This is a genomic window from Bifidobacterium saguini DSM 23967 (assembly GCF_000741715.1).
In the GTDB taxonomy this organism is placed as follows: domain Bacteria; phylum Actinomycetota; class Actinomycetes; order Actinomycetales; family Bifidobacteriaceae; genus Bifidobacterium; species Bifidobacterium saguini.
Genome location: NZ_JGZN01000007.1, coordinates 230,687 through 288,357, shown reverse-complemented (window position 1 = coordinate 288,357; position 57,671 = coordinate 230,687). Strand labels below are relative to the sequence as shown.

Below are 57,671 nucleotides of genomic sequence, written 5' to 3'. Positions count from 1 at the left end.
ATCCACGTCGGGGCCTGGCATACGCCGATCAGCAGGTAGATGATCATGATCACCCACAGATGCTTGGCGAACATGAACGTACCAATGCCAAGGTTCACCACAGCCAAGCAGAAGTAGAAACGCTTCCACAGGGCAATCGACCAGTTCTTCGCGCCATACACCAGCGCACCCATCAGGGAGCTGATGGAGAAGCACGCGAACACGAAGCCGGTGTACTGCTTCATATTCGACTCGGTGGCGAACGCGATAATCGAAATGCCGGCAGCCGATTGGAATGCGCCAAGGCCGAACCAGGTGACGCACACGGCAATCAGACCCGGGCCCCAGATGGAAGCCTTCTTACCGCTGCGGGCCTCAGCCACGGCAGTATTAATGGCAGCCCTGATTTGAGCCTCATCAGTGACGCCTTCACGTTCCAGACGATGACGGGTCTCTTCCGCGGCAGTCTCTGCCTTCAAGGCTTCGGCACGAGCGGCCTCGCGTTCGCGGTATTCCTTGCGGGTGATGCCCTCCGCGCGAGCCAGTGCTGACTGCGACGGCGGCTCGGTAGTGAGCTCGGTCAGGAACATTAGCGCACCCACCACCACGCATACGCCAGTGAACGAGAACGCCAGCAGGCCGGAAATCACAGCCAGAGTGGAGGCCAACGGATTGCCGACCACCCACATGCACTCATCGAGCACGCCGCACAGGGAAAGCGCACGATTCGTGCGCTCGTGGTCGCCCTTCAAAATCTTGGTCCAACGCGCGCGGCTCATCGCACCCCACGGCGGAATCGCAGCAAGGAACGGCGTCAAGCAATACAGCACCCATTCCGGCGCACGGTTGGTAATCGACGTGGTCAGGGCAATGGCTGCCACAATCCACACGATGATAGTGGGAATCGAAACCTGACGCTGACCAAACTTATCCGTGAGCTTGCCCAGCAATGGCGTGGTGACGGCCAATGCAATTGCTTGAATGGCGGTGAGCATACCGGCCAGCGAATAATTGCCGTAGTAATGCTGCACGGAAATGGTGATGGTCATACCCACCATCGGGAACGGCATGCAGGCGATCACGCCGCCGATGGAGTAGCGGGCGGTATGCGGAATGCGCAGCAGCTCGGCATACCCGCCAAAAACCTTATGAGTTACTTCCTTAATGGCGGCCGTAACGGTGTTCGTATTGGACATAACAGCACTACGCTCCTTTCCGCTCCCGATTGGATGTCCCTCGCTGCCCGTGGCGTTGGGTGGCGAAGCCCTCATCGAATGATGTGTTTGTCCAGGGTCGCGCAAAGTTTGCGTGGATTGAACTGGCTTGTGCGAAGATCTTTACGGTCCATTGCCGAACCGCTCGTAAACCGAACCCCAGCCCGCATATTTGCGTCACGGCTACTCTATGCGGTGAGCTAGATTGACACGCGGTAATTTACGATAGTTATTCATCAAGTTCACTTGCTTTATGCCAGCGTTCTGCACTGGGGGCTGTTTCACTAAGATTGATGCTGATTTGTGATTGTTCGTAAAGGAGATTCTGATGCCCGCCACCACTATCCACTTCGTCCGCCACGGTAAGGTCTACAATCCCGATCATCTGCTGTACGAACGTTTGCCGGACTTCCATCTATCCGATGTGGGCCGCCGCATGGCTCGGGCTACGGCATCCTATCTGGCCAGTAATCCGCAAACCAATACGATTGCGGCGGTGTATTCCTCGCCGCTCGACCGCACGCGTGAAACCGCAGGTGCGATTCTCGACGCGCTCAATGGCGTGCGCGAAAAGCGTGGCGAAGCACCGCTCGAACTCACTACGGATGAGCGTGTGATTGAAGCCGGCAATGAATTCCGAGGCAAGCGCATTGGTCATGGTGAGGGTGCGCTGTGGAAGAACGGCAACTGGAAGCTGGTGCTGAACCTCTATAAGCCCAGCTGGGGCGAGTCCTACCAGCATATTGCTCAACGTATGGATGAGTTCGCGCGTGAGAAGGTGGCGCAGCATCCCGGTCAGCAGATTGTGGTGGTTAGCCATGAATCACCGATTTGGTCGTATCGTCACTATCTTGAGACCGGCCACCCGGAGCATTGGATGTTCCTGCGTCATACGGCGCTCGCATCCGTGACTTCTGTGACTTACGACAACGAGACCGGTCGTGTGATGTCCATCACGTATGTGGACCCGGCTGCAGACATTAAGTAGCTGGAAAACGTTGTGATTGCAGACTTTTTCGGCTCTTCTCCCCGAATGGAACTGCTGACAAAGCCGACTGAAGCTCGCGCTGCATGAACACTACAATCGATTGGTAGACACGACCGGCCCACTGAAGGGTGAGAGCACTCAAGCAAAGGAGCATGCAATGACTGTTGATTTGAATCGTGATGCTATCGCGCGCGTGGCTGCACTGCCGGAAGTCGAGCAAGCTGCCGAAGCTGGGGCATCGTTGATCGCTCTGTGGCCGCTTACTCAAGCCATGCACATGGATAACGATGCCAAGTATGCGGAGAATCTGCAGGTCCGCGTCACCCGCGCATTCGCGCGCGTTCTTACCGGTGAGGATGTGACGGTTCCGGATGCTGAGTTTGTCTATGAGGGGGCCGATGCGATTCCGGGCCGTCCGCAGGATATCGTTGATACGCTGCTCGCAGCCAATGATGCCTACGATACGATGCTTGACTATTCCGAAACCGGCAACGCGGCGCTGGTGTTTACTGCGGCTGAGGCTTTAGGCGTCGAGTGGAATGCGGCTACGCAGACTGCGATTCGCAATATCATCGCCGCCGCTGAATCGCATGTGCAGGTTGATGCTGCAGCCAAGGGAGAAGGCGCTGCAGATGCTGCCGCAGTAGCGAGCCGATTTGCGGCAGCGCTTATTGTGTGCGATGCATTGCTGGGGGCGGTGGCTGCCGGTACTGCTTCGGCTGGAGCCGGCGAATTGGATGATGCCGTTGCTCGCCGTATTGCTGCGCAGTCGCTGCCGATTTTGCTGTATGTCAATGAGCTGCGTGAACAGTGCTCGATTCCGCGCATCTGCCTGACCGACGACAAGATTATCGCGTTGGTCAAGGCTCGCGCTGCGGCTTCCGCCGGTGAGACGCTGAAGGTGACCGCGAAGCTGATTGCTCCGCTGGCCGAAGTCGAGTGGAATAAGCATCACGAAGATGTGCTGTGGGATCCTGCCGAGGCCAAGAAGAAGGCCAAAGAGGAGGACGAAAAGCGCAACAAAGAAGCCCTCGCCGCCAAGTTCGCACATGTCAAGAACGATAACAAGGAGACTGTGGAGCTGTAATACGCGCCCTTTTCGCCGGCTTTTCTACATCATTAACGTGGAACTGGTAACTTTATTTTGCCAATTTTCCCCAAACTGGTAACTTTACTTTGCCAGTTTAGTGAAAATTGGTAAAATAAAGTTACCAATTACGGTATTTGGCGAGAGAGGGGGGAGTCATGGCGAATCCGGTGATAGCAGAGAAACTGGCGAGCTTCAATATCGAGGATTTTCAGCCGATTGTGAAGCGCGACCTGGATTTGGGCGCCCCTTTAGTGCCAAAGGCTGGCAACTTAGTCAAAGTCGTAACTGGTATGAGGCGAAGTGGTAAAAGTTATCGTCTGTTCCAGGAAATGGAGGGGTTGCACCAATCGGGTATCTCATGGAATCGCATCTGCTATTTCAATTTCGAAGATGATCGTCTGGGTTCGATTACGTCGTCTGTTGGAGACGAGGTTCTGGAAACGTTCTTTGCTGCGCATCCTGAAGCTCTGCGCGAAGGTTCTTATCTATTCTTCGACGAATTACAGGAAATGCATGGTTGGGGTGCATGGCTGCGTCGCGTGGTCGATAGTGTGAAGGCCACGATTTATGTCAGCGGCTCTTCGTCCAAGATGCTGTCGAGTGAAATTGCCACGGAATTTCGTGGTCGTGCGTTGGATTTTGAACTGTTGCCGTATTCGTTCCGCGAATTTGTTCGGTCGTACAACGTCATTGATTCCGGGCGTATTGGCATCGGTAATCGTACTGGCGATGATTACTCATTGGAAGATCGGCTTGCATTGCAGCAGGCCATGAAGGATTACCTGATCATTGGCGGCTTTCCTGCGGTTCAGGGCCTGCCCGCTCCTCAACGAATTGCTTTATTGCAGTCATATGTGCAACGCGTGGTGCTGCGTGATGTGGTTGAGCGGCATAACATCGCTCGTCCGCGAGTTGCATCTGCATTGGCTCGTCGTGCGTTGGGCTCCAACGGTAAACAGTTGTCATTGCGCAAGGTTGACAATGATTTACGTTCGGTTGGCCTGTCGACCAGTCGTGAATTGCTGGGGGACCTTCTCGGATATTTTGAAGATGCATATTTGCTGTTTCGTGTGCGCGAATTGTCGATGTCCTTAAGTGAAAGAACCACTTCAATGCCCAAGATATATGCCATTGATTCTGGGCTTGCTGCGGCTGCATCCAGTGCTGCTACGCGCGAAGATGGTCAGCGGCTGGAAGAAGCGGTGTATCTGGAGTTGCGTCGCCGCAACATTGGCTTGCGTCGGGATGGCATCGCTTCGTGCCATACGCGCGAACATGCGTATGAGATTGATTTCGTGGTTGGTGATGCGCTGGAAAGTGAAACTTATGAGCTGTATCAGGTCACGGCAAGCATGGATGATGAGGTGACAGTTAAGCGCGAGACGCGTGCGTTGTGGGAGATGATGTCAGAGCGTGGCCTCAATGAGGGCATTATCATCGTGGGCGATGGTGTAGAGCGCGATTATGAGCACAATGATTCCGTGATTCATCAAATCCCGGCGTGGAAGTGGTTTTTGCACGGATGATCTGACTTGCGAAGAAAGAAGATTCCTGCCTGATTATTGATTCGTGGTTCGGGAAGCAGCGCGGAACTCTAGGGGGGTTACACCGAAGTTCTTTTTGAAGGCGGCGCAGAAGGCGCTGGTGGAGGCGAAGCCGCATTCGGCGCAGATTTCCTTTAACGTGGCTTCGCCCGTAAGCAGCAGATATTTTGCCGCATGCATGCGCGCGTTGATGATGTAGGTGTGCGGTGTGTATCCGGTGACCTGTTTGAAGACGCGAATGTAATAGTATTCGCTCATCAGCGCCATGTCTGCAAGCTGGCGTAGCGGCAACGGCTCATTCAAATGCGTGGTGATGTAGGAGAGCGTTTCCTCGATGGCATGCTGGTTGTATGGGGTGCCGCTGCGTTCGGCATCTTCTCCAGCGGTCAAACACTCAGTGAGAATTTCCGTAATGGCCAGATTCATGCGCGCTTCGCTCATCTTACGTTCCTCGGCGAACGTGTCATAGATCATGCGGAAGCGGCTGATGGCGTATGTGGCGCGCTTCAAGGTGATGACGTTGCCAAGCTCGGCATGAATGGCTTCGAAATAATCGTGCGCCAGTCGGCCGTCGAAATGCATCCATAGCAGCGTGCTGTCTGTTTCGGCTTGAGCTTGGTACACATTCGGGTCATGGCAGTCAAGCAGTACGAGGTCACCGGTTCGGGCGACCGAACGTTTGCCGTTCACGGTGAATATGAATGTGCCGCTGTAGACGGCCATCAGAATGAAACTGCCGAATGAGCTGCGGTTAAGCCAATAACCTTTGAGATACCGGTACAGGCCGATGCGTGTGGGGTAGAGGAACATACGCAGGGCATTGCGGCTGGGGACGTACACGAAGTAATGCGAAACTGCAGTGTCAACATGATGCTCAACCGGAGTCATGCGTGTCCTTCCGATGGTATCGGCTCGCTTTTGTGAAGGGAGCCGTTAGCAGAGCTGGCTGAGGCAAGCTTCGCAATATATCAAAAAATTGTTCTGGTACTCATGAAAATTGTACTGCTGTAATCAGAGACGACTCACAGATAACGGCGATAAAACATTGATATTCCAAGGTTTTCCGTACTTTTGTAGCACAGCATGGAATTTGTTAACTATGTTTCAATAGTAATCAACGATATATGTGGATTGTGCTGGCAATGAAGTTTGTTGCAATCCACGAGCCACTGCATGTAAATCAGCGAATGCGAAGGGAAGACAACATCATGGCAGACATCGACGCCGAAATCACCGCCGTTGCAGACCTGTTCCAGTTGGAAGGCGATGTACAGAGCATCAAGCCGTACGGTGACGGCCACATCAACGTGACCTACCTCATCGTTACCAGCGAGCGTCGCTACATTCTGCAGAAGATGAACACCGACGTTTTCCCGGACACCGCTGGACTGATGCGCAACATCGAACTGGTTACCAGCTTCCTGAAGGAGCGCGGCCAGGAAACGCTCGACATCATCCCCACCAAGAGCGGCGAAACCTATGTGACTCGTGAGTCCGGTGCGTGGAGGGTATACGCCTTCATCGAGAACACCAAGTCCTACAGCCTCGTACCGAATGCAGACGTGTTCCGTGAGTCCGGCCGCGCATTCGGTGAATTTCAGCAGATGCTGGCACAATTCGACGCCTCTCAGCTCACCGAGCCGATCGCTCACTTCCATGACACCCCGCATCGTTTCGCCGACTTCAAGGCCGCGCTCGCTGAGGATAAGCTCGGCCGTGCCGCCACCTGCCAGCCGGAAATCGAATTCTTCCTGAACCATGAGAGCCAGTACTCGGTGGTTATGGACGGTCTCGCAGACGGTTCCATTCCGCTGCGCGTAACCCACAATGACACCAAGCTCAACAACATTCTGATGGATGCCGAAACCGGCAAGGCTCGCGCCATCATCGACCTTGACACCATCATGCCGGGCTCCATGCTCTTCGACTTCGGCGACTCGATTCGCTTCGGTGCATCCACTGCTCTCGAAGATGAGCAGGATCTCGACAAGGTGCACTTCAGCACTGAGTACTTCCGCGCCTACACGGAGGGCTTCGTGGGCGCTGTGCGCGAGAGCGTCACCCCGCGTGAAGGCGAGCTGTTCGCATTCGCCGGCAACCTGCTGACTATGGAATGCGGCATGCGCTTCCTCGCTGACTACCTGGCCGGCGACACCTACTTCGCCACCAAGTACCCGGAGCACAACTTGGTCCGCGCTCGCACGCAGATCAAGCTGGTGCAGGAGATGGAAGCCAAGGCCGGCGAAATCAAGGCCATCGTGGCTGATGTGCTGGAAGGCGAGGCCCGCTGATGACTGCCGCTACCGAAAACCTCGCCAAGGTGTACGCATCCATTGACGCATTAGTTGCCTTCGCCGAGCGCAACCTGGGCTTGGACGAGCGTGACGCCGACTGGACGCGCAACAACATTTTCGCCCTGTTTGGACTCGACTCCTACAGCCCGGCCCCTTCTGACGGGACCTTGCCGTTGAGCGGAGAGTCTGCCTCATCGGCCCCCTCTGATGAGGGGGCTGGCAGCGAAGCTGACTGGGGGAGAGACAACGCAAGTGCTGAAGCTGCCTTCGCCTACCCGGACACCCTGATTGCCGACTTCCGTGCAGCTGCCGTTGCAGCCGGCCTGTTCGAGCCGGAAGAAGGCCCGGTATATGCCGACATCATTATGGGCTTGCTCTCCGGCACGCCGTCCTCTATCGAAGACAGCTTCGAAGAGGAAGAGGAAACGGACGGTGGTATGGAGGCCATGCACTGGTTCTACCGTTACTGCGTGGCCAACAATTACGTCAAGAAGGCCGTGCTTGACAAGAACCCGCGCTTCGACTCCCACGGTCTGGTGGTCACCATCAACCTGGCCAAGCCGGAATTCAAGAACATGAAGAAAGCCGCAGCCGGCAATTCGGTGGCAGGCGGCTACCCGAAGTGCACGATCTGCCATGAGAACGAAGGCTTCGCCGGTCGCAACAAGCGTACTCTGCGCACGATCCCGGTCACGCTCGGCGGCGAGCAGTGGTTCTGGCAGTTCTCCCCATATGGCTACTTCCACCAGCATGGCATCTGCGTGAACATGGAGCACACGCCGATGCATGTGGACCGTGACACGTTCGGCCATCTGCTCGACTTTGTGGACCGCTTCCCTGGCTACTTCCTCGGTTGCAACGCTGCACTGCCGCGCATTGGCGGCTCTGTGCTTGCCCACGACCACTATCAGGGCGGTGGTGAACTGCTGCCCATGCACAAGGCGGCCACTTGGGCTTCGTTCACTGTGCCGGAATACCCGGATGCCACGGTCGAAATCCTGGATTGGCCCGGCACCGCCGTGCGCGTGGTTTCCAAGAACCGCGACTCGATTGTGGAAGTCAGCGACAAGATTCGCTTGGCTTGGCAGCAGTTCGATGATGCAGCATCCAACATCGCTAGCCATGATGCGGACGGCAATCGCCAGTCCGCGGTCTCACCGAGCGCCATCATCACCGACCGTGGTTACGAGATGAACCTCATCTTCCGCAACAATGCAGTCAGTGAGGAGTATCCGGAAGGCATCTTCCATGCGCACCCCGAATTCTGGCCGATTAAGCAGGAGCCGGTTGGTCTGATTGAGGCACAGGGCCTGTTCATTCTGCCGGGCCGACTGGTCGATCAGCTGGGTGTGATTGAAGACGCGCTCGCCGCTGGCGAGCCGCTGCCGGAATCGGTGAGCGAATTCTCGCTGGAATGGGATGAGCTGACCGCCGCATTGAACGGCAACCGCGATCGCGATGCGATTCATAAGGCCGTGCAGGATGAGCTTGGCAGCGTATGCGAGCGAATCCTCGGCAACACTGCGGTGTTCAAGACCAAGGAACAGACACGCACGTTCCTTGCTGATCTTGGCTTCAACGAAGCCTGAACCAGAACCTCATAAGCCCGGCTCTCTGTTCCTTCCTCGGGAGAGCCGGGCTTATGATATTGGAACTTTCCTATTCAGATCATGTTCTTAGGAGGCAATATGAGCAGTGGTTTTGCTCTTCGCAATCTGAATAACAGCCTCGGCAGCGCTGCCGTGAGCGACTATGGCGCACACGTACTGCGTTGGCGCCCGGCCGGTCAGAATGAAGATGTGGTGTGGAGCCCCTCTTCGGTGATTTTGGCTGATAACAAGGCGATTGTTGGCGGTGTGCCGATTGTGTTCCCGTGGTTTGGCCCGGGCTTCGCAGACGGTCATGGTCTTGGCAAGAAGCCGAATCATGGGTTTGGCCGTATTCGCACCTGGCAGTTGGATGCTGAGTCCTTCAGCCACGAGTATGCGCATTACACGCTTGATTCCGCGGATCTTGAGCCCGGCGATGTGCCGTGGCTTGAGCCGGCAGAGGAAGGTGCTCCGGCTCCGCAGTTCCATGCTGATTTTGAAGTTCATGCCACCGATACGCTGACCGTGACGCTGACTGTGGCGAACACGGGAACTGCTGCTTTTTCCTACGAGGCTGCGCTGCACACTTACTTCCATGTGAGCGATGTTGCCAATGTGCGTCTCGCCGGTTTGGGTGGCGCACACTATGCCGATGCCACCGATGGCTTCAAGCCGTGCGTGCAGTCCGATCCTGATGTGACCTTCAACGGCACTGTGGACCGCGTCTATGAGTCTGACGGCACCCTTGAACTGCATGATGCCGGATTGCAGCGTACGATCCGCATTGCCAAGTCCGGTTCCCCGCAAACCGTGGTGTGGAATCCCGGCAAGCCATACGGCACGTTCGTCAATGATGAAACGGCCGGCGAATGGCGTGGCTTCATCTGCGCTGAAGCCGCCGCCTGCCGTGAGCATGCGGTGACGCTGGCCCCGGGCGAATCCCACGCACTCTCCCAGAGCCTGAGCGTGGCTTGAGTCGAATTGTGTGCGATCTGATCGTCAAGTGCCGTAGGAGACCATAAGGAAGCTCAATGGCAATGGACAATATCTGTGATTACGCATTGTGCGAGCGCTATTTCGGCATGAAGCGAAGCATGTACGATTCCGCGGTGAAAGTGCTCGAATGGTTGCGCGCTGATCAGGTGGGTTCGGTGGCGTTGGCACAGCTTGACGATGTGGTGATTCGCCGTAACAACGTGCCGGCTGCTGCCGCGCTTGTCGAACGATTGCGTGCGCATGCCGGTACGTTCTATCTGCCTAATCTTCAGCAGGGCGAGGATATGGCGCTCGCCGCAGTGTTGGTTGATTTGCTGCCGAAAGCCATTGATATGCTGCACGACTTGGGCATCCCTGATCCTGTACTCCAAGCCACGCTTCATGATTTTGCGATTTGGGCAGATGTGTATCAGGAAAAAACCGGCCGCGAGGGAATCAACGAAACCGAATGGAATCTGCTGTTTCTCACCGGGCGCATTCTACGTATTGGACGCTTGCAATACGAATCATTTACGTTTCTTGAGCCGTATTACGTGTACCGCAGTCGGTACAGCGGCGACTTCGTAGTGCTTGTCTCTTCAGATGTTCGCGTGAGTGCCGACGGTATACCGTTGGCTAGCGCAGCGCCGGATTCGCAGGAACAGTTTGTTACGCAACTGCATTCGGATGGCGTTACCGTAACCGGCAATGTTGCAGACACCGTGACCGGCACGATTCGCCGGGAACAGGTGAGCCTTGCGTTGGCCGGTTATGAATTGGTGCTGGCTCCCGGCATGCCAGCCACCAATATGCACATTCCTGCAGACGGTCCGCTCATCCCTGGATCGGTGGATGAATCAATTGCTCAGGCCGTGCCGTTGCTTACCTCACTGGGTCGATGCACTCCGGTGGCAGTATGCGAAAGTTGGTTGCTTGATCCTGCGCTGGTCAGCATTGCGCATCCGGAAAGCAATATCTGCCATTTCATGCACCGTTTCGCTAAATTCCCTAATCCTCGTCCCGGTTCCGCCATCGTCGAGCGCGTATGCGGTTGGGGCGCGGATCGGTTGCCGGTTGATGAACTGCCAGAACGTACCAGCTTGCAGCGAGGGCTGAAACAGTATCTTCTGGCTGGTGGCACCGTGCGCGATGTCAGCGGTGTGGTGCCGTTGACTATGCCGACACAGAAGGAAAAAGACTAATGCAAAAGCTCCCCGCTCGAATCATCGGGCGGGGAGCTTCTTATATTGCAGAGTGCTGCGAAGTTAGCGCTTTACTGACCTTGCCAAGGCTTCTGGGCATTGTCGTTTTCGGCAGTGTCAGAGGAGTCGGAGGAAGTGGCCGGGGTTTCAGGAGCGCCGTAAACAGGAGTGTCTGGCGCTGCTGGAGCTTCGGAGCCGGCCGCAGCTGGCTGACCGTAAGCCGGTGCTGGCGGAACTGGCTGCTGCCATGCGGGAGCTGATGCTTCAGGTGCTGCAGATGAATCGCCAGTGGGGGCTGGAGCATACGTCTGCGGCTGCGGGGCTGGAGCACCGTATTCAGGAGTCGGTACTGGACCATTGAATCCGGGAGCTGGAGGCACCGGGGCACCATACTGCTGGTCGTACGGCTGACCATATGGCGCTGCGCCCGGGGCGGGGTAACCCGCAGGATCAGCATCCTTATCGAAACGAGCACCTTCGGGCTTGCTGGCCTGCGCCATGAACACGATGTACACGATGGTGGCGGCGAGAAGAATAAGCAAGCCCACCACAAGCAATCCAATGCTGCCTGCAGCAATAGTGCCGTAGCCCTTGCTGTACGTGCCGCCGTACGCCATGCCACCAATGCCGCCGAAGAGCGCGCCTGCGCCGCCTGCAATCAGCAGAATGATACTGACCAGCCATGCGCCATAGTAGACAGCAACCCACCAGCCGGGGCGGTTAGTGTCGTGCAAACGGCGGACTGCAAGAGCGATGCCGGGCACAATGACGGCGAGGCTCCACAAGCCACCAAGGAAGGCGAGCTTGTCATCCGTGATATCGGCAAGAACTTCGAGCACAAAAGTGATGCCGGTCTGTGCCAACGCCCACCACCAGAACTCGCTACGGGAAGCGCGGCCGGAGAACACGGCGTACTTCTTCCAGAAGCGCAGGAAGGCTTCTGGGAAAGAGCACCCATAGTACGGCTTATCGAGTGGAACCGCGGCAGGGCTGGATGTGGAGTATACGGGAGCGGGTTGCGGAGCGCCATACGGAGCATTGCCGTACTGGTTGCCATATGGATTGGCGTATGGGTTGTCGCCATAAGGGCTCGCGTAGTTCGGCTGCGCATACTGCGGCTGTTGTGGCTGTCCATAGGCCGGAGGCTGCTGATTCACGGGTGACTGCTCGAATGGATTCGGGGCACTGTACTGCGGATTCGTGGGCTGAGACTGCTGCCCATACTGGTCATACTGCGGTTGAGTGTACTGCGGCTGCCCATATTGTTGGGGTTGACCATACTGTTGCGGTTGCGCATACTGCGGCTGGCTGTACTGCGGCGTTGCAGGAGCGCCCGTGTTATACGGATTCTGCGGTTGTGGAGCTGAGTTGTTAGCGTTGCCAGACGGTGGCGTCTGTGGCAGCGGCGTATTGTTGGGATCGGTCATTGATTCCCCTTTCATCAAGGACGATATCGTCCTTCACTATTCTTCCAGTTTTTTTGGGAAAACCAAGCAAATCAGCGGAACATTGTCTGAATTCTACGTGTTACCCGCCTGGAAAAGGCCGTAAGGGTGGTGCAGTGGATTGTTATGAAATCGATATCAAACAAAGATGTGCGCTTCAGTGCGATTTGTTATCGTTAAGCCAGTTTTGCACGCGACTGCGGCGACGGAGTCGGGAAGCAACGAGTGCTTCCAGTGCGTCAATAAGGGGAATGACAATGAACAACGATTACATGACCATAACGGTGAACAACGTGAACACTGATTTCCATGAGATTCGTGAAGACGATTCGCAGGATTGGGCTGATTTGTTCAGCGGACTCGCCTGCTAGCGTCTGCTTCAGCTAGGTCCCTGCGCGTCCGGCGCGCGCGGCACAATAGGGGACTATGACTGATGCTGAAAACACCAAACCTGAACTCCCTGCGAACGTTCGTGTTCGCTTCTGCCCGTCTCCGACTGGTACGCCGCATGTCGGTATGATTCGTACCGCCCTGTTTAACTGGGCTGAGGCTCGCGCCACCGGTGGCAAGCTAGTCTTCCGTATCGAAGACACTGATGCCGCACGCGACTCCGAGGAAAGCTACAATCAGATTCTCGAATCCCTGCGTTGGTTGGGCATCGACTGGGATGAGGGCATCGATGTGGGTGGCCCTCACGGTCCGTACCGCCAGTCCGAGCGCACCGCCATCTACAAGGACGTTGCCGCCAAGCTGCTCGAAGCCGGCTACGCGTACGAGTCCTTCTCCACTCCTGAGGAAATCAAGGAGCGCAACCTCGCTGCCGGTCGCCCGGCCGAATTCGGCTACGATGGCTACGATCGCAACCTTACTGAAGAGCAGAAGGCTGCCTTCCGTGCTGAGGGTCGCAAGCCTGCCCTGCGTATTCGCATGCCTGACGAAGACATTGCCTTCGACGATCTGATTCGTGGCACCATTGAATTCAAGGCCGGTTCCGTGCCGGACTACGTGATCGTGCGCCCGAATGGTGACCCACTGTACACGCTCACCAACCCGGTGGACGACGCCATGATGGAAATCAACGTGGTGCTACGTGGTGAGGACCTGCTGAGCTCCACCCCGCGCCAGATTGTGCTGTACCGCTACCTCGAAGAGCTGGGCATCGCCAAGACCACCCCGCTGTTCGGCCACATGCCGTACGTGATGGGCCAGGGCAACAAGAAGCTTTCCAAGCGTGATCCGGAATCCAACCTGTTCAACCACCGTGATGCCGGCTTCATCCGTGAGGGCCTGCTCAACTACTTGGCACTGCTCGGCTGGTCCATCGCTCCCGACCGCGATGTGTTCTCTATGGACGAGATGATTGCCAAGTTCGACGTGCGCGACGTGAAGGCCAACCCGGCTCGTTTCGATCTGGACAAGGCCATCTCCATCAACGCCGAGCACATTCGTATGCTTGAGCCGGCCGACTTCCTGAAGCGCTCCGTGCCGTACCTGCACCGCGACGGTGTGGTTTCCGCGGACAACTGGGATGCCCTGACTGCCCGTGAGCAGGAGATTCTGACCGCCGCCGCTCCGCTGGTCCAGCCGCGCGTGCGTCTGCTCGGCGAGGTCGCCGGCATGGTCGGCTCCCTGCTCTCCACCGAGGAATACATTGAGCCTGCTGATGATGCGCGCAAGCAGCTCAAGGAATCCGCTGGCGAAGTGCTCGATGCCGCCATCGCAGCACTCGAAGGTGTGGATGAAGCTGACTGGAAGACCGACAACCTGCATGAGACCCTGAACAAGGCTCTGGTGGAAGACGGTGGCTACAAGCCGCGTCTGGCCTTCGGTCCGGTGCGCGTGGCCATGTCTGGCCGCCGCGTTTCCCCGCCACTGTTCGAGTCTATGGAAATCGTCGGCAAGCCGATCTCCATTGCTCGTCTGAAGGGTCTTCGCGAGCACCTGTGATTCCTGTAGGAGCCTCCCTCTGACGAGGGAGGTGGCGCGCGAAGCGCGACGGAGATAGAAAGAACGGGCATCTTTCCAATGTGGAAGATGCCCGTTCTTGCAATTCGTCAAAAAAGTTCATGATAATTCATCAGTAGACTTTATGATAATTCATCAGTAGGGTAAGCAAAACGTTGAAATTCCGCGCGACACGCCGTAAGTTGCGTAAGGGTGAATAGTTGCGTATATTTATCACTCGTTGCGCGGTTCACCGAGCAGCCGGTTGAAAAACTGAATATGCCCCCATCGTCTAGCGGTCTAGGACTACGCCCTCTCACGGCGCCAACACCGGTTCAAATCCGGTTGGGGGTACGACGAACAACTCTTCGGAGTTGCTACGCCAAGCCAAATTGGGATGTGGTGTAATTGGCAACACAGCTGATTCTGGTTCAGCCATTCTTGGTTCGAGTCCAGGCATCCCAGCCAATGACCCTCGCGGAATGCGAGGGTTTTTTGTTTTTCGGGCGGGTTTGTGATGGAACCCGTAACGTGCACAAAGAGCAAAGGAGATCGAAGTATGTCCGCTGAGCAGCAGACTGCACCAGCAAACAACACCAACGCCACCAATGACGGTGCCCAGAAGAAGCACGTTTCTAAGGTGGCCATCGCCATTATTGCTGTGGTGGTTGTCGCCATCGTGATTGTGGCTGGCGTGTTCGGCTTCCGTGCTTACTCTGACGCCCAGTACAACAATGCGGTTGCCGCTTGCGCCACCGCTTCCGAAGATGTGCGCAACGCCACCAATGACTACAACAATCTGGTCAATGGTGATGCTTCCGAAGCTGCTGCGCTCACTAAAAAGGATGTGAAGGATGCCTCCACGCTGGACGCCCTCAACAAGGAGTTGAGCGTGGAACTGCCGGTATACGAAGGCTGCGTGGCCGACGACACTGCCGGCTTCAAGTCCGCTACTGCGAAGCTCAACGAGCAGGCTGACTGGTACAAGGCGCATACTCAGTCGTTGCAGAAGGCTGTGGATTCCGTGAACGCTTCCAAGAAGTAAGCGAACAGGCACTCTCGCCATTGTCGCTAAAGCCGTCTTGTAATTGCGCAAGGCGGCTTTTTGCTATGCGCGCAATCGTCTCGCTGATGCATTGATTGCATCGGAGGCAGGTAAATTCGTCTTACTTTTTTGCGCAGTTTTTTCCCTGCGCGTGTCGCGATGATGCGAATATCGATGTGAAGGTTAACAACGTAGTCATTTATTGGGTTTTGTGATTTCGCTCACGCTGCAATTTGGTGTCAAATATGCGGCGATTCTTCGTGTTTGCTGAGATTGCTCTTAAGAATAGCTTCTTGTAAAGTGTCTTATCGTAATTGCGAATGCGTATTTTTCAATGAAGAAGGCATTTGCTTCACCTCGAAGAAGAGATTAAGGAAAATATAGTTAATGAAAAAGAAGAAGACTATATCGGCTGCGCTGGCAACAGCGTTAGCCTTAACCTGCATGGGCAGCGGGGGGGGTACTGCGTTCGCAGTACCCCTGTCTGATGCTGACTTGCAGACTTTGGCAAGTCAGATTCAGCAAATCAACGATACTTCTGATTCTGCAACTGCTTCCGAGACTCCTTCCGCACAAGCCGATGCGGTTGAAGGCTGGACCATTGACTCCAACATCGCTCAGGGCGGCGAAATCCTGGAGATGGCAAACGGTTGGCTGCACCTCAAGTCCACTGCCTCTAACGGCAATGCGGCAGCACCCAGCTCCAGCAACAACTGGCCGGCAGTGGCCGTATGGGGCACGGATTACGACTTCTCCAAGGCTGGCTCCTTCCATGCCACCATCAAGTCCCCACAGGAGGGCACAGCGAACCGCTTCGGCTTCTATCTGGGCTACAACGACCCGGGCAGTGGCCTGTTCATCGGCTACGATGCGCAAGGCTGGTTCTGGCAGACCTACACCGGTGGTGGCAATGGCGGCTGGTACGACGGCTCCCGTATAGCCGCGCCCAGCGCCAACGATGAACACGACATCCAAGTCTCCTGGACCGATGCCAAGGTCGCCACGCTGACCGTGGACGGCCAGAAGGCATTCGATGTCGATTACTCAGCCATGACGAACCTTTCCAACAAGCTCGCCATCAAGGCCGGCTCCTGGAAGTCGTTGAACGAAGTCACCGACGTCTACATCAAGGACTTCCCAGAGGTCATCGAAGCAGCCAAGCACGCGGTCTCCGGCAAGGTTGTTGATGCTGAAGGTGCCGCCATCGAAGGCGCTGCTGTCCGCTTGGGCAAGACCAAGGTCAAGACTGCCGCTGACGGCACCTTCTCCTTCGCTGATATCGAAGCCGGCGAATACACGCTGTCGATCGCCAAGGAAGGCTATGAGGACGTCTCCCAGCAGGTGACCGTGGGCGATGCCGATCTCGCCATCGATCCAATCACCCTTAACAAGACCGTTCCGGTTGCTTCCGAGACGCTGAAGACCAAGAAGATGGAAGTTCAGATCAAGAAGAACTTCCCCTCCGTGCTTCAGTACACGATGACCAACGGCAAGGTGATGTACGGCCAGACCAAGGATGTGCGCACCGTTGAGATCAACGGCACCAACATCGAACTGACCGACGATGACGTGACCTTCAAGAAGGTCTCCGACACCGAAGCTACCTACACGCTGAAGGTCAAGGACGCCGCCAAGAAGATTGACGCGGTGATCACCGTCCAGATCACGGTCAAGGCCAACCAGCTGCACCTCAACGTCACCAAGATCAAGAATAACCTGTCTGAAGGCATTCCTGAGGGCAACGGTGTGGAGGAGAACGCCATTCAGACGCTGTCCTTCCCGAACCAGAGCCTCGTTTCCGTGCGCTCCAGCCAGGAAGACGCCCAGTTCACTGGTGCACGTATGTCTTCCAACACGCAGAAGCCCGGTGACACCAACTTCGCAGTAACCGAAGATACCAACGTCACCGATAGCGACTACACCTACGGCTTCATCTCCGGTGCTGGCCTGAGCGCTGGCCTGTGGAGCAACTCCGAGCATGATGGCACCTATGTGGCAGCTCCCGTGCGCGGCGGCAGCCAGAACACGCGTGTCTACGCCACTACCCAGCAGACCGGTGACGCTACCTCCCTCGGTTTGGCCAGCGCTCCGTGGTACTACCACCGCACGGTCACTGATTCCAAGGGCAAGAAGTACACCGTGGCCGAAACCGCTCTGCCGCAGATGGCCGTGGCCATTGCCGGCGACGAGAACGAAGACGGTGCCGTCAACTGGCAGGATGGCGCGATCGCCTACCGCGACATCATGAACAACCCGTACAAGTCCGAGGAAGTGCCTGAACTGGTGGCATGGCGTATCGCCATGAACTTCGGTTCCCAGGCACAGAACCCGTTCCTCACCACGCTTGACAACGTCAAGAAGGTGGCCCTGAACACCGACGGCCTCGGCCAATCCGTGCTGCTCAAGGGCTACGGCAACGAAGGCCACGACTCCGGCCACCCGGACTACGGCGACATCGGCCAGCGTCTCGGCGGCGCCGACGACATGAACACCATGATGGAAGAGGGCTCCAAGTATGGCGCTCGCTTCGGCGTGCACGTCAACGCCTCCGAAATGTATCCGGAAGCCAAGGCCTTCAGCGAGGACATGGTGCGCCGCAAGAACATCACCAAAGACAACCCTACGGGTGATTTGAGCTACGGCTGGAATTGGCTTGATCAGGGTGTCGGCATCGACGGCATCTATGATCTGGCATCCGGCTCCCGCGTAAGCCGTTTCGCTGACCTCAGCAAGGAAGTCGGCGACAACATGGACTTCATCTACCTCGACGTGTGGGGCAACCTGACCTCTTCCGGTTCGGAAGATTCCTGGGAAACCCGCAAGATGAGCAAGATGATTAACGACAACGGCTGGCGTATGACCACCGAATGGGGTTCCGGCAACGAGTACGACTCCACCTTCCAGCACTGGGCGGCTGATCTGACTTACGGCGGCTATACCTCCAAGGGTGAGAACTCCGAAGTGATGCGCTTCCTGCGCAATCACCAGAAGGACAGCTGGGTTGGCGACTACCCGTCCTACGGCGGCGCGGCCAACGCCCCGTTGCTCGGCGGCTACAACATGAAGGACTTTGAAGGCTGGCAGGGCCGCAACGACTATGCCGCCTACATCAAGAACCTGTACACCCATGATGTATCCACCAAGTTCATCCAGCACTTCAAGGTGACCCGTTGGGTCAACAACCCGCTGCTGACCGCCGACAATGGCAACGACAACGCCGTGGTTGATTCGAACACGAACAACGGCAACGAGCAGATCACCCTGAAGGATTCCAACGGCAACGTTGTGGTAATCTCCCGTGGTTCCAACGACACCTCTAGCGCAGCCTACCGCCAGCGCACCATCACCCTCAACGGCGTGACGGTGGCTTCCGGTGTTGTCTCCGCAGGCGATGGTTCCTCCACCGGCGATGAGTCATACCTGCTGCCGTGGCTGTGGGATTCCTCCACCGGCAAGCTGGTCAAGGACTCCGAGCAGAAGCTCTACCACTGGAACACCAAGGGCGGCACCACCACCTGGACCCTGCCGGACAGCTGGAAGAACCTCTCCAGCGTGAAGGTGTACCAGCTCACCGATCAGGGCAAGACCAACGAGCAGACCGTGGCCGTCTCCGGCGGCAAGGTGACGCTCACCGCCGACGCCGAAACCCCGTACGTGGTGTACAAGGGCGAAGCCAAGCAGATCCAGGTCAACTGGAGCGAAGGCATGCACGTGGTGGATGCCGGCTTCAACGGCGGCTCCAACACCCTCACCGACAACTGGACCGTTAGCGGCACCGGCAAGGCTGAAGTCGAAGGCGAGAACAACGCCATGCTGCGCCTCACCGGCAAGGTTGACGTCTCCCAGCGTCTGACCGACCTCAAGGCTGGCCAGAAGTACGCACTGTACGTCGGTGTTGACAACCGCAGCACCGGCGACGCATCCGTCACCGTAACCAGCGGCGGCAAGGTGCTGGCCACCAACTCCACCAGCAAGTCCATCGCCAAGAACTACATCAAGGCATACGGCCACAACACGAACAGCAACACGGAAAATGGCTCCAGCTACTTCCAGAACATGTACGTGTTCTTCACCGCGCCTGAGAACGGCGATGCCACGGTCACTCTGTCTCATAAGAGCACTGACGGAGCGCACACCTACTTCGACGATGTGCGCATCGTGGAGAACCAGTACTCCGGCATCACCCTTGATGAGAACGGCGAACTCAAGCAGCTCACCAACGGATTCGAGAACAACGCCCAGGGCATCTGGCCGTTCGTCATCTCCGGTTCCGAAGGTGTTGAAGACAACCGCATCCACCTCTCCGAGTTGCATGCTCCGTTCACGCAGGCCGGTTGGGATGTCAAGAAGATGGACGATGTGCTCGATGGCACTTGGTCTGTGAAGGTCAACGGCCTGACCCAGAAGGGCACGCTGGTCTACCAGACGATCCCGCAGAACGTGAAGTTCGAGCCGGGCGCCAAGTACAAGGTGAGCTTCGACTACCAGTCCGGTTCCGATGACATCTACGCCATCGCTGTGGGCCAGGGTGAATACTCTGCCGGCAGCGTGAAGCTGACCAACCTGAAGAAGGCTCTGGGCGAGACCGGTAAGGCCGAGTTCGAGCTGACCGGTGGCGTCAACGGTGATTCTTGGTTCGGCATCTACTCGACCGCAACCGCACCTGATCTGCAGGGTTCCACCGGCAGTGCACAGGACTTCGGCGGCTACAAGGACTTCGTGCTCGACAACCTGAAGATCGAGCGCGTCGAATCCCAGACCCGCACCAAGGCCGAAGCGCAGGACAAGGTCAAGGAAATCCGCGGCAAGTACGATTCCAAGCGTGCTGAGCTCTCTGATGCCGCATGGCAGCAGTACCAGGACACCCTGGTCAAGGCTCGCGTGCTCATCAACAAGAATGGCGCAACCGCTGAGGACTTCACCAAGGCATACGACATTCTCGTGGCCCTCGACGAGTACATGAAGACCGCTCCCGGCAACGAGAGCAGCGACAAGTACGACGTGGCAGCTGACGGCTCCGACGAACTGGGCGGCTACACCGTGGCCGTGGGCAGCGAAGAGCCTACCGCAGGCCTGCCGAGCGAAGGCCCGGCTGATCTGGCGCAGGATGGCGACGACAGCACCCATTGGCACACCAGCTGGAGCGAGAACGCAGTCGGCAACGGCACCGCATGGTATCAGTTCAACCTCAACGAACCGACCACCATCAACGGCCTGCGCTACCTGCCGCGCTCCGGAGGCATGAACGCCAACGGTAAGATCAAGGGCTACAAGATCACGCTCACCCTGGCGGATGGCACCACCAAGGATGTCGTCACCGATGCTGAGTTCTCCACCACCACCATGTGGCAGAAGGCCAGCTTCGACGCCGTCGAGAATGTGACTGCCGTGCGCCTGACCGTCCTGTCTTCCGCAGGCCAGAGCGATTCCCAGACCAACAAGTTCGCATCCGCTGCCGAACTTCGTCTGACCACGGACCGCGAGGTCGAGGAAGAGACCGTCGCTCCGGACAAGACCGATCTCAACGACACCCTCGCCAAGGCGAACGGCCTCAAGGAATCCGATTACACGGCCGAAAGCTGGGCCGCACTGGTCAAGGCTCGCAAGGCCGCGCAGACCGTGGCGGATGACGATAAGGCTGACGCTTACGACGTGGCTCTGGCGCTGACGAACCTCGAATCCGCTATCGCTGGTCTCGAGAAGACCGGTGAGGAGCCTGGCCCTGGCCCGGTTGAGGTGAACAAGACCGACCTGCAGGCTACAGTGGACAAGGCAAGCAAGCTCGAGAAGGCCGATTACACGGCCAAGTCGTGGGAAGCCTTCGCCAAGGCACTGAAGGCTGCACAGCAGGTGCTTGACGACAAGAACGCCACCCAGCCGGACGTGGACGGCGCACTGAACACCCTTCAGGACGCCATCTCCAAGCTGGAAGCTGCAACCGAGCCGAAGCCGGATCCGGAACCGGGCGTGGTTGACAAGGCTGCTCTGAACGCGACCATCAACAAGGCCGCCGCCATCAACCTGGGTCTCTACACCGACGACTCCGCCAACGCTCTGCGCGCCGCACTGAAGAAGGCCCGTGAGGTCTCCGACAACAGCGACGCCACGCAGAAGCAGGTTGACGCAGCTCGCGAGGCTCTCGAGAAGGCAATCGCCGGCTTGGTGAAGCGTACCGCTGCCAAGGGTGACGGCAATGTCATCTCCAACACGGGTGCCAATGTTGCCACGATTGCTGTAGCAGGATTGCTGCTGGCCGGCGCCGGCGCTGCCATTGCCTACCGCCGCAATCGCGAGCAGATGTGAGCGTGAAGCCATAGGCTAACAATCACACGTAAGGAGCACTCCTTATCATCTCGGCCGGTGCCGGGCAGCAATGCCCAGCGCCGGCCGATTTATATATGAATCAGTGTTTCCCAGTAACCCAGTGGGCATCGGAATGCACATGCGGAACCATCATCACAATGACCGCAATCAGACAGACAATCATCACCATCAAAATAACGTCTTCATGCCCGCGCGTCTGCAGCGTGGCCCCAGTCAAAGCACCAAGTGCTAAAGCCAGCATCACAATCGCGCGCCGGCCAAGCTTGGACTGTTCATGGCCGTGCGCGGATGTGTCGGCAATAATGCCGGTCAGCGTCATCGTCAACACAGTCGTGGGCAGATCCGGTACCGAAAGCTTACGAGCAGTGGAATTCTGAATGCCCATAGCCGGGGCGAGCAGCACAATCAGCAGAATAATATGCAAATCAATATGCCTGGCAGTGGGGAAGTTCAGGCTGGGCTGTGAAGCGCGCGCGATGCCCATCGATGGCTCAGGCGCGAACTGATTGAGCAGATAGATACCAATCAGCGCGGCCGCCACAAAAGCCAGCTGAATCGACGTGGATACCAAGAGATGACGCGCGCGGTTGGCACCAAAGTAATGAATAATGCGCCCGCCGATGAACGCGCCAATCATAAATGTGGCCAACGTAAGCGCCGAAGTCCACCAGACGAAGCCCTGCGCGTGGGCGAACGCGAAGCCAAGGAACACGATATTGCCGGTCACATTGGCCACAAACACATGGCCGAGCGCCAAGTAACTTAAGGCGTCCACCAGCCCTGCGACGAACGTGAGAATAACCAAAGCCGGGGAAAGCAAGCCATATCGGTCATCCTTGCGGGGAATCAGCGTGCGTCCTGCTTCGGCAAGGTGTGAGGTCATGGTGTGAGAGGCTTTCCTTTGTTCTGGACGGACGGCACTTGCGATGGGTGCTTGACATGTTGGAACGCTCGCTGAGCGAGGCCTTGCACATTATGAAGTGTGTGCCGGACCGCGCTGTGAATTGCCTTGTTTTTTAGATGGATCTAGGCGATGAATCGCAAATATGTGCGGTCATCGAATGATTCATAATTCGCAGTGAATCCTTTGGTGGATTGGTACTCGCTGACGAGTTCCGGATCATCGCGCTTGAGTCGTTGCAGCTCAGCTTCGCTGGCGGCAAGCGTGGGGCGCAGCAGTGGGTAGCCATCCGAAGCAAGTACCACTTCGTCGCCCGGCTGAACAGGTACTGTGCGAATCGGATACGTTGCGTCAGTGAATCCATCAAATACGAAGTACCCATAAAGGCCACGCGCGTTGGCGAATTGGGACTGCAGACGTAGAAACGGCAGAATCATCTCGCGGGCTGGGTCGATGCTGTGGGTTGTTGACTGTGCGACATCGGCTGAGGATTGCTGCTTGCGCAATGCGAGCGTTGCGAATGCGCGCAGTTCTCCCATGAGCTTGTCTGCCTGCTTCAATGTGGGAGTTTGGTTGCCGTTGACCATGACCTGACAGTCTCCGAACAGCCATATCTCATGTCGGTAGGCGCTATAAATCACTGCGTTGGCTTGCAGTCGCTCGACAGGCTCGTGGACGAAAATGTCGTAGTCATTGCGTTGATGGTAGGCATGCTGGAAACTTGCATCGATTGTTTGCTGCGTCTCGCGCATCGTGGCATTTCCGGGCAGTTTGGCGATGGTTTCAAGCGTGAGGTTTTTAGCGGCTGCTCCGCCGCTTGGTTGCCATAGATGCCGGATGCTTTTGCTGGTCACACCATCTACTACCGCTGCGAAACCGGCAGTGACAATCATGCCGTCTTCGTTCAACGATGCGTTGGTTTGCTTGCCTTGACAATATTGCTCGATGATATGCGTGGCAAGCCTCCTTGTAGTTGTCGATTTCGAGGGTGCGCAATAGTTCGCCGTGAATTCACCTGAGGTTCGTTGGACGAGCATGGCCCGGTAACACGCCTCCGTTATATCTGACTGTAATACCGATGAGGCTAGGAAAAGGAATGATTATGCAGTCTGACAACAACCATCATGAATCGCATCACAACGATATGAGCCACGGCAACGACTACCAATACGACGTGTACATGTATGCCGAGTACGGCATCGAGTGGTGATTGAGAGCCCCGAGTGAGAATTGGACTCACGACCTCTTCCTTACCAAGGAAGTGCTCTACCACTGAGCTATCGGGGCAATAATGTGTGCACGGCTTAGGGCCGTTGAACGACTTGCACAACAATACACGCAATCGCGTATTACGCAAGTCGACGGGTGTGCGAGGAAGTATTCGGGTGCACTGAGTTGTACACATGGGCGCAATATTGGCTATTTTGCGCTCATGTGGCATTCGGATGTGCCACGTAATCGCGTTTTCGTGTTTCTATGCGCTGTTGTGGCACGAAAATTGTGGGAATTCGGTCATCTCGGAATATGTGTCATGCCACGCCACTGAAAAAACAGTGAATGTGCACGGTTGTGCACATATTTGGGCCGTTGTGTATATGCACGCGGACACGGATAACAAAAAAGGGTTTTGGTGAAAGCCAAAACCCTGATGGCGGAGGATGCGAGACCCCAACCTTCAGGGCGGCTCCGCCTTACTGCCGCTTGGGGTTTGGGGTTATCGCGCGATTGCCGTACCACCTCCGTTACCACGTCCACGGCGTGTCGTGAAGGGCCTTCGCGTCATTCGTGGTTTGGCTGTGGCGGGGTGAGGATACGCCATGTGCCGCGTTTGTCGGAGCCAGTACGTTCGATAAAACCAGCCTCCTGCATTGTGCGGAGAGTCCTCCACACGGTGGTGTACGACACGCTTAGTGCGTCTGCCGCCTGCCGATATGTAATCGACGGATTGTTGCGCAGCAACTCCAGAAGACGCTGCTCTCTGGTTACAGTTTCATTTACAGTTTCATTTACAGTTTCATTCGGGTCATGTTCGGTCTCGGCGTGAGCAGGTAGACCGTCTTCGGTGGTGGCGCCTTCCACCCAACGCACGGGGACGAATGCCTCGAACACGTCGCCGGTCGTCGTAGCGATCCAGGTTCTCGCGGCGCACGATCACGTCGGTCTTGTAGGCGGGCGCGATACGTGAGATGACCTCATCCTTGCCAAGCAGCATCACAGCGGCGAGGTTGAAGCCCTCCTCGCCGGTGTCGTAGTTCACGCCGTACAGGTCGGCGCTGCGCATCAGCTCCATGTCGTCCATCTCGGCCCACGGGTGGCCGGGCGTCTTCAACGCGGCCAGCTTGCGCACGCGCGGCAGCAGATCGAATCGGAAATCGGACGGCTTCAGGTACCGGTACACGCGCTGCTCGCTGAAGTGGTTCTGCTTGCGGATGTGCATCTGCGCGATCTGCGTCTCGCTGGTGATGCGCCGGTCCACGTCGGCCACCCGGTCGTAGATCACGTGCTTGAAGCTGACGACCGCGGGGCCGGCGGGAACCCAGACACGGATTACAAGCTTGCCGTCGTATTCGATGCGTTCGGTCTCGACGGCCGGTGCGACGTTGAACAGTTTGGGATTGCCGACCACGTTCACGAGGTTGCGTTCGATGGCTGCGGCCTGCGAACGGCTGACGCCTTCGACGGTGCCGTCGTCGAGCACGCCAAGGTAGATCGACCCGCCGAACCGGTTGTTGAACGAGCACACCGTCTCGAACGTGTCCGCCTCGGGCTGGACGCCACAGCGCTTGAACTCGACCGAGATGGATTATGAGCGAAACCGTCCGAAATTGGATTGATAAACAAAAACCCCGAAACCGTGACGATTTCGGGGTGATGGCGGAGGATACGAGATTCGAACTCGTGAGGCTGTTACACCAACACGCTTTCCAAGCGTGCGCCATAGACCACTAGGCGAATCCTCCATGCACTGCGATGTTTGCTAGAAGCAAGCTCCGTAGGCAACTCGAATAACCTACCATAGCTCGTGAGAAAATGCATATTCGGCGTGTCGTATTCATGTAGAAGGCAGAGGCGGCGTCGCATAGTCACATGCCGCTTATCTGTAAACAAATTTGGACAGTTGCATGAATTTTTGATAAGTGCGGAATGCCTCCACGCGTAATCAACCTAGGCTAATCAACCATGCGAGAAGACGTGCAAAGCGATGAGTATGCTCACGGTAGGGGCGGAAAAATGTTGGCGGAGGATACGAGATTCGAACTCGTTGGGCAGTCCGCGCCTAATCCGGCAAGCCGTGCACGTGCTGCAGAGATTATGAGACAAGTCCTGTCCAATGGCGGTGTGATGCGACGTTGGCTGGGTGCTTGTTGCCCATCGACGCTGACAGAAGCATTGAGAACTCGTTTCCTACCATATGCGTTCATCATCGCAATTGCATGGCTGCCGTGGCTTATCCTCACTTGGCCTGGCTCTATGCGCGACGATACCCTCGCGCAATACCTCCAAGCCTCGGGTCTGCACCACTATTACACGCAGCATCCACTGTTCGATACGCTGATGTTCAAACTCTTCTGGGATGCCGGCCGCGCACTGTTTGGCACTCCGCTTGCTGGGCAAGCCGTCTACACCGTTGCGCAAACCGCGGCGCTCGCTGTGGGCAGTGCATTGATGATGTGCTATATCTGCAAAATCGGCACTCCGCGATGGTTGAGGATGCTCAGTCTTATATATCTCGCAACCAGTTACGTAGTAGTCGGTTCCATCTCCACTATGGGCAAGGATTCACTGCACGCAGTATTCTTCCTACCGCTTGCCGTGATATTCGCAGAGGTCTGTCGCACAAAAGGCGCAGTATTGCGCAGGATTCCGGTTGCCGTAGTTTTCATTGTGCTGATGTTCGCCGCCATCGCATCCAAGCGAACGGCTCTGCTGATTGTGCTGTGCGCTGGTATCGGCATGATTGCAGTGTGCACTGGACGCTCGCAAAGCGCTGTATCTCGGTGGCTGAGTAATCGATTCCGCGCGTTCACGTGCTTCGCCATCGCCATCATTGCAGCCCAATCTATCTGGTCACCGATGGCTGCAGCGGCAACGCAGGCCAACCATTCGCCCGGGCGTGAGGTATGGGGGCTAATCACCCAGCCGGTCGCCCAAGTCGCGCACGATGAGCCATCGGTCATAAGTCCATCTCAGAGCAACCATCTCAACGCAATCATGGACTTGGATAAAGCAGCCGCCAACATCGAACCACAGCGCACGAACGAAACATTCGCCACTTTGTACACCGAATCTAAGCTCGGGCATCCAGCACCGACTACTTCCCAAAAAATCGCGGCGATTGCAACGTGGGTTCAGCTTGGTGCTGCTAATCCCGGCGAATATGTGAAGGCCTACGCTGGTGTGATGCGTGGATGGTGGGATCCGCTCAGGAACTTCGCCTATCCGACCGATTCCGACTATCTGTTCACGCCTGGATACCTGAAACAATGGGCGTCGTATTTGCCGGCGGAAGCGGGTTCGGCGCAACGGTTGAGCGAAATCAAACGAGATCTCTCGCCGCTGATGGGAACATCGAACAAGCCGCAGTGGAAGCATAAAACACTACTGTCCATCCATCGATGGGTGCGGGATAAGAATCCGCTGACTGCGATGGCATTGTATGTGACTTGGATTCCGGTGGTCCTAGGCATTGTGCTGGTGATGCAAGCAATTCGGCGTAAGAAATGTACTCAAAGTGAGGCGGCTGCCGTAGCCGGATTCATGCCGACTCAGGCGCTCGCCGCTTATGGTCTGCTGGCATTTACGGTACTGTCGCTCTACGCCTCGCCCGAAGCGCTGTTCTGGTATCCGATTCCGGTGTATTTCACACTGCCGTTGTTCGTGGCAGCGGCGTTCACATTGCGGGAAGCGGTGCAATACTGAGCTCGCTATGGTCAAATAGTGAGACATTTTTCGGCAATATCTGATGCAAACAGTGCCTTAATTACCTCGCACTATCAAAAAAATCAAGACTGTTTTTCAAAAAAAGTTTTTCTGTAATTTGTGAAGTTGGTTTTGGTTCTAAGGCCGTTCATAGAGAGAGGAATATGGCATGGTTCGTCGCGCCCGCGTACAGTCTGCTGCACAATCCGCTGAGCATAACAGCGTACGTCAGCTGCGCGTTCTGGCTGCGATAGCATTCCTGTTCGCTCTGGTGGTCGCTACTGTTGCGCCTGCCGTGGCTGCCGTACCGCAGGCCTTCGCTGATAGCAGCTCATCCGGCAGTGTTGACTATGCCACTTGGGCTGAGGTTTCCAAGGCGATGGATAAGAAGCTGGAGGAAGGCCAGAAGACTTATAAGGACGGCAACACCGCTGGTTCCACATCCGCTTTCATGGCCGCCTACAACCAGATTTACGTGGCCTCGAACTTCACCGCCGTGGTGCACGACACCATCGGTGCGGATAAGCAGCTCTCCCAGCAGCAGGCATTCCAAAGCATTCAAAATCTTTCCTACACTCCCGGCAATGATGATCAGCTTACCCAGCAGATTGATGCGCTGACGGCCGACCTTGACGCTACGGCTCAGCAGCTTGACGCCAACGCTGATCTTGCCAAGCCGAAGGCTTACGCCGAAGCCCTGCAGAAGCAGCTGGCCAAAGAGCGCAAGGAGCTCGACGCCAAAAAGAAGAAGAATCCGGGCAAGGGCAACCGTTCCTGGACCGACGTGGCCAACGAAATGACCCCGATTCTCGACAACGCATACAAGGCTTACGCGAACGGTGATGCGGCCAAGGGTGCCACGCTGGTGAACAACGCCTACTACCAGTATTACGAGAAGCTTGGCTTCGAAAAGAACGTGATGAACGCCATCAGCGGCAACCGCGTCTCGCAGGTGGAATACCAGTTCAAGATGTGCCGCAAGTCCATGAACACCGGCGCATCCCTGAAAGACACCAAGAAACTGATTGACGACCTTAAGGCCATGCTGGTCAAGGACGCGGGCATCCTCGATGGTGGCGCTGCCGACAAGGAAGGCGGCTTCACCAAGTTCATCACCAGCGCGGTTGGCCAGGCATTCCTGATCTTGATTCGCGAAGGCCTTGAAGCCCTGCTCGTGGTGGCCGCCGTGGTGGCCTACCTCGTCAAGTCCGGCAACAAGCGCTTCACCAAGTGGATTTACGTGGGTGTGCTCGCCGGTCTCGCCGGCTCCGGCATCATCGCCGTGATCTTCACACTGCTGTTCGGCGGCTCCGGCCCGCAGCAGGAAATCATGGAAGGCGTCTGCGCGCTGATTGCTATGGGCATGCTGCTGTGGACCAGCAACTGGATGCTCAACAAATCTTCCGTTGAAGCGTGGAACCGCTACATCAAGAACAAGACCGAAGCTGCCGTCAAGTCCGTCTCCTCGCAGGTGGAGGCCGGCGAAAAGGTGGCATTCGGCACGATTGTGTCCCTTGCCATGCTGAGCTTCCTCGCCGTGTTCCGCGAAGGCGCAGAAACCGTGATCTTCTACCAGTCCATCTACTCGATGAGCCAGGATTCCCAAGGCATGTGGACCGGCGGCATCGCCGCGGCCGTGGTGCTGGTGATCATCTTCCTGATCATCCGCTTCACCTCCGTGAAGATTCCGATCGGTCCGTTCTTCCTGGTCACCTCGATTCTGATGTCCGTGCTTGTGGTCGTCTTCGCAGGCGGCGGCGTGCACGCGTTGATCGAGGGCGATGCACTGCCTGCCAACTACTTGCAGGGCGTGCCTACCAATGATTGGCTCGGCTTCTACCCGTACGTCGAATGCATTGTGGCTCAGGTACTTGCCGCCGTTGCAGTGATCGCACTGTTTGTGGTCGGCTTCATCAAGCAGCGCAAGCTGAAGGCGTCGGCTGCGGCAGCTCCGGCGTCGGCTGCGAAGTAACCGCCCCCCCAACATAACAACAGACTTGCGGCACGGCCTTGGACTCGATTCCAATCCGAGCCGCGCAACTCAAAACTCAATAACAAAACGTGAATCCCGAATTCACCAGAGATAAGGAATAGAGAAATGATGAAGAACAAGAAACTGGCCGCTCTGCTTGGCCTGCTGCTCGCCGGTTCCATGACCCTGTCTATGGCCGCCTGCGGTTCCACCAACTCCGCTTCTGACACCAAGAGCGACTCCTCCTCCCAGTCCTCCGACTCTTCCAAGAGCGACTCTTCCGACTCCTCCTCCGATTCCGGCGCTGGTTTCGAAGAGGTCCCGGTCGGCCCGTCCGGCACCGCTGAAGAGCAGGATCAGGACGCTGGCCCGCTGACCGTGGGTGCTGTGTACTTCCAGCCAATCGATATGGAGCCGGCTTCTATGGGTCTGAAGGCTGCTGACGCTTCCTTCCATCTTGAGGCTGACATCCATGCCAACCAGAAGGGCACCGAGCTCGGCTATGGCAAGGGTGATTTCGTGCCGGATCTGACTGTGAACTACACCATCATCGACAAGTCCACCGGCAAGGAAGTCGAAGGCGGCACCGCCACCTCCGGTACCTTCATGCAGATGAACGCTTCCGACGGCCCGCACTACGGTGCTAACGTGAAGCTCGACAAGGCTGGCACCTACCAGCTCAAGCTCTCCATCGAGTCCCCGGCTGCTAAGGGCTGGATGCTCCACGTGGATCCTGAGACCGGTGTCAAGGGCCACTTCTGGACCGAGCCGATCGAAGTCACCTTCGACAACTGGGATTACACTCCTCGCCAGTGGTGATTACCGTTATGTAGCGAAATTGCTCCCCTCCGCACGAGGGGAGCTTTCGCTGTTTTGTGGGACTTAACTTTAGAGATCTAAGAAAGGGCGCGAATGCTGGAACAATTCGTTGCGGTGATGCCGGGGACGCTTGCCCCAGCGTTGCTGGTCATGTGCCTGAGTGTAATGCTCACAGTGGGCGAAGGCCGCGATAAGCCGCTGAGCGCCTACTGGAGACTGTGGGGGCTGGGCTTCGGCATTGTCGCCGCCATCGTATTTGCGGCCCTACGCGCCACTGCAGTCATCAATCAACGTACTTTTATCAACTATCCGGTGCTGATCGTTGCCGTTATCGTCGATGTGCTCGCTCTCGCCGTGGTGCTGTGCGCGCATCTCATCACTCATAACTGGGCTCAGCATCAGCTCTGGATGCACATAGCCAACGCTGTAGCCGCTGTGCAGATTGCACTCACGGTGTTTTACGCACTGCCGGACGTGATTCTGCAGCTCACCATCTGGGTTGAACCGGGGGAGACCGCGTTCACTTCCGCCATGCTGCTGCGCGCGTTGGGCTTCCTGCTTGGTGTGGCAATGTCGATTATCGTGGCAGCTATTTTCCGCACCATGCGCACCACCGCAGTGCGTTGGGCGTTCACCGTGGCCGTTGTGACCATGATGGTTATTCTGCTGATTCAACACTTCACCGGTCTCGCGCAGATCTTGCAGGCTCGTGGCTTCCCGATGAATCACACGATGTTCGTGGCTCTAGCCTGGTCCATCAACCAGAATTCCTCGATGATCATGGCGCAGGCGTTGGTGTTCCTGATTCCCGCCGTGGCTTCCGTGGTGGCCGGATTCCGTATGAAGACCCACGATGTGCCCGGTGCGAACGAAGCCACATTGCGCCGGCATAAGGCGTTCCGCCGCCACGCCATCGCTGCTGCAGTCTGGAGCCTTATCGCAGCCATCGGCGTCACCGCAACGCTGACCGTAGGCGTGGCCGCCACGCACCAAACCATTACGCTATCTCCGCCAGAGTCCTATTCGCTGAAGGACGGCGTGGCCACGATTCCGTTCACCCAAGTGGAGGACGGCCATCTGCATCGCTTTGAATACAAGGCCAAAGACGGTACCGTGATGCGCTTCATCATCATCCGCAAGAACGGCGGCGCATACGGCATCGGCCTTGACGCTTGCGAGAACTGCGGTGATGCCGGCTACTACGAGAAGAACGGCAAGATCATCTGCAAGAAGTGCGAGGTGGCCATCAACTTGGCAACCATCGGCTTCAAGGGTGGATGCAACCCGATTCCATTCCCATACAAGACCGGCAACGGCAAAATCACTATTCAAACCACGGATCTGGATGCCCTGAGCGTCCACTTCCAGTGATCAAGGCAGGAGGCAAGAATCATGTTCTTTCTGCGAATGATTGCGCGGTCGTTCACACGCCAGTTGCGCAGGCGTCTGCTCATCGCACTCACCGTGTGCCTATCCGCCACGGTCAGTGTTTCGATGCTGGGCGTCGTATTCGACGTGGGCGATAAGCTCAACGCCGAATTGTCTACCTACGGCTCGAATATCACCGTGCAGCCGAAGTCTGATGCTGTGGTGTCTGACCTGTACAACACCGAGGGCAGCGATGCCGGCACTTCAGGTGGTTCTGCATCTGCTAGCGATCCGACCTCGTTCCTGAAGGAATCAGATGCCGCCAAAATCAAGACGATTTTCTGGGCGTTCAACATCACGAACTTTGCGCCTGAGTTGAACCAGCACGTCACCGCCATCAACACCAAGCCAGTGACCGAGGGCAACGGTTGGTCGGTCAGTCTCGCCGACTACCCCACGAAAAAGAACGTTCCCGTGGTGGGCACTTGGTTCAACAAGAAGCTGAAGTTGCCTTCCGGTGAGACCACGGTGGTAGGCGTCGAAGGCATGCGCTCGTGGTGGACGCTGCAGGGCCGCTGGCCGAAGGATGGCACCAAGGAAGCCATCATCGGCAAGGATCTGGCCAAGTCACTCGGCGTGAACGCCGGACAGAGTCATGAAGACGAGGCCGCAGTACAGGTCGGCGGCACGGTATCGCTGATGCGCGGGGATAAGTCCATTGACTTCAAGATCGTTGGCGTTTACGACTCCGGTGACGACGACAACAGTGCGATGTACGTCTCCTCGAATCAGTTGCAGGATTTGACCGATTTGCCGGATTCGGTGAACAAGATCGAAGTCAAGGCGCTGACCACGCCGGAAAACGATTTGGCTCGCAAAGCGGCCAAGAATCCGGCTGCTTTGAGCCAGGACGAGTGGGAAACCTGGTACTGCACCGCTTATCCAAGCTCGATCGCCTACCAAATCGAAGAAGTGATTCCGGGCGCTGTGGCCAAGCAAGTGCGTCAGGTGGCAGCACTGCAAGGCAATGTGCTGCAAAAAACGCAGGCAGTGATGATTCTGATGACTGTGCTGAGTTTGATTGCGGCGGCCGTGGCCGTGGCGAATCTGATGGTTGCATCAATCGGCGAACGATCCGCTGAACTGGCGCTTTTGAAGGCGATTGGTGCTACGGATGGTGCGGTCTCTCGCCTGATGATGGCTGAGACCGCAGCGATTTCGCTGCTTGGTGCCGTGGTAGGTGCTGGGCTCGGTTCAGGTGTGGCACAGCTGATAGGCCATGTGGTGTTCGGCTCAGGCATCACGATGCGCCCGATGGTGTTCGTGCTCGTGTTCGTGCTGCTTGCGGTAACCGTGTTGCTGGCTTCCGCTTCGTCGATTCGCTCGATTCTGAGTCTGAAGCCTGCGGAGGTACTTCATGGTCGCTGAGTTCCATACTTTGGCCTCCTCTGATGAAGGGACTGTTCTGGTTTTGACTACCCCTCAGTCAGCTATGCTGACAGCTCCCCTGACAAAGGGAGCCGGTAGGGATGCGAAAGGAGAGTGCCGATGACGAATACCGGTATGTTCTTCAGAATGCTGTTCAGTGCGGTGTTCCGTCGCCGTTCGCGTGCAGTGATGGCTGTGGTGGCCTCTCTGGTGGGTGCTGCCACGCTGTTCTGCCTGGCAATGATCTGCATCGCCGTGCCGCAGCAGATGAATGAGGAGATGCGCGCGTATGGCGCGAACCTTATCGTGACGCCTACCGAATCCGGTGCGGACGGTAAAACTGGCATTGATTCGGCAATGGTGAAACACACCACTGAAATGGTGGCTGCCAAGGGTTCCGAAAAACACGCCACCTATCGATATGAGAACGTGCGTGTGAACGCAGCACCGTATGTGATGGCCGGCATTGATACCGCGGAAGTGCGCAATCTCAACCATCATTGGGTAGTGGATGGTAAATGGCCGTCCGCTGGCAAAGTGCTGATTGGCCGCGATGTGGCCGACGCAATGGGCCTCGAAGTCGGCGGTCGCATCACCATCGGCTACCGCGCCTCCGACAACACTTCCACCTCCGCTTCGGATTCCTCAGCGAATACGGACGCGAGCGGTTCCACCTCGGCTCCCTCGGATAGTGCTGCTGGGTCGGATCAGGGCACGAGCGGTTCCGCTTCGGCTCCCTCTGATGAGGGAGCTGGCTCCGCGAATGCGGAGACTGAGGGAGAGACCTCCAACAATACTGGTTCGCAGTCCTCTGCGAACTCCTCTACTACTGGCAGCCAATCCGGCCAGCAAACCCAAGACGGCCGTGTCTCCAGCGACATCATGGACACCTCCGGCACTGAATTCCGCGTCTCCGGCATCGTAGACACGGGCGGCAGCGAAGACTCCATCATCTACGCCACCAACGATGACGTCACCAAGCTCACCGGCACCACGCGTGGTGTGGACGTTATCGAATACTCGGCCGGCACTGAAGACCTGAACGCCTTAGTCAAGAGCATCAACAGCATGACCTCCATGCATGTCAAGGCCCAGCCGGTCACCAAGATCACCTCTTCCGATACGCGCATCATCACGATGCTGCAGACCTTGTTCTGGATTGTGTCGTTGGTGGTGCTGGTGCTTACCCTCGTGGGCGTAGGCACCACGATCAGCTCGATCGTGTCTCAGCGCCGCAACGAAATCGGCCTGCGCAAGGCGCTTGGTGCAAGCTCCGCAGCCATCGGCATTGAATTCTATGTGGAATCAGCCATGTATGGCCTGATTGGCGGTCTGCTCGGCACGACCATCGGCTTCGGACTCGCGCAATGGCTGTGTGTTGCCGTGTTCGACCGTTCCATCGGCTTCAACTGGTGGCTGGCCGCCGGCTCGGTGATTCTGGCCGCTTTGGTTGCCGTCATCGCGTCCATTCCACCGGTTCACCGCGCCACCCGCATCGACCCGGCCGTCGTGCTGCGCGAAGAATAGACTTACTAGAAAATCAGGAGAAACATCATGGATATGCTGCTTGAGCTTGACCATATCTCGAAGATCTACGGCGACCTGCATGCCGTGGATGACCTGAGCCTCACCGTGCCGCAAGGCGAATGGCTGGCCATCGTGGGCTCGTCCGGTTCCGGCAAAACCACGCTGATGAACATGATTGGCTGCATGGATACGCCTTCCAAGGGCTCGGTGAAGCTTGAAGGCCGCAAGTTGGAAGATCTGAACGCCGGTCAGCTTGCGGACGTGCGCAAAAACCTCATCGGCTTGGTATTCCAGAAGTTCTATCTGGTGCCGCATCTGACCGCAGTAGAAAACGTGATGGTGGCACAGTACTACCACTCCGTAGTCGATGAGAAGCAGGCGTTGGAGGCCCTGGAAAAGGTCGGCCTGAAGGACCGCGCCCACCATCTGCCCGGCCAGCTTTCCGGTGGCGAGCAGCAGCGCGTATGCGTGGCACGCGCACTGATCAATGAGCCGAAGCTGATTTTGGCTGACGAGCCCACCGGCAACTTGGATGAGAAGAACGAGAAGATCGTGCTCGACCTGTTCCGCCAGCTGCATGAGCAGGGCACCACGATTATCGTGGTCACTCATGATGCGCTGGTGGCCAGCTGCGCCGAACGTGAGATTATGCTCAACCACGGTGTGCTCGTGGGTGAGAAATGGAATGACGAGAAGGCTCGAGAAGCCTACGAAGCTGCCGGTGGCAAGCCGGCCTCCACTGGCGCTAAAGTGGAGAGCGCTCAGACCGGCGAGACTGCCATCGGTTTCGCCGACCCCACCAAGGCCGCGAAAACGGCCAACTTGTTAAGCGAATAACCCAGTGGGTTATTCGTAGAGTTGGCTGAACGACGACAGTCGTGAAGTGATGTGACACGCTCGCCGAAGGCGAGTCTTTAGTTAAGGTGAAACGGTATGGCTAACACGTTGAAGAAGTCCGCCACATTGGCGGCCGCCGGCTTGGTGGTTGCCGGCGCTCTGCTCGCTGGCTGCGGCGAATCCAAAGCCACGCCTATGGATGACTCCTACGCCGGCAACTCCGGTGAGACCGAGAAATCCCAGGAGGAGCAGTCGCAGTCGAACGGTTCTGATTCCAGCTCATCGGATTCTTCGCAGGATAAGTCCTCCAGCACCACGTCCGATAAGAAGGACACGGGCAACTACAAGGATGGCGACTACTCCATCAACGGCCAGTATGGCCCGGTGGGCGAGGATTCCATCGACGTGCATCTGACCATCAAGGATGGCAACGTCGAAAACGTGGAGATTGTCGGCCACCCGTTCACCACCATCTCCAAGAATCATCAGGATGCCTTCGCCAAGGCCATCAATGGCGTGGTGGACGGCAAACCATTGAAGGACCTCAAGGTCGACAAGGTGGCGGGAGCCAGCTGGACTTCCGACGCCTTCAACAAGGCCTTGGAAATTGCCCGCCAGGAAGCCTCCATTCAGCAATAATCAAGAGTAGCTACGCCAGCAGCGCGGGCCAGAGCAGATTGGTCATGCGCTGCGGCCATGCAGCGATATCACTGTCAGTAGGATGCTGGTCGATGGCCTCATATGCCACCAGCGAGCCGATAATCGTGGAAAGCAGCAGTCGTTCGTCAAGACCGGTGCGGAACACGCCCTCTGCAACCCCCAAATTCAGGAAGCTCCTGAGCTTGCCAAGCCACGGTGTCACCACCTGATCGACGATATGGTGGAAGAATTCAGCCTCGCTGGAGAGCACAATGCCCACGCTGCGCACATCGATGTTATTCGTGCGCACCCAATCCACCAATTTGCCTAACATCAAGGTGAAATGCTCGCGCGTGGGGCTTAGCGCTGGTGAAAGCTCATCTTCCGCATTGACCAAATACATGGCGCTGATGCCGCGCAGCAGTTCATTGGAATTATGGTATCGGCGGTAAATGGTGGTTTTGGCCACGCCTGAACGCCGTGCCACCTCTTCAATGGTCACACCGCTGATGCCGCGCTCCACAGCAATCTGCAACGTGGCATGCATGAGCTTACGATCCGTGGCCTCGCGCCTGCGTTCGGAACGCGGCATAGGCGCAGCAGCCAATGCCGCAGTGCCGGATACGCTTTCCATGACTTCTTCTTTCTTCATAATGTGACTGCCTTGCAAGGCTTTGCTGTCAGCTCAGCACCTTGGTGCTTTCCACTTGCGCCACATACCACTGGTTGAATCGCACCAATGGCTTACGCAGCAGCAAGCCGAGCAGCAGTAGCGGCGGCACAAAGAGCAGCAGCAGACCGGCCGACTTCCAGTAATCCAAGTTGTAGATACCGGCGATGGCAGCTCGCATCATCGTGACCACATGAGTCAACGGCAGGAACGGGCTCACCTTGGAAATGAAGTCTGGCAAGATCTGCACAGGATAGGCGGCATTCGCGCCGGAAATCTGCACAATCAGCATGAGCACACCAATGGCCTTGCCCACATTGCCGAAGCTCACCACCATCGTGTAGGTGAAGAACGAGAACACCAGAGAGCCAAGCCAGCCGGACAGCATGAACAGCAGTGGATGCACAGCCTGCACATGCAGGAACAACAGATCGCCGGCCAACGAGACCGTGGACTGCATCAAAGCAATCAATGCAAAGACGCCGTAATGGCCAAGGAACAGCTGATGCGGTCGCGGATCGCCAAGTTCACGGCGAATCTTGCGAGACACCGTGGTCTTCAACGTGACCACCATCAGCAGAGCGCCCACCCACAGTGGAATCAGCGTATAGAACGGCGCCATCGAAGAACCGAAGTTCTCCACCGGGAACACGGCCTTGCGCTTAAGCTGTACGGGAGCTGCCAGCGTACTGGCCAAAGCCTCCGGGTCATTGCCCAGCACTTCCTTGACCATGCTCATATCGCCACTGTTCAGTGCATCAGCAAGCTTGCCATTGAACGAAGTCAGTTCATCGCCGGCCTTGCGCAGCTTGGAAGATACCTTATCCAATGTGGACCGGGCATCCGCGAGCATCGTATTGGCATCACCGGAAGCGTCCTCCACATCACCCAGCGTGGTTTTAAGTTGCGCCGAACCGGATTGCAGAATGCTGGAAGCATCAGATGCAGAAGAAGCAAGCGCCTCGATCTGCGGCTTCACATTCGTGGCGAAATCCGACTTCACGCCGGCAATGCTGCTTTTCGCCTGATTGGCCAGACCCTTGACCTGCTGATGCTTGTTCTGCACTTCCGCATTGTTATTACGCACATCGGTAGCCGCAGCATTCAACGCATCCTTCAACTTGGTCTGGCGGGCAATCGAACGGTCCAGAGCCTTGACCACGGCCGCATTGTCGCCCAGAATGCCGGCAAGCGTATCGCGAATCGCGGTGTACTGCGTTATCTGATCCGCCACCGCAGCAGCTTGGGAGTCCAGCTCTTTAGCCACTGTGGTGGAGCCATTATTCGCATCCTGATACAGGCTGTCAATCGAATCAGACACCGCGCCAAAGCTGCTGGCGCTCGTGTCCAGCGCCTTGCTCATCGCGTCAGTAGTGGTGTTCAGCGCACCCGCCACCTCAGTCACGCCCTTCTTAGCGCTTTTGAGGTTCTTGCTGGCAGTGGATGCGGAGCCGGAAGCCTGTTTGATAAGCCCGTTCGAGGTTTCCAACAATGTTTGCGCCGAATCAGTCAGCGCGCTGTAGGTGCCGAGCATGTCCGCGGTGCTACCCAGCTGGGTAGCGAAATCCGCTATGTTCGTGTTGAATGCGGTCAGCTGCTGCTTGGCCTCCGGCTTGGAGAGCTGATTAGCTAGCGAAGAGGCGATCTCCAAGCCGGCAGAGGTAATGGTCTTGGCGAACGTGGTGTTGATTTCCGCAGCCACCTCATCCGTGCCCTCGTTGAGCAGGTTCGGGGCCAGTGCGTTCTTTTTCTCGTTGCGGTAGTAGGTCAGCTTGGCATGCTGCACATCATCGGAGAAGAAGGTCATCATGTCTTTGCTGAAAGACTTCGGAATCACGATGGCCGCGTAATACTTGCCGGATTTCGCGCCATCGATGGCGTCATCCTTGGAGGTGATGGTCCAGTCGAGCTGACTGTTGGCGCGCAATGCATTCACCACCTGATCGCCCACGGTGACCTTCACCGGAATGAGGTCGGAACGGTAGCCCTCATCCACGTTGGCCACGGCGAACTTCAGATTCGACATATTCGAGAACGGATCCCAGCAGGCGGCCACATTGAACCAGGTGAACAGGCCAGGAATCATCACGAGGCCGATCACGATAATAATGGAGACCACATTGCTGGTCAGACGCTTGATGTCTCCAATAAACAGTTTCCAGATCTTGTTCATCGTGCGTGCTTGCCTTCCTTGTTCTGGGCAATGCCGTGAAGGTTCGGAATATTGGTCAGCTCGGAGAGATTCTTACCGGCCAGACTCGGCAGTCGGGTAGTGGGGGCATCGCTGCTTCCGGTTGAGGATTCGGCATGGCGGCCGTACAACATCGAACGAATCGATTCGTCGGAAAGATTGCCGAGCTCGGTTTGACGGCGGATGGAATCGCGCATGTATTCCACGACCATCAGGAAGCCGATGATGATCAGCACCCAAGCGAGCCAAGTGGCCATCACTACGATCTTCTCACTGGTGGTCAGGGAGAAGACGATGATCAGGATGGCCGGCACCACGAATCCGGCGATGAGCGCGCCAAAGAGCAGCTTCGGATACTGCTGGGTGAACTTGGCGGCACGGCGTTCAATCGCATGCTTGTATTCGGTACGGTTGGCCAGTGCGGAAATCGCCTGCGTGACCTTGTATTCGCTGGCTTCGATGTGCACCGGTTCGCCGAGAATCATGTCGCTTTCTTCGATTTCGCGTGCGAACAGACGGTTCAGATTAGCCAGCTTCGGGCGGGCTACAAGGCCGAGCAGGAAGGCGAGTACGGCGAAGATCAGCAGTTTGCCGATGTAGCCGAACCAGTGACCGTCGTAGAAGCCGCCGATGGTTTCGCGCATTGCATCAATAGAGTAGGTGAATGGCAGCAGCGGGTAGATGACGCGGAAGAATTTTGGCATCATCTCGATTGGATACAGGCCAGAGGCGCCCGGCACCTGCAGAATCACCAGAGCTACGCACACGCCCTTGCCCACATGCATGAATGTGGTGGAAAGCGCGAAGATGAATGACATATACACCAGCGAGGTAATCCAACAGGTGAGTAGGAATACCGGAATGCTGGCGCATTGCATGCCAAGCACCAGATCGCCAATGCCGGTTACCAGGCCTTGCGCGGAGGCAAGCGTGGCCAGCAGGAAGAAGCGGCCCAAGTAGCCTTGCGTAGGTGTGAGATCTTCGATGCCTTCGTTGTCTGTTTCGAGCTTTGGAATCACCACGAGCACGAACGCGCCCACCCACAGGGCCAATGTGGTGAACAGCGGTGCCATGCCGGAGCCATAGGAAGACACTGGGTAGATGGTCTTCTCATTGATCACGGTGGGGGACATCATGAAATCGGCGATTTTGCTGGCGTCAAGTGAGCCATCGCTATCGATTAGCGAACCGAGCGATGTGGAGATGCTCATTGCCTTGATATCGGTGGCAAGCGTGCTGAGCTTGGTTTGCACGGTTGCCAGTGCCTTATCCGTATCAGTGAGCGCGGTTTTGGTGGAGGCGGCAGCTTTATCCAACTGATCGAGCGCATCCTTGGATTGGCTGATCAGCGAATCCTGGGATGTGATGTCGTTGGAAAGGGTGGTTGCGGTGGTGCTCAGAGTGTTGAGACCATTGTTGAGCTGTGGTAGCGAGCCGGAAACCAGAGTGCTGCGGGCCTCGTTGGTGGCCTGCAGCGTAGTTTGCGTGGTGGTGTTGAGATTGTTCGCCAAACCTGCGGTGTTCTTGGATGCACTGCCGATAGTGGTGTTGAGGCTATTGAGATTGCCAAGGGTGTTGCCAAGCTGGCTATTGCGCTTCTCCAGCTGGTCAATGGCTGATTTCAGTGGTTCCTGATTGGCTCCTGGCAATTCCTTCAGGGTGGCCAGAATATCTGCATTCGCCTGGTTGATATCTTCGGCGGTGTTGATCATGCCGCCAACCTGCTGGTTCGCGGCATTGATGGCACCGGTGACCGTGCCGATATTCTGGTTGGCTTGGGCGGCGGCCTGGCTTAAGAGGCTTGAACCTTCGTCCAGTGCTCCGGAAGTGGAGGTGACGAAGCTGTTCATGCTGTTTTGAGCAGTGCCGATGAGCTTGGACGTTCCGGCCAATCCTTCGGCGGCATCGATGCCGAGCTTGCGCGCATCTTCCAATGCCTGACGTGCGGTGCGGGTTTTATTGGGGGCGTCATCCAGCTTGGTTTGCAGCTTGGCGATGGTGTCGCGCGTGCGCTGTACATCGCTGGAGGCCTCGTTCAACGACGTGACGGTTTTCGACTTGGTTTTGTCGCCGGTAGCGAGTGCCTTGTCCCCGACTTTGTTGATGGTTTCGGTCAGTACTTTGGAGACTGTGGAGACGAACGTGGAATTTACTGTGCGATCCACGGTGGAGGCGCCCACATCGGTTACCTTAGGGGCGATGGCGCTGGCCTTTTCGTTGACGTAATACTCAAGTGTGGGTGTGGATTCGCCTCCGGTCACGACTCCAGCCAGCGAATCGGAGAAGTTCTTGGGGATCACGATGGCGGCATAGGCTTTGCCGGACTGCACCATGTCCATTGCTTCGGCTTCGGAGACGAACGTCCAGCCGAGCTGATCATTGTTCTTCATCTGCTTGACTATTTGGCCGCCGAGATTCTGCTTGCCGATGAGGGCGTTGTCGGTGCCGGCGTCGTTGTTGGCCACGGCCACGGTGATGCCTTTGGTGTTGCCGTACGGGTTCCAGAAGCCGATGATGTTGTACCAGGAGTACAGCGGCGGAATGAACACCATGCCGATGAGAATCACCCACGAGGTCGGTACCCTGAACAGGCGCATGAAGTCGCGCTTGAGGACCTTGAGAATGTTGCCCACTGAACTACCCCCGGAGCTGTTGTGCTGTGCTGTATTGCGCGTAATATCATGCGCTACGTTTTCCGTAGCGATACGTTTAGCGTAGCGCTACGCATTGAGTAGCGTAATACAGTGCCGGGAAATTCTGGGGTTGGATGTGGTGGATGTGCGCAGATATGGCAATGCCCAGCGATATCGTACAGAGTAACCGTGCGTCGCTGGGCATTGTGTCTAAATACTTGGTAATCAGCTTTCGATGGTGCCGGTATCGGTGCTGGTGCCGCTTTGCTGGCTGGAGGAACCGGTGGAACCGGATGAGTTGGACGAATCAGAACCAGAGCTGCTGTTGCCCTCGCCGGACTGACCGTTGCCGGAACCGGACTCACCGTTGGATTGGCCTGGCATACCTCCTGGCATGCCGCCGCCCTGACCCTGCGACTGGCCTCCCTGGGAGCTGCCGCCCGGCATCTGCATCTGCTGGCTGGATGTGGTCTTGGAGCCGCTGTTGGAGATGGCGCCGTACGCCAATCCGCCGCCGAGACCGCCCAAGATACCGCAACCCAAGCTGATACCAATGATGATGGCTACAGCCTTGCCGGTAATGGCCTTGACTGGGGAGTCATGATTGAGAGCTGCCGTCGCTGCGAAACGATTCGGCTGAGGTGCGTTTACACGAGGCTGTGCAGTCTGCTGAGTCTGCTGCCAGTTCCAGTTGGCGTTGGTCTGATTGCCGGGCTGCTGTGCGGTCTGTTGGAAGGCGGTGGTTCGCGCAGTCTGCTCGGTGGCTGCGGTATCGGTGGTGTTCTTGGCCGGAATGTTCGGATTGATATTGTTGCTGGTCATGATGTGTTCCTTTCGGGAAAGTATGCGGTGTGTGATTTGGATGTAGAGAGGGAAGAAGATGCAGGCGGTTAGCGGTGTAGCGATGTGCTGCTACATGCTCCAAGTGGTATCGGTACCGAACTCGCTATCGAAATCAGCGCGGTCGATAAGATCGGTGCTGAGCTCGGTGTCGCTATTCGTAGCCGAATCGGGGAGTGCGGTGCTGTAATCGCCAGTTACGGTGACGGTCACCGAACCTGTGCCCTTCACCACGGTTTTGCTACCGGCAACAATGGTCACCGTGTTGCCATCGGAATCAACCACCGAGCCGCCGTCGGCCACATTCAGTGCGGACACCGTGGTGTCGCCAGTCACCACCCACGTCGATGTGCCATCTACATTCACTGTGATGGGTGCATCAGAAGTGGTGCTATCGGTGGCGTTCGCGTTCTCGGTGATGCTTGCTTCGCCGTTCCAAGTCGAACCATCCAGCAGGTTGAGCGTCACCGAGGAAATGGTGTCGGCAGCAACCGTGCCATTCAGCGTCTGATTGCGCCCGGTAAAGACCACGGTCGCGCCATTCGAGCCAGCAGAACCCCAATTATTGGAATCATTGCCGGCCGCGGTGATGAGCGCCGCCTTAGAGGAGTCGAAATCCAGCGTGGTGTTGGAAAGCACTACATCGGCTGTGGTGTTCGTGAAGTAGAACATCGAACCGGATTCGATGGACGATTTCAGCGTGGAATCCGCAGCTTGGAACGTGGCATGCTCGCCGGTGGTGGATTCGGCGTCGCCCGAAGTGGACTGATAGATGATCACACCATTGGCCACCGGGTCGCTTGCGGTTTTGCCGGTCGCCGTGCTGGTCATCGTGGAATCCTTAATCAAGATCGTATTGAGGCCTTCCATGCCGGCGATTTGCGAGCCCGTGGACGTGCCGGTCACGTTCGAAACCTGCACATTGCCGGTCGAATACAGCAGCGGCGAACCGGAGCCTGCGGTGCTGAGCTCGGAATCGGTGGCGGAAATCGAGCCGCCGCCGCGGTCGGTGGCGATGGTGGCACTGTGATCGCCTTTGGTGGTGGCGGCGATGGCGCTCGCCAAAATCGTGCCGCTGTAGGTGGCGTCAAGTCCGCGAGAGTTGTCGGCCGTGGTATTGATGGTCACATCATTGGCCAGCACAGTGCCGGAATCGGTGGCGAAGATGCCGTTCGAGCCGGAGCTGGAGGCATTGATTGAAGAGTCGGAAATAATGGTTTTTGAATTCTCGCCAACGGTCAACGACACGGAGTTAGTGCCGTAGAAGTTGTTGTTGTCGGCGTTATCCGAGTCGCCGGACTTGTTCAACGTGACGTTGGTGAGTGTCAGTGTGCCGCCGTTCTGGGCCAAGGCGGTGTTCTGATCGGAATTGGTGGCCTCGGTGGTTTCGCCATCGGAGCTGACTTCCTTACCATCCGCAGTAAGTGCGCCGGAGTATGTGCCGGTGTAGTCGTAGGTCATTGTGTCTGCGCCGCCGCCGGGCTGGCCCTGCAACGTGGCGCTGCTGCTGGAACTTGAACCGTTGCCCCAGCCGAGGCTACCAGCGATGGCCGTGCCCGCCATGCCGTAGCCGAATCCGGTGACCAGGGAAATGGCTGCTGCGGTGGCGGCTGCCTTGCCGAGCGGCATATGCGCGAAGCGACGTGCTTTGACGCTGCCGTCTGCGGTGGTCGTCCGCCGCTTGCCGAACGAAGAGTTGCTGGTCATGATGGTTCCTTTCGCGAGACTGTTCGGTTGCACCCCGCGCTTGCGGTGGGATGCAACCGAACATTGCTTGTCTGTGATGATTCAAGTACACAGCGAAAGGCCTAAGGCTGACTTAAGTGACCGGTAAGGGAATCCGGAAGTTCCGGCAATGATTTCTGGAAGGTTTTTGGACGTTTCCTGAAAGCGCTGATTTCTCAGGCTCCCCTTGTCAGGGGAGCTGTCAGCCGTAGGCTGACTGGGGGGGTAGTTCGTAAACGCTATCTTCAGCGCGTGCTGTTGCGCACAATCAACTCGGTTGGCAGCGTGACACCAACCGGCTGTTCACCATTGATTAGACGCATGAGCTGGTCGACCAGATGCTTGCCAATAGCGGCGAAAGGTTGACGGATAGTGGTAAGTGCAGGATCAGCGAGCGTAGCTGCTGAGGAATCATCAAAGCCGATAATCTGCACATCATCCGGGACCTTGAGGCCGCGTGCACGCAGTGCTTTAATGGCGCCGACTGCCATAGCATCAGAGGAGACGAATACGCCATCGATGGTGGGATCAGTGTCGAGCAGCTGCGCCATAGCGGTTTCACCGCTGTCTACGGAGTAGTCGCCGTGCACAATGCGGGCCTGAGTGGCGCTGGAATCATCGTCGAATGTGGCCACAGTATCAAGGAAGCCGTGCACGCGATCGCGTGTACCGCTCGGACCTGCAGGGCCGGCAATCATCGCAATATGCTTGGCGCCGCGCTCATGCAGATATTCGCAGGCCTTGCGCGCGCCGCCGTAATCCTCAACATGCACATAGCCCACAGGCAGAGTCTCGTCGGATGGCTGCTCTGCAATAACGGTGGGGATGCCGGCCTCAACCAAGCCATTCAACATTTCACTGGAATCCTTGTGCCAAGCCACCTGAATCACGCCGTCAACATGGCCGGCCTGCAGGTATGCGAGATTGCGCTTGGCTTCATCCTGATTATCGGTGGTCATCAGGATGAACGAGACGCCTTTTTTGCCCAACTCATCGGCCACGGCTCTCAGCAGTGCAGCAAAGTTCGGGTCCTCGAACAATAGTTTCTGAGGTTCTCCCAGCAGGAATGCCACGGATCCGGCACGGCCGGTAACCAGTGCGCGAGCGTGACTGTTGGCCACATAGCCGGTTTGTTCGATGGCGGCTTTGATATTGGCTGCGGCGTCCTGGCTCACCCATTTGCGACCGTTGAGGTAGCGGGACACGGTGGCGCGGGAGACGCCGGCGATACGTGCAACGTCATGGATGGTCGCTTTATGCTGGTTCACTCGAAACCTTTCATATGTAAAAGGCCGCATGCCCACGTAGGGCAATGCGGCCGTTACATGTGCTGTGACTACTGATAGTACGAGTCTATAGTCACAGCATGATAGTGCTGGTCGGGATTATCAGGCTTCAACCTGCTTGCTATCGTTGCGCATGAGCAGAGAGCCGCCGATTACGAACACGGCGATGAGCACGGCGAGCAGCAGGTAGGCGTGGTGGAAGCCGAGCTGGGTGTACATGTTGCCCATCACCAGCGAGAAGATGGTCAAACCAATCTGCTTGGCGGTGCCGAAGCCATACATGTAAACCGTGGCGGAGAGGCGCTTATCGAACACGCGGGTGATGTACTTCATTACGGAGACCAGCATGAACGGCATCTCCAGAGCGGCGAGCAGACGCCAGAAGACCAGCATCGGAATGGTGTTGATGAAGGCGCAGCCGAGCACACGCACGAACAGGATGCCGCCGTAGATCAGCAGGCCGGTCTTGGCGCCGATCTTGTTGATCAGAGCCGGCATGAACAGCATGCAGATGGCCTCAAGCAAGATCTGGACGGAAACCACGCGGCTGAAGAAGGTGGCGCCGGCGGTGGCATCGGAGAAGAAGGAGGCGAAGTAGTTCGGGAACTGCTGGTCGAACACGTCGTACATGGTGGCGGAGCCGATGATCAGCAGGCAGAAGCCCCAGAAGCTGCGGTTCTTGAAGATGGAAACCCACTCTTCGCGGGAGATCGGCTCGTTGTCCGCGTTATCGCCTTCCTCAGCCTTGACGGCACCGGCCATGTGGTCTTCAGGCAGCTTGACGATGGAGATCAGGACGAGCAGCACGGCTGCGCAGAAGGTCATTGCCCAGAAAATGGAGCCGGTGTTCTTGGCCCACATAATGCCGCCCACGAAGGAAGCGGTTGCGCCGGCCAGGGAGCCGAACAGGCGTGCGTGGCCGTACTCGAAGTTGTAGGCGCGGGAAGAACGCTCGTTGTAAGCCTCGATCACGCCCACACCGCCGTTCAGGCACAGGCTCAGGTAAGCGCCCATCACGATGGCGCCCAAGATCTGGTTAGCGCCGATGATCGGCAGGAACACCCACTGGAACAGCGGGCCGAGGAAGAGGATGCAGCAGACCACGAAGATGAACAGGCCCTTCTTCAGGCCGAGTCGATCCTGGATCGGTCCGAAAATCGGCTGCAGAATCAGTGCGCCGAACGACATGATGGAGAACACCAGGCCGGATGCGGTAGTGTCCATGCCGGCATCGCCCTTCAGCCAGTACGGCAGGAAGGTGAAGATGAGCTGCCAGACGGCGAAGTAGAAGAAGTACAGTCCGCCGAAGTTCCAGAAAATGCCGCGCTTCAAGGAGCTCAGCAGGGAGGTTGATTGTTCCTGTGCCATGATGATTCCGTTTCTTGGATTAATGAGATGTTGTGGTGGTTAAGGGTTATTGGAGGCTGGTCACAGCGTTTCGTCAACGTCGAGATGACCGTCTGCCGGCAGCACGTCGGTGGTTGCCGGAGTCCAGCGGGTGTCCATCTGCGGGGTGCCAAAGTTCGGGGTGCCGTCCTCGTTCCAGGTGATGAGACCCATGCGAGCGTGGCGGTTCGGGTCGAACAGCGGGTCGCCCAGGATTTCCACGTAGTTGCGGCAGTGGTAGATGAGCACGTCTTGGCCGTCTTCGGTGGTGGTGAAGGAGTTGTGGCCGGGGCCAAACTGGCGCACGGTTTCGTCGGAAGTGAACACCGGTTCGCTGGACTTGGTCCAGTTGGCCGGGTCGAGCAGGTCGGCGTCGGCATTGGCGGTGAGCATGCCCATTGCGTATTCGGGGCCGGTGCCGGAGGCGGAGAAGGTCACGAAGATCTTGTCGCCGTGCTTCAGAACTGCCGGGCCCTCCTCAACGATGAAGCGAATCTTCTCCCAGTCGAGTTCCGGCTTGCTGAGCATCACCGGCTTGGTGGCGAGCGTCCACGGGTTCTCCATGCGGGCGATGTACAGGTTGGAGTGGCCCTCGATGTTGAGGTCCTGCTGGGCCCAGATGAGGTACTGGTGGCCATCGGTGTGCATGAAGCTGGTGGCGTCCAACGCGAAGGTATCCATACCGGTGTCGACCTGGCCGCGCTCAACCCATTCGCCGGTGATGGGATCGGTGTCGTCGCAGGTCAGGCAGAATACGCGGTGCTGGAAGGTGTCGGCCACTGGGTCGATTTCAGTGGTGTGCGCGGCGGCGAAGTAGATGACCCACTGGCCGTTCACGCGGTGGATTTCCGGGGCCCAAATGAGCTCGCTCATCGCTCCGGTGCCGCTTTCATGCTTGTGCCAGATGGTGTGTTCCTCGGCCTGCTGCAGGCCGGAAAGGGTCTTCGAGCGGCGCAGGGTGATGCGATCGTATACCGGGTAGGAGCCGGTGAACAGGTAACCATCGTCAGTGCGCAGCACATACGGATCAGCGCGCTGCAGCACGATAGGGTTCGGCAGTAATGCCATGATGTCTCCTCGTTGATGTTTGGACAGTGAACATCGTTGTGTCGGTGTGCGCGGGGTTGCTGCAGGTTTGCGACTTCTTGGTCGGCATATGTCTGACGCTGACCAAACCTGAAACAACACTGTGCACGTTTCCAGTCAGTAAATATACGCTTGCTGATGAGTTTTGCAAGTTCTGCGGCATTGCAGTATGTGCCACCTGTTGCAATAACTGGAAACGTGCACAGTCGCGCGGCGTGTCGCAAAGTTCCTGATAACAGACACCGTGCTGCAGCCGCATCCCCCGTCCCCGTCTCTTGCCTTTTGCCCATTGCTCATTGACTGTAGGCTTTTGAACACCGACTGTAGGACTTTGAACACCGACTGTAGGACTTTGGACACCGACTGTAGGTTTTTGAACGTAATTCGTTGGATTTCCTACAGTCAGTGTTGGATTTCCTACAGTTGGTGTCCAAAAACCTACAGTCAGTGTTCGATTCCCTACAGTCAACTAGACGGCGGCTGGGGCTATGGTCTGGTGCGGTAGCCGAAGTTGCAGTGCGGCTTCGTTATAATCACAATTCCGGCGCGAAGCATTGTGCCACAATAGAAGACATCGTCCAGCGGGCAGTATGAAGGGGGGCGGCATGGCTAATCGCGCATCTTCCAGCAGCCAAAAATCCCAAAAATTTGATATGAATACGGCTGCTGAAGAGTCCGCCATCGAAGCGAACCTGGTGGCCGCCGAACTGGATGGCGCCGGTCTGGATTTGGATGCCAAACGACTACCGATTTTGGCTCGTGTCTACGGCATCCTCATTCTGCTCGACGGTCTTGCCGCACTGCCATTTACAGTGTTCGCAACCATCTACAGCGTGCGCGAAATCCTTTCCGGTCGTGTGCATGTGGACGCCATGAGCTTGACGTTCATTCTCTCCGCGCTTCATGCGGTAGTGCTGATTATCAATGCGGCATGCCTTATCGTTTTTGGTATTTTGCTGCTGCGTAACCGCCGCCGCTATGCCGCGCGATGGGCGTATGTGCTGATGCCGCTTACTCTGGCCGAAGGCATGCTGTCGCTCGCTCTGCAAGGCCTGGGTTGGAACCTGGTGCTGCCTGCAATCCAGATGATCATCCTCGTGGTGATTTCGGTAACCGCCGACCCGTCTCTGCGAGAGGAACGCCGGCTACAGCGCGCGCTCAGGCGCATGGATGATCGTGAAGAATACGATGCCGCGGTGGCTGCAGGCATGCTCGGACGCGATCAGTCCGGCAAAGGTTATATCGCACTGGATTTCTTCAATATCTTTTGGCTATTCACGATTGCATCCGTGGGTGGGCTTCTTATCGAAACTGTTTATCATTTTGCGCTGTATCACGGCGAACTGCAGGACCGCGCCGGCCTGTTGTGGGGTCCGTTCTCGCCGATTTATGGTTGCGGCGCGGTACTGGTCACCGTGTTTTTGAACCGCCTATGGAAAGCAAACGCCGGTTTGATTTTCTGCGCATCAGCGGTGATCGGCGGCACTTTCGAATATGTGACCAGCTGGTTCATGGAAGTGGCGTTTGGCATTACTGCGTGGGATTACACCGGCCAATGGCTCTCCATTGATGGCCGTACTTCCGGCAAATACATGTTCTTTTGGGGTCTGATTGGTTTGGTTTGGGTGCGTTGGTTGCTGCCGCGCATGCTGGCGCTTATCAATCTCATTCCTTGGAAAGTGCGCTATTCGCTCACCGTTGTGTGTGCTGTGCTGATGATTATTGATATTGCATTCACGCTAATGGCGCTTGACTGCTGGTATGGCCGGCTTGCCGGTCAGCCACAAACCTCGCCCGCCGCGCTTTGGTTCGGCGAGCATTATGGCAACGATTACATGGCCGCCCGCTTCCAAACCATGACCATCGACCCCACCAAAGCCGGCCGTATGTAGTCCTTGGCGATTACTGGCTACAGAACTATGACTACAAAGTAAGTGGTTGGCTGGGGCATGCAATGCCAGACCGTAGGCTTGGCCGAGCGGACCTTGAGCGTGTCGGGCGTTGCATGCCCCAGCCAACCACGCCCTGTGCAGCAGACAGATATTCAGATAATCAGTACGCGGCAAGCGTAAGACTGACCGTGCATGACTCCGGGGTCAAGGATAGACTGAAGTTTTGGAATTGAACTGTTCCTGATATGAGGAAAGGCAAGGCAGATGGCCGAAGCTACAGCAAACATTGGTGTTATTGGACTGGCCGCAATGGGTTCCAATCTGGCGCGCAATCTGGCGCACCACGGCAACACTGTGGCCCTGTTCAACCGTCACTACTCCCGTACTGAAAAGCTGATCAACGAGCACGGCACTGAAGGCAACTTCGTGCCCGCCAAGACACTGGAAGAGTTCGCGGCTTCCCTGAAGCGCCCGCGCACCGCCATCATCATGGTCAAGGCCGGCGCTCCGACTGACGCCGTGATCGAGCAGCTCGAGGAGGTGTTCGAACCGGGCGACATCATCGTGGACGGCGGCAACTCCTTCTTCAAGGACACCATCAAGCGTGAGAAGGAAGTGCGCGCCAAGGGCTTCCACTTTGTGGGCTGTGGCGTGTCCGGCGGCGAGGAGGGCGCGCTCAACGGCCCGTCCCTGATGCCTGGCGGCACTGCGGAATCCTGGAAGACCCTGGGCCCGATCCTCGAATCCATCGCGGCCAAGGTCAATGGCGAGCCGTGCGTGACCCACATCGGCACCGACGGTGCCGGCCACTTCGTCAAGATGGTGCACAACGGCATTGAATACGCCGATATGCAGGTCATCGGCGAGGCCTACGACATTCTGCGCCGCGGGCTCGGCATGGACGCCGAGGAGATCGCCGACGTGTTCGACGAGTGGAACAAGGGCGATCTGGACTCCTACCTCATCGAGATCACCGCCGAGATCCTGCATCACAAGGATGCCGCTACCGGCAAGCCGTTTGTGGACGTGGTCGTCGATCACGCCGGCATGAAGGGCACCGGCACGTGGACCGTGCAGACCGGTCTGGAGTTCGGCTCCCCGGTGGCTGCGATCGGCGAGGCGGTGTTCGCCCGCGCGCTGTCGTCGCACGGCGAGCTGCGCGAGGCCGCCCAGCAGGAGGGCCTCGCCGGCCCGAACAAGACCATCGACCTGACCGGCGAAGATCGCGCGGCGTTTGTGGAGGACGTGCGCAAGGCGCTGTTCGCATCCAAGGTGGTGGCCTACGCTCAGGGCCTGAACGAGATTCAGGACGGTGCCAAGGAGTACGGCTGGGATATCAACCTGTCTGAAGTGGCGCGCATCTGGCGTGGCGGCTGCATCATCCGCGCCCAGTTCCTGCTCGACCGCATCACCGAGGCGTTCAAGGGCGACAACCCTCCGGCCTCCCTGCTGTTCGACCCGTACTTCGAGAAGATCATCGGCGAATCCCAGGATGCATGGCGCCGCGTGATTGTCCGCGCTGTTGAGGCTGGCATCCCGACTCCGGTGTTCTCCAGCTCTCTGGCCTACTACGACGGTCTGCGCTCCAAGCGCCTGCCTACCGCCCTGACCCAGTCCCAGCGTGACCTTTTCGGTGCCCACACCTACGGCCGCGTAGACAAGTCCGGCGTTTTCCACACGTTGTGGGCTGAAGAAGGCAAGCCTGAGATTGAGGAGTAAAACTCCTCAATCTCAGGCTTAGGAGAGCCCGGTGGGCTCTCCGGCCTTCTTCGGGCTTGGCGATAGTCCCGAATCGTCCGTATGTACGCGCATTTGCACATACCTGCGCGTACATACGGACGTTTTTTGTGTCCAAAACGATCGTATGTACGCACAGGGGTGGTTCTTCGTGCGTACATACGGACGAATTGCGGGTACGCACAGGTGTATTGCGCATACATACAGACAAAATCAGCCTCGTGTCACGCTCCCAACCCGGTGCCTGGGTAAGATGAGGATTGCATTGAAGCACATGAGAGGAGAAGGCGATGGCAGCGAAGAAGCCTGTGAAAGTGAACGCCGGCAAAGGCGGCGGAGTCGCGGCAAAGTTGGGTGCAGCTGCGGTGACCGCGATTGTTTCGGCTGTAGCCAATCCGGAAATGTGGGCATCGTTCCTTAATTGGCTGCGAGATCAGCATTTTTCCGAGAAATTGATTGAGCTTATCTCCAAAATGCATCTGACAAAAGATCCACTGGAGAAAATATCGCTTCAATGCGAAGGCGTCGAAGAGCTTATCGCCTCCCGTTCCGCAGAGCTATCCGACGATGCGCCAATCGAATCATGGCGAGCTGAACTGGCCAAAATCCGCCGTGGCGTTGAGATGCTTGAGAAATCTCCTGACAAGGATCGTAAGAAAATCAAGTCGCTGCAGCAACGGTCCAAGAAGTTGTGGGACAGCGCATTCCAAGCTGCTGCGGAATAGTCGATGGCAACGCAATCAAGGCCTGAGCCAACAGCTGAGGCAGCAATTGCAGTCAGAGCCGATTGAGTGTTTACCAATAATGGGGAAGGTGCACTATGAGTGCGGAGATTTCGGAACCGGAGAGCAGCGCGGTGCAAGGGGCCCATCGTGCGCAGCCTCAGGAGCCGCTGCAGATCATTGAGGACGAGCAGGGTCTGCTGATTCTCGGCGCCGACCATCAGCAGATTGACTCATGGCTTGCCTCCGTGGGCATAGATGCGGCGAATACACGCACGGTAAAGAAGCAGTCGCTGCAGAAGGCCAGCCATGCAGCACAAGCTCTTGGCGAAGCAATGGCGAACGATGGCCGATGGGTCAAGATGACCGAGGAATCCGCCAAGTTGGTCAAGCAGTATGGTTCCACAGGTACCGGTGTGGTGCGCAACAAGGGCAGAATCGTTGAGATTATCAAGTTTGAAAATCTATCGCAGTTGAAGTCGCTGGCTAATCCGCAGATGGTAACCGGCGCTGCTGGCATTATGGCGCAGATGGCACTTGAGCAGGCGGTGGAGGAGATTACTGACTATCTCAAATCCATTGATAAGAAAGTTGATGATTTACTGCAGGATCAGAAGGATCAGGCTGTTGCCGATTTGGTTGGCATTGCTCGTCTCGTTGACGAGACAATGTCCATCCGTAAGAATGTTGGTTCGATTACGGGGACTACATGGTCCAAGATCGCTGACTGCCCAAGGGTGGTGGCTGCGGCGCAAAGCTATGCGCTGCTGAAAATCGAGAATCTCGCCAAGAATCTCAATGAGGCTTCGGATGCCGCAGAAGTTGAGACCGTTGCGCGGAGATTGCATAAGGATGCAACTGAATGGCTGGGTATTCTCGCGAGCGCGATTCAGCTGCAGGACAAGGTATCGGTGCTGGAACTGGATCGTGTGCTGATGGAGCAGCCGGACACGGTGGAACAACATCAGCAAGGATTGCAGGTGGCTCGCCGGCGCCGATTGCATGATGTCGAAAGCAAACTGATTCAACTCAACAGCAGCATTGCCGAATCAGCGGAACGCATGCGCAAGCAGAAGCTGTTGCATCCATTTGCCGTGGATAGTTCGTTGAATCATCTCGATGCCGTGAACGCTCAATTAGCGCAATTTGCTCTGGCCATTGGTATTGAGGCGGACCAGGTGAGCATTGAGATGGCTCCACGCTGGCGTGAGGCCGCAGGCAAGTTTATTGCTGATGGTGCCGGCACTGTGTCGACGAACGCGAAACGCATTGGTGCCAACGCAGTCGATTTGGGCAGTAAGGCTGGTAAAGCAATCACTTCAGGTGCTAAACATGTTGGCCAAGAAGCTAAACAGCTGCGTGACAATATCGTTCATACCAAGTCGGAACCTCCACAAGCTGAGGCGCAGTAAGCAGTAGCTGCGATTGAGCCTCAGCTTGGATGGTGCGTATCGTCCCGGTTTGCGCGTCAATCGATTGGCGCGCAAACCGGGACATTTTTTTGTGTCTCGGTAGTAAGAATCGGCTGATTATTGCGAACCGTGGCAGATTATTCTTGATCCCGAATACCGACGTGAACAGGAATGGCGATATTCCGCCATTTGCAATACTGGACACAGCATGTGCCGCCAGAATTTCTGTCTCGGTTGCTTCAATAAGGCAAAAATAGAAAACCGGGACATGCAAATCTGTCCCGGTTTTCAATATATCTAGTCTTTTTCCGTACCGGGACAGATTCTGATTCTCAAAGAGTGTACAACGTGATTGCGCTGCTGCACCTCTGGGCTTCCTACAGCTTGACTACGGTCTCCTCGGTGGAGAACCAGATGAATTCCTCGGTGCCGCCGGCGTAGGAGGATGGGTACTCCGGGTCGCCAGTCAATCCGGTGCCATCGGTGTGCGCTGCGAACACATGCGCCAATGAATCAGCCTTGCCGGCACCGGCCGCAAAGAACCAGGTGCGGCGAGAGCGGGCGATCAGCGGCGCGGTCAGTGAAATGCGCAGCGGCGGCATCTTGGGGGGAGTGACTCACGCCCACGGTTAGGCGGTCGGTAACATCCACTTCATGATGACCGGAGGAAGCCGGGAATAGCGACGCGTAATGACCATCCGGCCCCATGCCGAGAATCATCAGATCAAATACCGGCTCCGGGCCCATCTCACGAATCAGCTCTTGCTCGTAGACTCGCGCGGCAGCATCCAGCAGCGTCGCGTTATCAGTGTCCGCGGCTTCACGAACGGAATCATCATTGCTGCCGGCATTTGCCATGACCTCGGCAATCTCGTCGGCGGAACGCTCATCGGCCGGCATTTCATGAATGTTTGATTCGGGTAGCTTGCCTTCAGCAACGAGCTGGTCGAGCAGCAGTCGGCGTGCTTCCAGGGCATTGCGATCAGTGTCGTAAGCCGGCACAAAGCGTTCATCACTAAACCAGAAGTGCACGCGAGACCAGTCAATGGAATCAGCCAAAGCGTCCGACAATACCAAACCCAGAGGTTGAGCTGCCGAACCACCGGACAATGCCACATTCACACGCGCACGGTGGCTGCCATCTGCCAGACGCTCGTTCAACGCATCCAACAGTGCCAGCGCCAAACGCTGCGCACCTGCTTGCAGCATCAAATCTTTATTGGGATACACAATCAGTGTGCGGTTTGCCATAACGATATTCCTTCACTAAAAAATCCCCTCAGCGTAAGAGTAACCAGCTGAGGGGAACGATAGGGGTGTCAGTGACGAATCAGGTCCCAGCCTTCATTGATGACTTCGGCATACACCTCATCCGGATCGATGCGGCGCAATTCCTCGGTCAGACAGTCCTCGATGGTGCGTACTGGCACGGAAATGGTTTGCGGAGCCTGGCCCGGCATGGAAATCAGCGCCTGATCCTCATGCGGACGTTCCAGAGACACCACGCCATCCTCGCGAGTCAGATACACGCCGGTTACAGCTTCGGCATCATTCACATACTCCACGTCCACTTGTACGCCGAGCTTTAAACGCAACCATGCGCACAGCAGATCCATTGGCAGGAACTCCTGCGGGCCGGTCACCTTTACCGCGATGATGGGCAGATGCGGCGGCTGATCGAGCATGGAGGCCAGCATGGCGCGCCATACGGTCAGGCGAGTCCAGGACAGGTCGATATCTTCCGGTGTCCAATTACGGCGCAGACGCTCAATCGTAGCTTCAGGATTGTTGGAGCGCAGCGCATCGGTGATACGGCTGCGAGCCATCGCACCCATCAGATCCTTGGAAGGATTAGACGGTGGGTTCGTCGGCCACCAGGCCACTACCGGCACATCAGGCACCAGCAGTGGAATCACCAACGTATCCGGGTGATTGATAAGGCCTCCGTGCGGGCGCAGGATAATGATTTCGCCAGCGCCGGCGTCGGCACCGAAACGAACCTGAGCATTGAGGTTCGATTCGGCAGGGCCATCGGTCAAATCAACAGCCGGATTATCGGTTTTCTCCATTGCCTTCACGTCGGTGTCGGCAGCGGCCTCACCGGTGGAATCAGCAGAGTCAGACTGATAATGCGTATCCGGAACTATCGCAATCACGCGGCATGGATGCTCACGGCTGGCGGCATTGGCGACTTCCAGCGCATGTTCAAGTTCGCTATCGTCCGCGGAAATCAGCAGAGTCAGCACACGGCCAGTGGCGGATTCGCCGCGCTCTTCGTGCAGCTGCTCAATCTTATGGGCGATTTCGCGCGTGCGCGTATTTGGCAGATCGATGATCATGGCATCCTCCAGTGGCGGCCTTCGCGCGCCAGCATCTCATCGGCTTCGGCCGGACCCCATGTACCTGCACGGTAGGGCTGCGGCTGGCCGAGCGTGGACCAGAACTCTTCAATCGGATCGAGGATTTCCCAGCTGAGGTTCACCTCTTCGGTGGTCGGGAATAGCGGCGGATCGCCCAAAAGCACATCAAGAATCAGGCGCTCGTAGGCTTCCGGCGAATTCTCGGTGAAGGAGCGGCCATAGCTGAAGTCCATGTTTACGTCACGGACCTCCATCGTGGTGCCACCCGGCACCTTGGCGCCAAAGCGCATAGTCACACCCTCGTCCGGCTGCACACGAATCACAATGGCGTTCTTGCCAAGTTCACGTACGGCGGTCTGCTCGAACGGCAGGTGCGGTGCACGCTTGAACACCACGGCGATTTCAGTCACGCGCTTACCCAAGCGCTTGCCGGTACGCAGATAGAACGGTACGCCAGCCCAACGGCGAGTGTCAATATCAAGCTGGATTGCAGCGTAGGTCTCAGTGGTGGAAGCCGGGTCAATGCCCTTCTCCTCCAAATAGCCGACCACCTCATGCGAGCCCTGCCAGCCGCGGGCGTACTGGCCGCGTGCGGTGGTCAGACGTAAATCCTTCGGCAGACGCACTGCGGAAAGCACCTTGGTCTTTTCCGCAGTCAAATCCTTGGCGGTGAAGCTTACCGGCTCTTCCATAGCAGTCAGAGCCATAAGCTGCAGCAGATGGTTCTGAATCACATCGCGTGCAGCACCGATGCCGTCGTAGTAACCAGCGCGACCGCCGATACCGATATCTTCGGCCATCGTGATCTGCACATGGTCCACGTAGTTCGCGTTCCAAATCGGCTCATACATGGCGTTGGCGAAGCGCAAGGCCAGCAGATTCTGTACGGTTTCCTTGCCGAGATAATGGTCGATGCGGAACACCGAGCTCGGGTCGAACACTTCGGAAACCACATGATCGAGCTCCTTGGCGCTGGCCAGGTCATGGCCGAACGGCTTCTCGATGATCACGCGGCGCCAAGCGCCCTCGGAGGATCGGGACAGGCCGGAAGCGGCCAGCTGCTTGGCCACGATGGGGAATGCGCGCGGCGGCACGGACATGTAGAAGGCATGATTGCCTCGGGTGCCGCGGTCACGGTCCAGTTCCTGCACGGTGGCACTCAGGCGTTCGAAGGCCTCCGGGTCATCGAACGTGCCACGCACGAAACGAATGCCGGCAGCCAGATTCTTCCACGTCGATTCCTTGAACGGAGTGCGGCAGTGGGCCTGCACGGCGGCCTTGACGAATTCGATGAAATGCTCCTGCGTCCAATCGCGGCGGGCGAAGCCGGTCAGGCCGAAGCTCGGCGGCAGCAGGCCACGGTTGGCGAGGTCATAGACGGCTGGCAGCAGCTTCTTCTGCGCCAGATCGCCGGTGACGCCGAAAATCACCAGACTGCAGGGGCCGGCGATGCGAGGCAAGCGCAAATCGCGCGAATCGCGCAGCGGATTGCTCCAGTTGGAAAGTTCACTCATAGCTTCTAAGCGTAGCCCTCGCAGGGAATGTATCGCTAGAGGCGATATAAAAAATACTGTGATGTGAGGCACTTTCCTGTAAATTGCGACTCGCGCTCCCCAAAAGTGTGTATTTGCATTATGTTTATGGATAAACACAAGCGGTGCGAATTATGCGTTTGCCAAGCGCTATG

Annotated in this window: 39 protein-coding genes, 4 tRNA genes and 1 pseudogene (1 of these 44 cut by a window edge); 24 read left to right on the top strand and 20 right to left on the bottom strand. The window is 57.1% G+C overall.

The genetic code is table 11. The features are described from left to right. A protein-coding gene (locus tag BISA_RS05730) for an MFS transporter (protein WP_033890716.1) crosses the window boundary here: on the bottom strand, window positions 1-1,175 show its 5' portion. The gene continues 259 nt to the left of window position 1, outside the view; only the first 1,175 of its 1,434 coding nucleotides appear in the window; it begins with the start codon at window positions 1,173-1,175; its stop codon lies off the left edge, out of view. Between the two features lie 346 nt (window positions 1,176-1,521). Between BISA_RS05730 and BISA_RS05725 the strand changes: the two genes are divergently transcribed. The 3 genes from BISA_RS05725 (at window position 1,522) to BISA_RS05715 (ending at window position 4,797) form a co-directional block, all read left to right on the top strand. Further along, a complete protein-coding gene (locus tag BISA_RS05725) occupies window positions 1,522-2,181 on the top strand; it encodes a histidine phosphatase family protein (RefSeq protein WP_033890714.1) in 660 nt (219 codons plus the stop codon). Between the two features lie 157 nt (window positions 2,182-2,338). Then, window positions 2,339-3,268, top strand: a complete 930-nt coding sequence (locus tag BISA_RS05720) for a hypothetical protein (protein WP_033890713.1) — start codon at window positions 2,339-2,341, stop codon at window positions 3,266-3,268. A gap of 158 nt (window positions 3,269-3,426) precedes the next feature. After that, window positions 3,427-4,797 carry an ATP-binding protein gene (locus BISA_RS05715; RefSeq protein WP_033890711.1) on the top strand — a complete coding sequence of 457 codons (1,371 nt, stop codon included), beginning with the start codon at window positions 3,427-3,429 and terminating at the stop codon, window positions 4,795-4,797. Between the two features lie 33 nt (window positions 4,798-4,830). Here the strand turns inward: BISA_RS05715 and BISA_RS05710 are convergent, their stop codons facing one another. Then, entirely contained in the window at window positions 4,831-5,703 is an 873-nt protein-coding gene (locus BISA_RS05710) for an AraC family transcriptional regulator (RefSeq protein ID WP_033890710.1), read from the bottom strand. Between the two features lie 320 nt (window positions 5,704-6,023). Here BISA_RS05710 and BISA_RS05705 point away from each other — a divergent pair, with 320 nt between their 5' ends. The 4 genes from BISA_RS05705 (at window position 6,024) to BISA_RS12240 (ending at window position 10,875) form a co-directional block, all read left to right on the top strand. Then, a complete protein-coding gene (locus BISA_RS05705; protein WP_033890709.1) occupies window positions 6,024-7,106 on the top strand; it encodes a phosphotransferase enzyme family protein in 1,083 nt (360 codons plus the stop codon). After that, window positions 7,106-8,698: a UDP-glucose--hexose-1-phosphate uridylyltransferase gene (locus BISA_RS05700; protein WP_033890708.1), complete on the top strand. Its 1,593-nt coding sequence runs from the start codon at window positions 7,106-7,108 to the stop codon at window positions 8,696-8,698. Before BISA_RS05705 ends, BISA_RS05700 begins: the two co-directional genes overlap by 1 nt. Before the next feature lie 99 nt (window positions 8,699-8,797). Then, a complete protein-coding gene (locus tag BISA_RS05695) occupies window positions 8,798-9,673 on the top strand; it encodes a D-hexose-6-phosphate mutarotase (RefSeq protein WP_033890707.1) in 876 nt (291 codons plus the stop codon). A gap of 56 nt (window positions 9,674-9,729) precedes the next feature. Continuing rightward, window positions 9,730-10,875: an acyltransferase domain-containing protein gene (locus BISA_RS12240; RefSeq protein ID WP_051917357.1), complete on the top strand. Its 1,146-nt coding sequence runs from the start codon at window positions 9,730-9,732 to the stop codon at window positions 10,873-10,875. Between the two features lie 71 nt (window positions 10,876-10,946). Here BISA_RS12240 and BISA_RS05685 read toward each other — a convergent pair whose 3' ends face one another. Beyond that, entirely contained in the window at window positions 10,947-12,302 is a 1,356-nt protein-coding gene (locus BISA_RS05685) for a DUF805 domain-containing protein (RefSeq protein WP_033890706.1), read from the bottom strand. A 444-nt stretch (window positions 12,303-12,746) separates the two neighbouring features. Here BISA_RS05685 and gltX point away from each other — a divergent pair, with 444 nt between their 5' ends. From gltX to BISA_RS05660, 5 genes are all read left to right on the top strand, one after another. After that, the gene (gene gltX / locus BISA_RS05680; RefSeq protein ID WP_033890705.1) at window positions 12,747-14,267 is read left to right on the top strand and encodes a glutamate--tRNA ligase; all 1,521 of its coding nucleotides are present in this window, start codon (window positions 12,747-12,749) and stop codon (window positions 14,265-14,267) included. A 278-nt stretch (window positions 14,268-14,545) separates the two neighbouring features. Next, a tRNA-Glu gene (locus tag BISA_RS05675) sits at window positions 14,546-14,618 on the top strand. A gap of 39 nt (window positions 14,619-14,657) precedes the next feature. Beyond that, window positions 14,658-14,732 (top strand) — tRNA-Gln (locus BISA_RS05670). 91 nt (window positions 14,733-14,823) lie between these two features. Further along, a complete protein-coding gene (locus BISA_RS05665) occupies window positions 14,824-15,309 on the top strand; it encodes a hypothetical protein (protein WP_033890703.1) in 486 nt (161 codons plus the stop codon). Between the two features lie 387 nt (window positions 15,310-15,696). Further along, window positions 15,697-21,612 carry an endo-alpha-N-acetylgalactosaminidase family protein gene (locus tag BISA_RS05660; RefSeq protein WP_033890701.1) on the top strand — a complete coding sequence of 1,972 codons (5,916 nt, stop codon included), beginning with the start codon at window positions 15,697-15,699 and terminating at the stop codon, window positions 21,610-21,612. A 100-nt stretch (window positions 21,613-21,712) separates the two neighbouring features. Here the strand turns inward: BISA_RS05660 and BISA_RS05655 are convergent, their stop codons facing one another. The 6 genes from BISA_RS05655 to BISA_RS05635 all read right to left on the bottom strand — a co-directional run bounded on the left by BISA_RS05655 (window position 21,713) and on the right by BISA_RS05635 (window position 25,494). Further along, window positions 21,713-22,516, bottom strand: a complete 804-nt coding sequence (locus BISA_RS05655) for a YoaK family protein (protein ID WP_033890700.1) — start codon at window positions 22,514-22,516, stop codon at window positions 21,713-21,715. 143 nt (window positions 22,517-22,659) lie between these two features. Further along, window positions 22,660-23,571: a hypothetical protein gene (locus tag BISA_RS13100; protein ID WP_202806953.1), complete on the bottom strand. Its 912-nt coding sequence runs from the start codon at window positions 23,569-23,571 to the stop codon at window positions 22,660-22,662. A 178-nt stretch (window positions 23,572-23,749) separates the two neighbouring features. Beyond that, window positions 23,750-23,821, bottom strand: a tRNA-Thr gene (locus BISA_RS05645). Between the two features lie 492 nt (window positions 23,822-24,313). Continuing rightward, window positions 24,314-24,613, bottom strand: a complete 300-nt coding sequence (locus tag BISA_RS13605; RefSeq protein WP_420308628.1) for a winged helix-turn-helix transcriptional regulator — start codon at window positions 24,611-24,613, stop codon at window positions 24,314-24,316. Continuing rightward, a complete protein-coding gene (locus BISA_RS11945) occupies window positions 24,558-25,334 on the bottom strand; it encodes an AlbA family DNA-binding domain-containing protein (RefSeq protein WP_081890029.1) in 777 nt (258 codons plus the stop codon). Before BISA_RS11945 ends, BISA_RS13605 begins: the two co-directional genes overlap by 56 nt. Window positions 25,335-25,406: 72 nt before the next feature. Continuing rightward, window positions 25,407-25,494 (bottom strand) — tRNA-Ser (locus BISA_RS05635). Between the two features lie 511 nt (window positions 25,495-26,005). On the opposite strand from BISA_RS05635, the gene BISA_RS05630 reads away from it, so the two are divergent. From BISA_RS05630 to BISA_RS05595, 8 genes are all read left to right on the top strand, one after another. Next, complete coding sequence (locus tag BISA_RS05630; RefSeq protein WP_152597143.1) at window positions 26,006-27,454, top strand: DUF6020 family protein; 1,449 nt, start codon at window positions 26,006-26,008, stop codon at window positions 27,452-27,454. 169 nt (window positions 27,455-27,623) lie between these two features. Beyond that, complete coding sequence (locus tag BISA_RS05625) at window positions 27,624-29,426, top strand: FTR1 family iron permease (RefSeq protein ID WP_033890697.1); 1,803 nt, start codon at window positions 27,624-27,626, stop codon at window positions 29,424-29,426. A gap of 126 nt (window positions 29,427-29,552) precedes the next feature. Beyond that, window positions 29,553-30,245, top strand: coding sequence for an iron transporter (locus BISA_RS05620; protein WP_081890028.1), 693 nt, complete (start codon window positions 29,553-29,555; stop codon window positions 30,243-30,245). 93 nt (window positions 30,246-30,338) lie between these two features. After that, a complete protein-coding gene (locus BISA_RS05615) occupies window positions 30,339-31,616 on the top strand; it encodes a DUF2318 domain-containing protein (RefSeq protein WP_033890695.1) in 1,278 nt (425 codons plus the stop codon). 21 nt (window positions 31,617-31,637) lie between these two features. Further along, the gene (locus tag BISA_RS05610) at window positions 31,638-33,041 is read left to right on the top strand and encodes an ABC transporter permease (RefSeq protein ID WP_033890694.1); all 1,404 of its coding nucleotides are present in this window, start codon (window positions 31,638-31,640) and stop codon (window positions 33,039-33,041) included. 120 nt (window positions 33,042-33,161) lie between these two features. Further along, on the top strand, window positions 33,162-34,568 hold the full coding sequence (locus BISA_RS05605) for an ABC transporter permease (protein WP_033890693.1): 1,407 nt from the start codon (window positions 33,162-33,164) through the stop codon (window positions 34,566-34,568). Between the two features lie 33 nt (window positions 34,569-34,601). Then, the gene (locus tag BISA_RS05600) at window positions 34,602-35,405 is read left to right on the top strand and encodes an ABC transporter ATP-binding protein (RefSeq protein ID WP_033890803.1); all 804 of its coding nucleotides are present in this window, start codon (window positions 34,602-34,604) and stop codon (window positions 35,403-35,405) included. A 96-nt stretch (window positions 35,406-35,501) separates the two neighbouring features. Beyond that, on the top strand, window positions 35,502-36,044 hold the full coding sequence (locus tag BISA_RS05595; protein WP_033890691.1) for an FMN-binding protein: 543 nt from the start codon (window positions 35,502-35,504) through the stop codon (window positions 36,042-36,044). A 10-nt stretch (window positions 36,045-36,054) separates the two neighbouring features. Here BISA_RS05595 and BISA_RS05590 read toward each other — a convergent pair whose 3' ends face one another. From BISA_RS05590 to BISA_RS05555, 8 genes are all read right to left on the bottom strand, one after another. Beyond that, complete coding sequence (locus BISA_RS05590; protein ID WP_161786491.1) at window positions 36,055-36,591, bottom strand: TetR/AcrR family transcriptional regulator; 537 nt, start codon at window positions 36,589-36,591, stop codon at window positions 36,055-36,057. 133 nt (window positions 36,592-36,724) lie between these two features. Next, a complete protein-coding gene (locus BISA_RS05585) occupies window positions 36,725-38,887 on the bottom strand; it encodes a YhgE/Pip domain-containing protein (protein WP_033890690.1) in 2,163 nt (720 codons plus the stop codon). Next, window positions 38,884-41,538, bottom strand: coding sequence for a YhgE/Pip domain-containing protein (locus tag BISA_RS05580; RefSeq protein WP_081890027.1), 2,655 nt, complete (start codon window positions 41,536-41,538; stop codon window positions 38,884-38,886). The genes BISA_RS05585 and BISA_RS05580 overlap by 4 nt, the downstream gene beginning before the upstream one ends. A 225-nt stretch (window positions 41,539-41,763) precedes the next feature. After that, complete coding sequence (locus tag BISA_RS12235) at window positions 41,764-42,360, bottom strand: hypothetical protein (protein ID WP_051917355.1); 597 nt, start codon at window positions 42,358-42,360, stop codon at window positions 41,764-41,766. Between the two features lie 90 nt (window positions 42,361-42,450). Next, on the bottom strand, window positions 42,451-44,085 hold the full coding sequence (locus BISA_RS05570) for a beta strand repeat-containing protein (RefSeq protein WP_237746096.1): 1,635 nt from the start codon (window positions 44,083-44,085) through the stop codon (window positions 42,451-42,453). Between the two features lie 263 nt (window positions 44,086-44,348). Beyond that, a complete protein-coding gene (locus BISA_RS05565; protein WP_033890689.1) occupies window positions 44,349-45,371 on the bottom strand; it encodes a LacI family DNA-binding transcriptional regulator in 1,023 nt (340 codons plus the stop codon). Window positions 45,372-45,491: 120 nt separating this feature from the next. After that, complete coding sequence (locus BISA_RS05560) at window positions 45,492-46,757, bottom strand: oligosaccharide MFS transporter (RefSeq protein ID WP_081890025.1); 1,266 nt, start codon at window positions 46,755-46,757, stop codon at window positions 45,492-45,494. Window positions 46,758-46,817: 60 nt separating this feature from the next. Beyond that, window positions 46,818-47,843, bottom strand: a complete 1,026-nt coding sequence (locus BISA_RS05555) for a glycoside hydrolase family 43 protein (protein WP_033890688.1) — start codon at window positions 47,841-47,843, stop codon at window positions 46,818-46,820. Between the two features lie 671 nt (window positions 47,844-48,514). On the opposite strand from BISA_RS05555, the gene BISA_RS05550 reads away from it, so the two are divergent. From BISA_RS05550 to BISA_RS05535, 4 genes are all read left to right on the top strand, one after another. Continuing rightward, on the top strand, window positions 48,515-49,753 hold the full coding sequence (locus tag BISA_RS05550; RefSeq protein ID WP_237746102.1) for a putative ABC transporter permease: 1,239 nt from the start codon (window positions 48,515-48,517) through the stop codon (window positions 49,751-49,753). Window positions 49,754-50,017: 264 nt separating this feature from the next. Beyond that, complete coding sequence (gndA, locus tag BISA_RS05545; RefSeq protein ID WP_033890685.1) at window positions 50,018-51,472, top strand: NADP-dependent phosphogluconate dehydrogenase; 1,455 nt, start codon at window positions 50,018-50,020, stop codon at window positions 51,470-51,472. A gap of 308 nt (window positions 51,473-51,780) precedes the next feature. Beyond that, window positions 51,781-52,215: a hypothetical protein gene (locus BISA_RS05540; protein WP_033890684.1), complete on the top strand. Its 435-nt coding sequence runs from the start codon at window positions 51,781-51,783 to the stop codon at window positions 52,213-52,215. Window positions 52,216-52,310: 95 nt separating this feature from the next. Further along, window positions 52,311-53,624: a hypothetical protein gene (locus BISA_RS05535; protein ID WP_051917354.1), complete on the top strand. Its 1,314-nt coding sequence runs from the start codon at window positions 52,311-52,313 to the stop codon at window positions 53,622-53,624. 377 nt (window positions 53,625-54,001) lie between these two features. Here BISA_RS05535 and pgl read toward each other — a convergent pair. The 3 genes and pseudogenes from pgl to zwf form a co-directional block, all read right to left on the bottom strand. Continuing rightward, window positions 54,002-54,875: pseudogene (gene pgl / locus BISA_RS11940) on the bottom strand (6-phosphogluconolactonase). A 68-nt stretch (window positions 54,876-54,943) separates the two neighbouring features. Then, on the bottom strand, window positions 54,944-55,963 hold the full coding sequence (locus BISA_RS05525; RefSeq protein WP_033890683.1) for a glucose-6-phosphate dehydrogenase assembly protein OpcA: 1,020 nt from the start codon (window positions 55,961-55,963) through the stop codon (window positions 54,944-54,946). After that, window positions 55,960-57,498, bottom strand: coding sequence for a glucose-6-phosphate dehydrogenase (gene zwf / locus BISA_RS05520; protein ID WP_033890682.1), 1,539 nt, complete (start codon window positions 57,496-57,498; stop codon window positions 55,960-55,962). The genes BISA_RS05525 and zwf overlap by 4 nt, the downstream gene beginning before the upstream one ends. Window positions 57,499-57,671 lie beyond the last annotated feature (173 nt).

Excerpts from the sequence above, each read along its gene's own strand:
- BISA_RS05725 (WP_033890714.1), top strand. The coding sequence starts at position 1,522 with ATGCCCGCCACCACTATCCACTTCGTCCGCCACGGTAAGGTCTACAAT.
- BISA_RS05720 (WP_033890713.1), top strand. The coding sequence starts at position 2,339 with ATGACTGTTGATTTGAATCGTGATGCTATCGCGCGCGTGGCTGCACTG.
- BISA_RS05715 (WP_033890711.1), top strand. The coding sequence starts at position 3,427 with ATGGCGAATCCGGTGATAGCAGAGAAACTGGCGAGCTTCAATATCGAG.
- BISA_RS05710 (WP_033890710.1), bottom strand. The coding sequence starts at position 5,703 with ATGACTCCGGTTGAGCATCATGTTGACACTGCAGTTTCGCATTACTTC.
- BISA_RS05705 (WP_033890709.1), top strand. The coding sequence starts at position 6,024 with ATGGCAGACATCGACGCCGAAATCACCGCCGTTGCAGACCTGTTCCAG.
- BISA_RS05700 (WP_033890708.1), top strand. The coding sequence starts at position 7,106 with ATGACTGCCGCTACCGAAAACCTCGCCAAGGTGTACGCATCCATTGAC.
- BISA_RS05695 (WP_033890707.1), top strand. The coding sequence starts at position 8,798 with ATGAGCAGTGGTTTTGCTCTTCGCAATCTGAATAACAGCCTCGGCAGC.
- BISA_RS12240 (WP_051917357.1), top strand. The coding sequence starts at position 9,730 with ATGGCAATGGACAATATCTGTGATTACGCATTGTGCGAGCGCTATTTC.
- BISA_RS05685 (WP_033890706.1), bottom strand. The coding sequence starts at position 12,302 with ATGACCGATCCCAACAATACGCCGCTGCCACAGACGCCACCGTCTGGC.
- gltX (WP_033890705.1), top strand. The coding sequence starts at position 12,747 with ATGACTGATGCTGAAAACACCAAACCTGAACTCCCTGCGAACGTTCGT.
- BISA_RS05665 (WP_033890703.1), top strand. The coding sequence starts at position 14,824 with ATGTCCGCTGAGCAGCAGACTGCACCAGCAAACAACACCAACGCCACC.
- BISA_RS05660 (WP_033890701.1), top strand. The coding sequence starts at position 15,697 with ATGAAAAAGAAGAAGACTATATCGGCTGCGCTGGCAACAGCGTTAGCC.
- BISA_RS05655 (WP_033890700.1), bottom strand. The coding sequence starts at position 22,516 with ATGACCTCACACCTTGCCGAAGCAGGACGCACGCTGATTCCCCGCAAG.
- BISA_RS13100 (WP_202806953.1), bottom strand. The coding sequence starts at position 23,571 with ATGCTCGTCCAACGAACCTCAGGTGAATTCACGGCGAACTATTGCGCA.
- BISA_RS05630 (WP_152597143.1), top strand. The coding sequence starts at position 26,006 with ATGCGCGACGATACCCTCGCGCAATACCTCCAAGCCTCGGGTCTGCAC.
- BISA_RS05625 (WP_033890697.1), top strand. The coding sequence starts at position 27,624 with ATGGTTCGTCGCGCCCGCGTACAGTCTGCTGCACAATCCGCTGAGCAT.
- BISA_RS05620 (WP_081890028.1), top strand. The coding sequence starts at position 29,553 with ATGATGAAGAACAAGAAACTGGCCGCTCTGCTTGGCCTGCTGCTCGCC.
- BISA_RS05615 (WP_033890695.1), top strand. The coding sequence starts at position 30,339 with ATGCTGGAACAATTCGTTGCGGTGATGCCGGGGACGCTTGCCCCAGCG.
- BISA_RS05610 (WP_033890694.1), top strand. The coding sequence starts at position 31,638 with ATGTTCTTTCTGCGAATGATTGCGCGGTCGTTCACACGCCAGTTGCGC.
- BISA_RS05605 (WP_033890693.1), top strand. The coding sequence starts at position 33,162 with ATGACGAATACCGGTATGTTCTTCAGAATGCTGTTCAGTGCGGTGTTC.
- BISA_RS05600 (WP_033890803.1), top strand. The coding sequence starts at position 34,602 with ATGCTGCTTGAGCTTGACCATATCTCGAAGATCTACGGCGACCTGCAT.
- BISA_RS05595 (WP_033890691.1), top strand. The coding sequence starts at position 35,502 with ATGGCTAACACGTTGAAGAAGTCCGCCACATTGGCGGCCGCCGGCTTG.
- BISA_RS05590 (WP_161786491.1), bottom strand. The coding sequence starts at position 36,591 with ATGCATGCCACGTTGCAGATTGCTGTGGAGCGCGGCATCAGCGGTGTG.
- BISA_RS05585 (WP_033890690.1), bottom strand. The coding sequence starts at position 38,887 with ATGAACAAGATCTGGAAACTGTTTATTGGAGACATCAAGCGTCTGACC.
- BISA_RS12235 (WP_051917355.1), bottom strand. The coding sequence starts at position 42,360 with ATGACCAGCAACAATATCAATCCGAACATTCCGGCCAAGAACACCACC.
- BISA_RS05570 (WP_237746096.1), bottom strand. The coding sequence starts at position 44,085 with ATGACCAGCAACTCTTCGTTCGGCAAGCGGCGGACGACCACCGCAGAC.
- BISA_RS05560 (WP_081890025.1), bottom strand. The coding sequence starts at position 46,757 with ATGGCACAGGAACAATCAACCTCCCTGCTGAGCTCCTTGAAGCGCGGC.
- BISA_RS05555 (WP_033890688.1), bottom strand. The coding sequence starts at position 47,843 with ATGGCATTACTGCCGAACCCTATCGTGCTGCAGCGCGCTGATCCGTAT.
- BISA_RS05550 (WP_237746102.1), top strand. The coding sequence starts at position 48,515 with ATGAATACGGCTGCTGAAGAGTCCGCCATCGAAGCGAACCTGGTGGCC.
- gndA (WP_033890685.1), top strand. The coding sequence starts at position 50,018 with ATGGCCGAAGCTACAGCAAACATTGGTGTTATTGGACTGGCCGCAATG.
- BISA_RS05540 (WP_033890684.1), top strand. The coding sequence starts at position 51,781 with ATGGCAGCGAAGAAGCCTGTGAAAGTGAACGCCGGCAAAGGCGGCGGA.
- BISA_RS05535 (WP_051917354.1), top strand. The coding sequence starts at position 52,311 with ATGAGTGCGGAGATTTCGGAACCGGAGAGCAGCGCGGTGCAAGGGGCC.
- BISA_RS05525 (WP_033890683.1), bottom strand. The coding sequence starts at position 55,963 with ATGATCATCGATCTGCCAAATACGCGCACGCGCGAAATCGCCCATAAG.
- zwf (WP_033890682.1), bottom strand. The coding sequence starts at position 57,498 with ATGAGTGAACTTTCCAACTGGAGCAATCCGCTGCGCGATTCGCGCGAT.